Annotated in this window: 55 protein-coding genes (2 of these 55 running past the window's edge); 18 read left to right on the forward strand and 37 right to left on the reverse strand. The window is 54.1% G+C overall.

What is annotated here, in order from left to right; genetic code table 11:
* On the forward strand, positions 1-312 hold the 3' portion of the coding sequence (gene fabB, locus KUC_RS05050) for a beta-ketoacyl-ACP synthase I (RefSeq protein WP_040479556.1). Its footprint begins 906 nt before the window's first position; only the last 312 of its 1,218 coding nucleotides appear in the window; its start codon lies off the left edge, out of view; it ends in the stop codon at positions 310-312.
* 97 nt (positions 313-409) lie between these two features.
* On the opposite strand, the gene KUC_RS05055 is transcribed toward fabB, so the two are convergent.
* The 4 genes from KUC_RS05055 to KUC_RS05070 form a co-directional block, all read right to left on the reverse strand.
* Positions 410-1,144, reverse strand: coding sequence for a lysophospholipid acyltransferase family protein (locus tag KUC_RS05055; RefSeq protein WP_040479559.1), 735 nt, complete (start codon positions 1,142-1,144; stop codon positions 410-412).
* The gene (locus tag KUC_RS05060) at positions 1,141-2,031 is read right to left on the reverse strand and encodes a sugar nucleotide-binding protein (protein WP_040479562.1); all 891 of its coding nucleotides are present in this window, start codon (positions 2,029-2,031) and stop codon (positions 1,141-1,143) included. The genes KUC_RS05055 and KUC_RS05060 overlap by 4 nt, the downstream gene beginning before the upstream one ends.
* Before the next feature lie 52 nt (positions 2,032-2,083).
* Complete coding sequence (locus KUC_RS05065; RefSeq protein WP_007112049.1) at positions 2,084-2,731, reverse strand: single-stranded DNA-binding protein; 648 nt, start codon at positions 2,729-2,731, stop codon at positions 2,084-2,086.
* A gap of 66 nt (positions 2,732-2,797) precedes the next feature.
* On the reverse strand, positions 2,798-4,177 hold the full coding sequence (locus KUC_RS05070; protein ID WP_007112050.1) for an MFS transporter: 1,380 nt from the start codon (positions 4,175-4,177) through the stop codon (positions 2,798-2,800).
* 183 nt (positions 4,178-4,360) lie between these two features.
* Between KUC_RS05070 and uvrA the strand changes: the two genes are divergently transcribed.
* Together uvrA and KUC_RS05080 are read left to right on the forward strand one after the other, a co-directional pair.
* On the forward strand, positions 4,361-7,207 hold the full coding sequence (gene uvrA / locus KUC_RS05075; protein WP_040480285.1) for an excinuclease ABC subunit UvrA: 2,847 nt from the start codon (positions 4,361-4,363) through the stop codon (positions 7,205-7,207).
* Between the two features lie 154 nt (positions 7,208-7,361).
* On the forward strand, positions 7,362-8,099 hold the full coding sequence (locus tag KUC_RS05080) for a Crp/Fnr family transcriptional regulator (protein ID WP_007112052.1): 738 nt from the start codon (positions 7,362-7,364) through the stop codon (positions 8,097-8,099).
* 80 nt (positions 8,100-8,179) lie between these two features.
* On the opposite strand, the gene KUC_RS05085 is transcribed toward KUC_RS05080, so the two are convergent.
* Both KUC_RS05085 and KUC_RS05090 read right to left on the reverse strand, forming a co-directional pair.
* Complete coding sequence (locus KUC_RS05085) at positions 8,180-8,947, reverse strand: hypothetical protein (protein WP_040479565.1); 768 nt, start codon at positions 8,945-8,947, stop codon at positions 8,180-8,182.
* Positions 8,948-9,020: 73 nt separating this feature from the next.
* Positions 9,021-11,132 (reverse strand): adenosylcobalamin-dependent ribonucleoside-diphosphate reductase, encoded by a 2,112-nt coding sequence (locus KUC_RS05090; protein ID WP_040479568.1) that lies wholly within the window; start codon positions 11,130-11,132, stop codon positions 9,021-9,023.
* 212 nt (positions 11,133-11,344) lie between these two features.
* Between KUC_RS05090 and KUC_RS05095 the strand changes: the two genes are divergently transcribed.
* Positions 11,345-11,950 (forward strand): hypothetical protein, encoded by a 606-nt coding sequence (locus KUC_RS05095; protein WP_007112055.1) that lies wholly within the window; start codon positions 11,345-11,347, stop codon positions 11,948-11,950.
* Positions 11,951-11,961: 11 nt separating this feature from the next.
* Here KUC_RS05095 and KUC_RS05100 read toward each other — a convergent pair whose 3' ends face one another.
* From KUC_RS05100 to KUC_RS05230, 27 genes are all read right to left on the reverse strand, one after another.
* Positions 11,962-13,968: a sensor domain-containing diguanylate cyclase gene (locus KUC_RS05100; protein WP_007112056.1), complete on the reverse strand. Its 2,007-nt coding sequence runs from the start codon at positions 13,966-13,968 to the stop codon at positions 11,962-11,964.
* A gap of 23 nt (positions 13,969-13,991) precedes the next feature.
* On the reverse strand, positions 13,992-14,666 hold the full coding sequence (locus KUC_RS05105) for an OmpA/MotB family protein (protein WP_007112057.1): 675 nt from the start codon (positions 14,664-14,666) through the stop codon (positions 13,992-13,994).
* Positions 14,667-14,671: 5 nt separating this feature from the next.
* Positions 14,672-15,493, reverse strand: a complete 822-nt coding sequence (locus KUC_RS05110; protein ID WP_007112058.1) for a motility protein A — start codon at positions 15,491-15,493, stop codon at positions 14,672-14,674.
* 40 nt (positions 15,494-15,533) lie between these two features.
* Positions 15,534-16,235, reverse strand: a complete 702-nt coding sequence (locus KUC_RS05115; RefSeq protein ID WP_007112059.1) for an RNA polymerase sigma factor FliA — start codon at positions 16,233-16,235, stop codon at positions 15,534-15,536.
* A 26-nt stretch (positions 16,236-16,261) separates the two neighbouring features.
* On the reverse strand, positions 16,262-16,693 hold the full coding sequence (locus KUC_RS05120; RefSeq protein WP_007112060.1) for a flagellar protein FlhE: 432 nt from the start codon (positions 16,691-16,693) through the stop codon (positions 16,262-16,264).
* Positions 16,694-16,718: 25 nt separating this feature from the next.
* Positions 16,719-17,285 (reverse strand): hypothetical protein, encoded by a 567-nt coding sequence (locus KUC_RS05125; RefSeq protein WP_007112061.1) that lies wholly within the window; start codon positions 17,283-17,285, stop codon positions 16,719-16,721.
* A complete protein-coding gene (gene flhF / locus KUC_RS05130) occupies positions 17,282-19,465 on the reverse strand; it encodes a flagellar biosynthesis GTPase FlhF (RefSeq protein ID WP_040479574.1) in 2,184 nt (727 codons plus the stop codon). The genes KUC_RS05125 and flhF overlap by 4 nt, the downstream gene beginning before the upstream one ends.
* A gap of 59 nt (positions 19,466-19,524) precedes the next feature.
* Complete coding sequence (flhA, locus tag KUC_RS05135; protein ID WP_007112063.1) at positions 19,525-21,612, reverse strand: flagellar biosynthesis protein FlhA; 2,088 nt, start codon at positions 21,610-21,612, stop codon at positions 19,525-19,527.
* Positions 21,609-22,775 carry a flagellar biosynthesis protein FlhB gene (gene flhB, locus KUC_RS05140; RefSeq protein ID WP_007112064.1) on the reverse strand — a complete coding sequence of 389 codons (1,167 nt, stop codon included), beginning with the start codon at positions 22,773-22,775 and terminating at the stop codon, positions 21,609-21,611. Before flhB ends, flhA begins: the two co-directional genes overlap by 4 nt.
* Before the next feature lie 104 nt (positions 22,776-22,879).
* Positions 22,880-23,575: a protein phosphatase CheZ gene (gene cheZ, locus KUC_RS05145; protein ID WP_007112065.1), complete on the reverse strand. Its 696-nt coding sequence runs from the start codon at positions 23,573-23,575 to the stop codon at positions 22,880-22,882.
* A gap of 41 nt (positions 23,576-23,616) precedes the next feature.
* The gene (gene cheY / locus KUC_RS05150) at positions 23,617-24,006 is read right to left on the reverse strand and encodes a chemotaxis response regulator CheY (protein ID WP_007112066.1); all 390 of its coding nucleotides are present in this window, start codon (positions 24,004-24,006) and stop codon (positions 23,617-23,619) included.
* Positions 24,007-24,120: 114 nt separating this feature from the next.
* The gene (locus tag KUC_RS05155) at positions 24,121-25,845 is read right to left on the reverse strand and encodes a methyl-accepting chemotaxis protein (protein ID WP_007112067.1); all 1,725 of its coding nucleotides are present in this window, start codon (positions 25,843-25,845) and stop codon (positions 24,121-24,123) included.
* A gap of 59 nt (positions 25,846-25,904) precedes the next feature.
* Positions 25,905-26,966, reverse strand: a complete 1,062-nt coding sequence (locus KUC_RS05160) for a protein-glutamate methylesterase/protein-glutamine glutaminase (protein WP_007112068.1) — start codon at positions 26,964-26,966, stop codon at positions 25,905-25,907.
* 91 nt (positions 26,967-27,057) lie between these two features.
* The gene (locus KUC_RS05165; RefSeq protein ID WP_007112069.1) at positions 27,058-27,930 is read right to left on the reverse strand and encodes a CheR family methyltransferase; all 873 of its coding nucleotides are present in this window, start codon (positions 27,928-27,930) and stop codon (positions 27,058-27,060) included.
* Entirely contained in the window at positions 27,927-30,077 is a 2,151-nt protein-coding gene (locus KUC_RS05170; RefSeq protein ID WP_007112070.1) for a methyl-accepting chemotaxis protein, read from the reverse strand. The genes KUC_RS05165 and KUC_RS05170 overlap by 4 nt, the downstream gene beginning before the upstream one ends.
* A gap of 59 nt (positions 30,078-30,136) precedes the next feature.
* Entirely contained in the window at positions 30,137-31,408 is a 1,272-nt protein-coding gene (locus tag KUC_RS05175; RefSeq protein WP_040479578.1) for a methyl-accepting chemotaxis protein, read from the reverse strand.
* Positions 31,409-31,541: 133 nt separating this feature from the next.
* Positions 31,542-32,039, reverse strand: coding sequence for a chemotaxis protein CheW (gene cheW / locus KUC_RS05180; protein ID WP_007112072.1), 498 nt, complete (start codon positions 32,037-32,039; stop codon positions 31,542-31,544).
* Entirely contained in the window at positions 32,036-34,123 is a 2,088-nt protein-coding gene (cheA, locus tag KUC_RS05185) for a chemotaxis protein CheA (RefSeq protein WP_007112073.1), read from the reverse strand. The genes cheW and cheA overlap by 4 nt, the downstream gene beginning before the upstream one ends.
* Positions 34,124-34,175: 52 nt before the next feature.
* Positions 34,176-35,123 carry a flagellar motor protein MotB gene (gene motB, locus KUC_RS05190; RefSeq protein WP_007112074.1) on the reverse strand — a complete coding sequence of 316 codons (948 nt, stop codon included), beginning with the start codon at positions 35,121-35,123 and terminating at the stop codon, positions 34,176-34,178.
* Positions 35,120-35,989, reverse strand: coding sequence for a flagellar motor stator protein MotA (gene motA, locus KUC_RS05195; RefSeq protein ID WP_007112075.1), 870 nt, complete (start codon positions 35,987-35,989; stop codon positions 35,120-35,122). The genes motB and motA overlap by 4 nt, the downstream gene beginning before the upstream one ends.
* 254 nt (positions 35,990-36,243) lie before the next feature.
* Positions 36,244-36,786, reverse strand: a complete 543-nt coding sequence (gene flhC / locus KUC_RS05200) for a flagellar transcriptional regulator FlhC (RefSeq protein WP_007112076.1) — start codon at positions 36,784-36,786, stop codon at positions 36,244-36,246.
* Positions 36,783-37,112 carry a flagellar transcriptional regulator FlhD gene (flhD, locus tag KUC_RS05205; RefSeq protein ID WP_007112077.1) on the reverse strand — a complete coding sequence of 110 codons (330 nt, stop codon included), beginning with the start codon at positions 37,110-37,112 and terminating at the stop codon, positions 36,783-36,785. The genes flhC and flhD overlap by 4 nt, the downstream gene beginning before the upstream one ends.
* A gap of 106 nt (positions 37,113-37,218) precedes the next feature.
* Positions 37,219-37,512 (reverse strand): EscU/YscU/HrcU family type III secretion system export apparatus switch protein, encoded by a 294-nt coding sequence (locus tag KUC_RS05210; protein WP_007112078.1) that lies wholly within the window; start codon positions 37,510-37,512, stop codon positions 37,219-37,221.
* The gene (gene fliK / locus KUC_RS05215) at positions 37,496-38,758 is read right to left on the reverse strand and encodes a flagellar hook-length control protein FliK (protein ID WP_040479581.1); all 1,263 of its coding nucleotides are present in this window, start codon (positions 38,756-38,758) and stop codon (positions 37,496-37,498) included. Before fliK ends, KUC_RS05210 begins: the two co-directional genes overlap by 17 nt.
* Positions 38,755-39,165 carry a flagellar protein FliT gene (gene fliT, locus KUC_RS05220; protein ID WP_007112080.1) on the reverse strand — a complete coding sequence of 137 codons (411 nt, stop codon included), beginning with the start codon at positions 39,163-39,165 and terminating at the stop codon, positions 38,755-38,757. The genes fliK and fliT overlap by 4 nt, the downstream gene beginning before the upstream one ends.
* A gap of 7 nt (positions 39,166-39,172) precedes the next feature.
* A complete protein-coding gene (gene fliS / locus KUC_RS05225; protein WP_007112081.1) occupies positions 39,173-39,589 on the reverse strand; it encodes a flagellar export chaperone FliS in 417 nt (138 codons plus the stop codon).
* Between the two features lie 204 nt (positions 39,590-39,793).
* Complete coding sequence (locus KUC_RS05230) at positions 39,794-41,482, reverse strand: HD domain-containing phosphohydrolase (protein WP_007112083.1); 1,689 nt, start codon at positions 41,480-41,482, stop codon at positions 39,794-39,796.
* A 330-nt stretch (positions 41,483-41,812) separates the two neighbouring features.
* Between KUC_RS05230 and KUC_RS05235 the strand changes: the two genes are divergently transcribed.
* Positions 41,813-42,178: a flagellar protein FlaG gene (locus tag KUC_RS05235; protein ID WP_007112084.1), complete on the forward strand. Its 366-nt coding sequence runs from the start codon at positions 41,813-41,815 to the stop codon at positions 42,176-42,178.
* An 18-nt stretch (positions 42,179-42,196) separates the two neighbouring features.
* Here KUC_RS05235 and fliE read toward each other — a convergent pair whose 3' ends face one another.
* A complete protein-coding gene (gene fliE / locus KUC_RS05240) occupies positions 42,197-42,529 on the reverse strand; it encodes a flagellar hook-basal body complex protein FliE (RefSeq protein WP_040479584.1) in 333 nt (110 codons plus the stop codon).
* A 255-nt stretch (positions 42,530-42,784) separates the two neighbouring features.
* On the opposite strand from fliE, the gene fliF reads away from it, so the two are divergent.
* From fliF to fliR, 13 genes are all read left to right on the forward strand, one after another.
* On the forward strand, positions 42,785-44,560 hold the full coding sequence (gene fliF, locus KUC_RS05245) for a flagellar basal-body MS-ring/collar protein FliF (protein ID WP_007112086.1): 1,776 nt from the start codon (positions 42,785-42,787) through the stop codon (positions 44,558-44,560).
* Positions 44,553-45,560, forward strand: coding sequence for a flagellar motor switch protein FliG (gene fliG / locus KUC_RS05250; protein WP_040479586.1), 1,008 nt, complete (start codon positions 44,553-44,555; stop codon positions 45,558-45,560). The genes fliF and fliG overlap by 8 nt, the downstream gene beginning before the upstream one ends.
* Positions 45,553-46,326 (forward strand): flagellar assembly protein FliH, encoded by a 774-nt coding sequence (locus tag KUC_RS05255; protein WP_007112088.1) that lies wholly within the window; start codon positions 45,553-45,555, stop codon positions 46,324-46,326. Before fliG ends, KUC_RS05255 begins: the two co-directional genes overlap by 8 nt.
* Positions 46,327-46,337: 11 nt before the next feature.
* On the forward strand, positions 46,338-47,732 hold the full coding sequence (gene fliI / locus KUC_RS05260; RefSeq protein WP_007112089.1) for a flagellar protein export ATPase FliI: 1,395 nt from the start codon (positions 46,338-46,340) through the stop codon (positions 47,730-47,732).
* Entirely contained in the window at positions 47,729-48,181 is a 453-nt protein-coding gene (fliJ, locus tag KUC_RS05265; RefSeq protein ID WP_007112090.1) for a flagellar export protein FliJ, read from the forward strand. Before fliI ends, fliJ begins: the two co-directional genes overlap by 4 nt.
* A 19-nt stretch (positions 48,182-48,200) precedes the next feature.
* Positions 48,201-49,508, forward strand: a complete 1,308-nt coding sequence (locus tag KUC_RS19050) for a flagellar hook-length control protein FliK (protein WP_007112091.1) — start codon at positions 48,201-48,203, stop codon at positions 49,506-49,508.
* A 173-nt stretch (positions 49,509-49,681) separates the two neighbouring features.
* Positions 49,682-50,158, forward strand: a complete 477-nt coding sequence (gene fliL / locus KUC_RS05275; protein ID WP_007112092.1) for a flagellar basal body-associated protein FliL — start codon at positions 49,682-49,684, stop codon at positions 50,156-50,158.
* Positions 50,159-50,179: 21 nt separating this feature from the next.
* A complete protein-coding gene (fliM, locus tag KUC_RS05280) occupies positions 50,180-51,235 on the forward strand; it encodes a flagellar motor switch protein FliM (protein WP_007112093.1) in 1,056 nt (351 codons plus the stop codon).
* Positions 51,232-51,828, forward strand: a complete 597-nt coding sequence (gene fliN / locus KUC_RS05285; protein WP_007112094.1) for a flagellar motor switch protein FliN — start codon at positions 51,232-51,234, stop codon at positions 51,826-51,828. The genes fliM and fliN overlap by 4 nt, the downstream gene beginning before the upstream one ends.
* Positions 51,825-52,256, forward strand: a complete 432-nt coding sequence (fliO, locus tag KUC_RS05290) for a flagellar biosynthetic protein FliO (protein WP_007112095.1) — start codon at positions 51,825-51,827, stop codon at positions 52,254-52,256. The genes fliN and fliO overlap by 4 nt, the downstream gene beginning before the upstream one ends.
* A gap of 59 nt (positions 52,257-52,315) precedes the next feature.
* On the forward strand, positions 52,316-53,065 hold the full coding sequence (gene fliP / locus KUC_RS05295; protein WP_167537987.1) for a flagellar type III secretion system pore protein FliP: 750 nt from the start codon (positions 52,316-52,318) through the stop codon (positions 53,063-53,065).
* Between the two features lie 85 nt (positions 53,066-53,150).
* Positions 53,151-53,420 carry a flagellar biosynthesis protein FliQ gene (fliQ, locus tag KUC_RS05300; RefSeq protein WP_007112097.1) on the forward strand — a complete coding sequence of 90 codons (270 nt, stop codon included), beginning with the start codon at positions 53,151-53,153 and terminating at the stop codon, positions 53,418-53,420.
* Positions 53,421-53,423: 3 nt separating this feature from the next.
* Positions 53,424-54,215: a flagellar biosynthetic protein FliR gene (gene fliR, locus KUC_RS05305; RefSeq protein ID WP_007112098.1), complete on the forward strand. Its 792-nt coding sequence runs from the start codon at positions 53,424-53,426 to the stop codon at positions 54,213-54,215.
* Positions 54,216-54,278: 63 nt separating this feature from the next.
* Here the strand turns inward: fliR and flgL are convergent, their stop codons facing one another.
* The 3 genes from flgL to flgJ all read right to left on the reverse strand — a co-directional run.
* Positions 54,279-55,535, reverse strand: coding sequence for a flagellar hook-associated protein FlgL (flgL, locus tag KUC_RS05310; RefSeq protein WP_007112099.1), 1,257 nt, complete (start codon positions 55,533-55,535; stop codon positions 54,279-54,281).
* A 16-nt stretch (positions 55,536-55,551) separates the two neighbouring features.
* Entirely contained in the window at positions 55,552-57,501 is a 1,950-nt protein-coding gene (flgK, locus tag KUC_RS05315) for a flagellar hook-associated protein FlgK (protein WP_007112100.1), read from the reverse strand.
* A 73-nt stretch (positions 57,502-57,574) separates the two neighbouring features.
* A protein-coding gene (gene flgJ, locus KUC_RS05320) for a flagellar assembly peptidoglycan hydrolase FlgJ (RefSeq protein WP_007112101.1) crosses the window boundary here: on the reverse strand, positions 57,575-57,671 show its end. Its footprint extends 932 nt past the window's final position; the window shows 97 of its 1,029 coding nt (coding positions 933-1,029); the start codon falls outside the window, past its right edge — the gene reads right to left on this strand; its stop codon occupies positions 57,575-57,577.

Raw genomic sequence — 57,671 nt, forward strand, 5'->3', positions numbered from 1 at the left:
GGCGATGTTGCCGAGCTCAAAGCCATACGCAAAGTGTTTGGCAATACAACGCCCGCCATGAGTTCGACTAAATCGCTCACCGGCCACTCCCTGGGGGCTACCGGTGTACAGGAAGCGATCTATTCGCTACTGATGATGCAGCATAACTTTGTTGCTGCTTCGGCGAATATCACCGATTTGGATGAGCAGGCCGACGGCTTTGATATTGTCACCGAACGCCGCGATGACGTAACGATAGAGCGCGCCTTGTCGAATAGCTTCGGCTTTGGCGGCACCAATGCGTGTTTAGTCTTCCAGCGTTTCAACGACTAACGCTACTTCGCATTACGACCATAAAAACGGCGCCCAGTGGGCGCCGTTTTTGTGCTTAGGCTTTTATGTACAGGCGTCGCGTATCAACATAAGGCGGTTATCGAGAGGTAGGCCGGGGTACGTCTGAAATCTCCTGTAACTGCGCTTCAATCCACGCTTCGACGTCTGCGAGCACTTCATCGGGCATACGCCCGGATGTTTCAATCGGCTTACCAATGCGCACACGCAGTACGCCAGGCCGCTTAACCCAGTGGCGTCCTGGCCAGCGCTCGCCAGCGTTGTGAGCCACCGGCAACACTGGCACCCCCGCACGACACGCTACCACGCTGCCACTTTTGTTATAGCGTTTGCGGATGCCTGGATCCACTCGCGTCCCTTCCGGAAAAATCAGTACCGAAAGCCCCGTACCCAAACGCTCGACACCCTGTGTAAGCACTTGCTTCATCGCCCGCGCTGGCTTGGAGCGATCCAAACTGATCGGACGGAGCAGACGCAACCCCCAACCAAAAATCGGTAGGCGCAGTAATTCGCGTTTCAGTACGGTACATACCGGCGGCTTCATTACCTGCAAAAACACGGTTTCCCACTCACACTGATGATTAGCTTGAATCACACAGGGGCCACTGGGTAGATTTTCCCGCCCCTGAATGTCGTAACGTACACCGCAGGCAATCCGAAACCACACCATTAAAAAATGGTTATACAAGTTTAGTAAGCGATAGCGACCCGACAGCGGAAGAAACGGTGCAATAGGCAAAAATAGTATGCCAATCATCAGCAAAGCAAAAAAGTAGCCGGTATAAAAAACCAAACTGCGAACCACATTTATCAAGCCGACGCTCCTGTATCGCTGACACGATTATTTTCACGGATCAAGCACCACGCATCCAGCATACGCCCCGCCTCTAAACGCCACGGCTTCTGATGAACGCCAAACACATCCAGCACACGGCGGCAGTTTAAGACGCGCCGCAGCTTGGCATCATGGTGGTGTTTAAGCGGCTGAACCTCGCCGAGGGTAATCTGCTCGCCACGGCCCTCCAGGTGCGTTAACAGCTGGGTTCGCACCATGGAGGTAAAGGTAAAGGCGCTAACCGGTTCGGTGCCAGCAAGATGATAAGCCCCCCAGGCCTCAGCACCGCTGACCTGCTGCTGCAGCATGCCAATCAGCGCCATGGCGACAGCATCCGCGGAAGTCGGGCAAAAAATCACATCCTCCGCAGCGCGCACCGCCTTCCCGAGCACCAGGTTACCAATGATGTCATTGAGCCACGCATGGCTGCCTTCCAGCGCAAACAGCGGGCCAAGACGCACAATCAAATGGCGCTGAAACTCAGCACGGATACGATCACCAGTCTGAACCAGACGGCGCAAGCTGTCATCTCGCGGCGCGGGCACCACATGCTCATCAATAGGGACTTCCAAGCCGTCCTCGTAGAGCTGATCAGAAACACACCATATCAACGCCACGTCTTGCGATTGGCAAGCATCCAGGCAGCTATCTACCGCATCTGCATGGGCCGTCACATCCGCTGGGGCCATATTTAGTGGGTGGGCTAACGGTGGGATAATCACCGCGTCAGGAGCTATCGTCTCAAGGCGCGACGGCGTAATGGTCGTCCCATGCTCTATGACTAACTCTGTATCGGCGCGACGGCTTGCTTCCCGGGCCAGTGCCAAGCTTAAGCAGTGTCCGGCATCCAATATTAGCAGCTTCAAGACAACTCCCCCTTATCACGCCCAGCTCTACGCTGCGTGGCGAATAACGCCCTCAGAACGGGATCTCATCGTCGAAGTCATCGAAGTTACCCGGATCCGGGGCGCCGTAGCTGCTGTTCTGCTGGTTGGGCTGTGGCGCTTGATTGCCCTGCTGCGGCGCTGGCTGCGCGGGGCGAGGCGGCTGCTGCGGGCTCTGCCCACCGGGGTAGTTATTGCCGCCCTGGGGCGCGCCACCCTGCGGGGGATAGCCGCTTTGGTTATTAGAGGCAGGGCTATTTTGAGCCGGTGCGTTCTGGGGAGCGTTCTGAGGAGCGTTCTGAGGATAGTTATTTTGCGGGGCTCCACCGCCTTGGTAGTCACCGCTGCGACCGTCAAGCATTTGCATATCGTTGGCGACGATTTCCGTCGAGTAACGATCTTGACCGTTTTGATCCTGCCACTTGCGGGTTTGCAGGCGCCCTTCAATATAGACTTTGGAGCCTTTTTTCAGGTACTGCTGGGCGATTTCGGCGGTTTTATTGAACATCACCACACGGTGCCATTCGGTGCGCTCTTGGCGCTGACCGCTCTGGCGATCCATCCAGGTATCGGTGGTGGCCAAGTTTAAGTTGGCCACGGCGGTTCCGCTGGGGGTGAAACGCACCTCTGGATCCTGCCCGAGGTTGCCAATCAAAATGACCTTGTTAATGCCGCGAGCCATAAGGCGCTCCTTTAATAGCTTAGAGTTTATTGCCAACCGCCATCACACTTCATAGGCACGGCTGGATTAAGATTTTGGGGGTGCCATCAGTCTGTTCAGCGCCGCCTGATCCAGTTGCTGTCGGTTGACCTTTAAATAGACCAAGCGCTCTTCCGGCACCACCATGACATCTTCCACGCCGACCACATCGGCTAAATGTTCTAACAACAGGTCGAGTGCGTCTACCTGGGTCTCGTGAAGCGCCACTACTTCGCTGGAGAGCGGGGGTGGTGCGGGCATCCGCCACATGGCGACCCACCAGCATAGCGCCAGCCCAGCACAGCCAATAAAGACTGCATTGAGACCGCCATAGTGAGCCAGCAAGCCGCCTAGCGTACCGCCTAAAAAAGCGCCTAAAAATTGGCTGGTAGAGTACACCCCCATGGCGGTTCCTTTGGCGCCCGCCGGGGCAAGCTTACTGAGCATGGAAGGTAGCGTCGCTTCCAGCAAGTTAAAGCCGGTGAAGAACACAAACAGCCATACAAACAGCCAGTAGCTGGGCGAGAGTGGCAACCCCAGCCCCGCCAAACTCAGCACAATAGCGCCGATCGCTGCCAGACACATCAAGCGCATGCGCTGCTGCTTCTCAGCCACAATAATCAGCGGCACCATAGCAACAAACGATAGCGCCATAATGCCAAGATATGCCAGCCCATGATACTCAATCGCCACACCGGCATTTAGCAGGCGAAAAGGTACCGCGACAAATATCGCCATCAGCACTAAATGCAGGGCAAAAATCGACATATCCAGCCGCCATAAATCGGGGCGGGTTATCACGCTCTTAAACTGCTGGCGGTCCATGCCCACATCACGGTGTCGCCGTCGCCGTGGCGCTGAAGGAACCCAGCGCCATAGCACCAGCAGCCCTACCAGCGTTAGCAGTGCAGTAAACCAGAACACTCCGGCCAGCCCCGCCCAGGCAGCAAGCCACGGCCCCAACACCATGGCAATCGCAAACGACACGCCAATAGAGAGCCCTATGGTCGCCATGGCGGCAGTCCGCACCTCCTCACGGGTTTGATCCGCCAGCAGTGCCATAATAGCCGCGGCTACGGCGCCACAGCCCTGCAGCGCTCGCCCAGCAATAACGCCGGCAATGCTATCGGAGAGCGCCGCGATCACGCTGCCCAGGGCAAAAATCACCAGCCCCATGGCAATTACCTGCTTGCGGCCAATGCGATCAGAAAGTAACCCAAACGGAATTTGCAGCGTCGCCTGGGTTAAACCATAAATACCCAGCGCCACGCCCACCAAGAGCGGGGTTGAACCCTCAAGGGTGTCGGCATACAGCGCCAATACCGGCAGCACCATAAACAGACCCAGCATGCGCGATGCATAAAGCCCGGCCAGACCACTGATCGCACGTCGTTCAGAGGCCAGCAATAGTGCGGAAACCTTGCGCATAATGCCCTTTTATATGGTGGTTAAGCATGTGGTGAGTCAGTGTGAATTGTGACAATCCTCTATTCTAGCGGTTTGGGCTGGCGCTGGAAACGTCGCGAGTTGCCGCAGGTTATGAAAGCTGTTTTGCCGGGAGGGGGCCGACAAACGTATAATCGCGCTTTTGCCGCGCGATTCGAGGTGTTGATGGACAGCATTCTGGTCAGGGGTGCCCGCACCCACAACCTCAAGCAGATCGATGTGGAGCTGCCCCGTAATAAGCTGATTGTGATTACCGGCCTATCCGGCTCGGGTAAATCGTCGTTAGCGTTCGATACCCTTTATGCCGAGGGGCAGCGCCGCTACGTGGAGTCGCTCTCCACCTATGCGCGCCAGTTCCTGTCGATGATGGAAAAGCCCGATGTGGATCACATCGAGGGGCTTTCGCCTGCGATCTCCATTGAGCAGAAGTCCACTTCCCACAACCCGCGCTCGACCGTGGGCACCATCACCGAAATTTACGACTACCTGCGCCTGCTGTTTGCCCGTGCCGGTACGCCCCGCTGCCCAGAACATGGCGAAGACTTAGAAGCTCAGACCATTTCGCAGATGGTCGATCAGGTCATGAACCTCGCCGAAGGCACCAAGCTGATGCTGCTGGCACCAGTGGTCAAAGGCCGCAAAGGCGAACATTTACAGTTACTGGCCGAGCTGCGTGCCCAGGGCTTTGTGCGCGCCCTGGTCGATGGCCAAGTGTTGGAGCTGGACGACATCGCACCGCTGGATAAGCGCAAAAAGCACGATATCAGCGTTGTTGTTGATCGCTTCAAAGTGCGCGATGACCTTGCCCAACGTTTGGCGGAGTCCTTTGAAACCGCACTGAACCTCGCTGACGGCACCGCCATGATTCACTTTATGGACGGTGAGCGCGACGATATCGCTTTTTCGTCGCGCTTTGCCTGCCCGGTGTGCGGCTACTCGCTGGCGGAACTTGAACCGCGGATGTTCTCGTTCAACAACCCGGCGGGCGCCTGCCCCACCTGCGACGGGCTGGGCGTACAGCAGTACTTCGACCCCGATAAGCTAATCAGCCACCCGGAACTCTCCCTGGCGGAAGGTGTGATCAAAGGCTGGGACCGGCGCAATATCTACTACTTTACCCAGCTCCAGGCGCTGGCCAAATACTACGGCTTTGAACTGGAAACGCCCTGGCAAGAGCTCGCCCATCGCGATCGGGAGGTTATCCTCAACGGCAGCGGCGACGAGCAGATCCCCTTTGTCTATGTGGGTGATCGCGGCCGAAAAGTGACCCGCGAACACGCTTTCGAAGGCGTGTTGCCCAATATGCAGCGCCGCTATCGAGAAACCGAATCCAATATGGTGCGCGATGACCTGGTCAAATACATCGCCGTTCAGCCTTGTGCGACCTGTAGTGGCTCGCGGCTGCGTAAAGAGTCGCGCCATGTCTACGTGGACGATCACAACATCGCCGAGATTGTGCGCTTCCCGATTGGCGAGGCGTGGCGCTACTTTGCCGACCTAAGCCTGCCAGGACGCAAAGGTGAAATTGCCGATAAAATCGTCCACGAGATCCACGCCCGGCTAGAGTTCTTAGTCAATGTGGGGCTCGATTACCTTAACCTGGAGCGTAGCGCCGACACGCTCTCCGGCGGTGAAGCCCAGCGTATTCGCTTGGCCAGTCAGATTGGCGCGGGCTTGGTCGGGGTCATGTACATCCTTGATGAGCCGTCGATTGGTCTGCACCAACGCGACAATGACCGGCTGCTGAAAACCCTTGAGCGGCTGCGCGATTTGGGCAATACCGTGATTGTGGTAGAGCACGACGAAGACGCCATTCGCGCCGCCGATCACGTACTGGATATCGGCCCAGGCGCAGGCGTTCACGGCGGTGAAATTGTCGCCCAGGGCACCCCGCAAGACGTGATGAACAACCCCAACTCGCTGACCGGCCAATACTTATCGGGTACCCGGGAAATCGCCGTGCCGCCCTACCGCATTCCCGGCAATCCAGAAAAGCAGCTGATTGTGCGTGGGGCTACCGGCAATAACCTGCAGAACGTAACGCTTAGCCTGCCGCTGGGTCTATTTATCGCCATTACCGGCGTTTCCGGCTCGGGTAAATCGACGCTGATCAACGGCACCTTGATGCCAATTGCGGCCCGCGAATTGAACCGTGCCACCACGCTGACCGCCGCGCCCTATGAGAAGATCGAAGGGCTCGACCAACTCGATAAAGTCATCGATATCGATCAGAGCCCGATTGGCCGCACGCCGCGCTCCAACCCGGCTACCTATACGGGTATTTTTACACCGATTCGCGAGCTGTTTGCGGGCACCCAGGAAGCCCGTTCCCGGGGCTATAAGCCGGGCCGTTTCAGCTTTAACGTTAAGGGTGGGCGCTGCGAGGCCTGCCAGGGCGAAGGCATGATCAAGGTGGAGATGCACTTCCTGCCCGATATCTACGTGCCCTGCGACGTGTGTAAGGGCAAGCGCTATAACCGCGAAACCCTGGATATTCATTACAAGGGTAAAACCATCCACGAAGTGCTGGCCATGACGGTGGAAGACGCCCTGGAATTCTTTAGCCCAGTGCCCGCCATTGCACGTCGCCTGCAAACCTTGCTAGACGTAGGCCTTTCCTACATTCGCTTGGGGCAGAGCGCCACCACCCTTTCTGGTGGTGAAGCGCAGCGGGTTAAGCTTGCCCGCGAATTGGCCAAACGCGATACCGGCAAGACGCTGTATATTCTTGATGAGCCCACCACCGGGCTGCATTTTGAAGATATTCGCCAACTGCTAACGGTACTCCACCGCCTGCGGGATCATGGCAATACCATCGTGGTGATTGAGCACAACTTGGATGTGATTAAAACGGCGGATTGGATTGTCGATCTCGGCCCTGAAGGGGGTTCCGGCGGTGGGCAGATCATTGCTGAAGGTACGCCGGAACAGATCGCCAAACAGGACGTATCGCACACTGGTCGTTTCTTAGCGCCTCTACTGGCACGCGGCAAACGCACAACGAAGCGCTAATATTTGGGGCTGTGATGGGGCGCGTACGCGTGCCCCGTCTAAACCAGCTCCCCGCTATACACATTCGACAGCACAGACCACGACCATACTGCTTATAGTGGCAGGCAGACAAAAACTCGAAGTACTATGCAAACCTCTGCTATAGGGACGAGTCATGAATGAAGAAAAAAGCTGTATTATTAAGCACTTCAGTCACTACTGTTCGTTGACTGAAGGGGAGAAAAAACTGCTCCTCTCGCTTGAGGAAAGCCCCTCTGATGTTAAATCGGGCTCATTACTCTGGGAGATGGGCGACCCGGCCAATGAATTTTGCACACTGAAAAGCGGCTGGGCTTACTCCTACAGAAATCAAGAAAACGGCGATCGGCAAATTCTCGAAGTGTTTTTGCCTGGCGATATTATTGGTCTGCGCGAGTTTGCTTTTTCGCAGCGCCTTGAGAGTGTGCGCATGATTGATGACGGTGTGGTTTGTCACTTTCCGCATAAGTGCATGCTAGAGATATTTCGCCAGTCGTTGCCGCTTACCTCGGTGATGTTTGCTATCGGTAGCCGCCAGCAGGCGTTAATGACGGAGCGGCTGGTTAATTTAGCGAGACGCAGCGCCCGTCAAAAAACGGCGCATTTTCTTTACGAGATGTACCTACGGCTGCGTCAAACCAACCCGGATCTTACCAATCAATTCCGCCTACCGCTCTCTCAAGAGCAGTTGGCCGATGTGCTGGGGCTGAGTCCGGTACACGTTAGCCGTACCTTTACCGCGCTTAGCGAAGATAATTTAGTATTTCGTGACCGTCACCACTTAACGATTCCTGACTTATCAGCGCTATGTGCCGAAGGTCAATTTGATGACTGCTACCTCACTGACAACGTTCGGCCACTGTTCGGCGACTAACCATACGGTAGACGAGCCTGCATAAAAAAACCGCGTGCTACTGAGCACGCGGTTTTTATGAGCCAGAGGCTTTGTCTAGCTTAACCGCACTTGGACCAGCCGCAGCCTGCGTAGCAGGTGGGGCAACCATCCATCATGATCAGCTCACCACGACACTCGGGGCAGTTACCTACCGTGGCAGGGCCGCTGCCTTCAGGCTTTTTTGGCGCTGACGGCGCTCCGCCAATAGGCTCTACTGCCCCGGCGGCCTCTTCCTCCGGCTGCCAAGCATGGCCATGGGCCATGCGGTGGGCATAGCGCTCGACCAACTGCTCAACCGACACTTGATTGCCATCCCGATCCAAGAAGCCGCGACGATAGAGAATCTGCTGGATCGACCAAGCAATCGCCGCCACTTCTGAATCGTGAAACATCGGCTTGTTCCAGCGGTTCATACCACAGCGCACCAAGCCTTTATCCCAGGCCACCTTACGCAGATCCGCTACCGCCTGAGTGACATAACCGCCGCGGGCCGCCAGCGAAAGGCTGCGCATAGTCGCGGTGATCCACTGGTGCTCACTGGAGAGTTGCCCCGACGGGAAAAAGAACTCTACCGGGCGCTCAATCACCACGCGCTTACTGCCAATCACGCCTTCCACCGGCATAAACGACACCAGCAGATAAACTTTTTTGCGCCCTTCCGCGCCTACGTAAGAGATCTTTTCAGACACTGCTTCTAAAGTGCCTTCCGGGCGGGAAGGAATGCGCACCGTCAACGGGTCTTCATCCTGCAGCTCAGGAGTGGGCGCTGCCTGCTCCTGCTGCTTGATACGGTAACCAACTATTTTTGAAGTAATTTCTACAGCCATGGTGTTCTCCACTTAGCAAAGGTAGTCGGGCGGTTCTTTAGATGAACGCTGATAGTAAAGGCGCCGCCCGCCACTACCATTTGCCGTAGGTGCCCTCTTTTAAGCCATCAAACAGGTTAGCAGCATTATGCTCTTCACCGTCGTATATCACCGTCTCATCCCCGGTTAGCTCGAGGGTTTCGCCATTTTCCAGCTCAAACACGTAGGTGGTGTTTTTAAGATCATCCTCGCGCACCAGCACGCCTTGGAAGGCTTCAGGGTTAAAGCGGAAAGTGGTGCAGCCTTTTAAGCGACTTCCATACGCTTGCAGATAGAGATCCTGGAACTGCTCAAAGGGGAAATCAGTGGGCACGTTGACCGTTTTTGAGATCGCCGAATCAACCCAATGTTGCGCCGCGGCCTGAACCGCAACGTGCTGTTCGGGCGAAATCGCATCGGCGGTGACAAAGTAGTCAGGCAGGTCCCCGTCCACCGCATCAGATGCGATAAAGTGACGGTAAGCCGCTAATTCAAAAGAGACGACCTCGACTTGCTCTTTGGTCTTCTTACCCGACTGGATAATATTGCGGAAGTAGCGGTGCGAGAAGGATGGCTCAATGCCGTTGGAGGCATTATTACCCATTGAAAGGCTAATGGTGCCTGTCGGTGCAATCGAGCTGTGGTGGGTAAAGCGCGCACCGTGCTCGGCCAGCTGGGCCACCAGCTCCGGCTCAAGCTGGGCCACTTGGGCCATGTACTGGCTGTAGCGAGCGTGCAGGATACGCCCCGGCACTTGATCGCCTACTTCGTAGCCATCTTTGGCCAGCTGTGGCCGCTCGCGGAGCATTTTTGGGGTAATGGTGTGCTCCTGTTCAAGCACTGGCGCCATGCCTTTCTCTAACGAAAGCTCCAGCGCCTGCTTCCACCCCTCAATGGCCAAGTGACGGCTTACCTCATCGGTGAATACCAGCGACTGCTTGGAGCCATAGGGGATTTTGAGCATGGTGAGCGTTGACCCCAAACCCAAAAAGCCCATGCCGTGGCGGCGCTTAGCTTCAATTTCGCGCTGCTGCTGGGGTAGCGGCAGACCGGCAATCTCGACCACGTTGTCGAGCATACGAGTAAAGATCGAGACCACTTTGCGATAGCGCTCCCAGTCAAAGCGCGGCTCGGCAGCGAAGGGATCGATCACGAATTTGGTCAGGTTTACAGACCCCAGCAGGCAGGCACCTTCTGGTGGCAGTGGCTGTTCACCACAAGGGTTGGTAGCGCGAATATCCTCGCAGAACCAGTTATTGTTCATGCGGTTAACTTGGTCGATCAGGATAAAGCCCGGCTCGGCGTAGTCGTAGGTGGAGGACATAATGGTGTCCCACAATTCCCGCGCTTTGATCACTTCAACAATGCGGCAGGCCACGCGGCCTTCGGCATCTACCGTATAGCCCTCTTCAACCACCGGCCAGTCGCGGTAGATCAGGTCTTCCGCTTTAACGTCCTCTTTCTCACCGGGGTGCAACGGAAAAGCCAGCGGCCAGTCGGAATTGTTTTTCACCGCTTCCATAAACTCATCGGTGATCAGCAACGAGAGGTTAAACTGACGCAGCCGTCCCGCCTCGCGCTTAGCCTGAATAAACTCGCGCACGTCCGGGTGGCCCACATCAAAGGTACCCATCTGGGCGCCACGACGTCCACCGGCAGAGGCCACGGTAAAACACATCTTGTCGTAGATATCCATAAACGCCAGCGGGCCGTTAGTGCCCGCGCCAGCGCCGAAGACGAACGCGCCCTTATGGCGCAACGTAGAGAAGTCGTAGCCGATACCGGCCCCGGATTTCAACGTCATGCCCGCATCGACAACCGAGTCGAGAATATCGCGCATAGAGTCGCGAATCGTACGTGAGACGGTGCAATTAATCAGGCTTACCGCAGGCTTGTAGGCCTCAGCGCCCGCGTTGGAGAGAATACGGCCGGCAGGTATGGCACCATTTTCCAGTGCCCAACGGAATTTGGGCAACCACTCTTCCGCTTTATCACCTTCAACCGCTGCCAGGGCGCGCGCAACCCGTTCAAACGTAGCACCGACGTCCTGATCAACGGGTTGGCTATGACGATCCTTGAGACGGTACTTGGCATCCCATATCTCCCGCGAGGGGGCCTGCATCGGGACATCATTAGAGGTCTTCATAGCCTTAGCAGCGGTGCTCATGTCGCAAAACTCCTTCACAACGGGGTGAATATAGCGCTCAAATGGGGCGATTATACGTGGCATCGGAGTGAAGTATAGCCTTGACTTTACACCATATGAGGCACTTTTTTTAAAAACTTCTACCATATATAGAAAAATCAGCGCGTTACTATTTAGCCAACCTCAAACACGCTATAGACTGTCCTTTTGTTAATAAAAACGGGTTGAGTTAAATGGCTTTGATCATGTCCGCAATTCACTCTCTGCGCTCTCACTCCCAATCTCTTTGCACGCTCACGCTAACCGTTATGGCGATAGCGACCATTTGGATGGTCACTACGCCCGTTGCGAACGCGGCCACGTTTAATACCGACGATGTGGCCACCCACGAACATTGGCAGTCAATGACCCTCTCGCTGGGGGGCGAACGCCACTACCGTGCGGTGGAAACCCACAGTTACTCCGACGCTACGCTGAGTCTGAATGCTACCTCGGGAGTTTGCGATTTACCCTGGTTGGAGATGCGCGTCACTCTTGAGCAGCAGCAGGGAGAGAGCCGTACAGTAAACCTGGTGCCCACCCGGCTGCGCATCGATGAGCAGCCCGTTATCGACACTATGGCGGAGTTTATTACCGAGCGCGGCGATGACGGGTTTTATGCCCACTTTTACTTAACTGATTTGGAATCCCTGATGGCCGACATGCGCCAGGGCGAGCAATTATTCCTCGGCTTTAATCAGGAAGAACGTGAGCCTTGGTATATGACCTTTAGCCTGCAAGGCGCCGACGCGGCGATTAACCGGATGCTCGGCCAGTGTGATGGTAGTGGCACCCACTAAGATGTGAATTATTAAATCAGCTCCACAGGCTCTAGCGCCATTTCAACGCGGTTGCGTCCACCATGCTTAGCGCGATACATAGCATCGTCGGCCCGTGAGATAATAGTTTTGCAACTGTCGTCGGCCTGCCAAACGGCGACACCGATACTCACTGTAATCGTCTGCTCAAGCCCCTCTATACGCAACTCTGCTACCAGCGAGCGCAGCCGCTCGGCCAAGCCGAAGGCAGCGTCAACATCGGAATGAGTCGCCAGCACAATAAACTCTTCGCCGCCCCAGCGCCCCAAGTGGTCGCAGCCACGCAGCGAGCTTTCCACTAAGCGTGCTAGGGCCACCAGCACATCGTCACCCACGCTATGGCCGTGGGCATCGTTGATCTGCTTAAAGTTATCCACGTCGAACAATAATAACGCAAAGGCAGCCGCGTAGCGTTTGGCAGCCACTAGCTCTGCATTGATCGCTTCTTCGATTCGGTAGCGGTTCCACACCTTGGTTAGCGGATCAAAATGAGCCAGTTGCTCGAGTCGCTGGTTGGCCTCAGCCAGGGCTTTGCGCTCGTGCTCCAAATGTCTATTTAATGAGCTAATTTCATAGGCGGAAATCGCCAGCGTCAGATCTTCACCCAAGTCTACCGCTGCTAAGCGCTCTACCCGTTGCCACGCTTCGCTCTTACCCACTACCTCTTCCTGCCAGGCGGTCGAGGGAGCCGCTCTCGACGCCGGATGTGGGCTGGTAGTGGGTTGCATCGCCCAATACAGTGTTTCCACCTGCTCGGGCCGAAAAAAAATCAGCCAGGCGCGCTGGGTTGAGTTCATCGGCAGCGGCACAGCTAGAGCCCCGCACTGTTCGGGCATATCTAGCGAACAGGTTAACGTCTCTTTGGCAATTTCGCGCGTGCACCAAGGGCCGCTATGCACATGGGCTCTTTCCAGACGCAGCACAAACTGGCTAATCGCTTCTGGGGGCGGCGTCATGCCCGCTTGATAAGCGCCACCATTCATCCATAGCACCACGCCATGGGCGCGAAACAGCTTCATCCAGATAGCCGCCTGCTCATGCAGCATTTGCTGGGGGCTTTGCGGCTCGCTGCGCGCTCGTGCACTGAGTACCAGGCTATCCTGAACCCGCTGCAAGTAACGGGCTTCTTGACGCGCCCGCAGCAACAGCATGCGCTGGGTGGCCATTTGCACGAGAGTGCGAACGGCATCTCGCAAGGGGGGCTCAACCGAGTGCGGCGTTACCGAGTGGCAAAACACTAGCCCCCATATGCCGGTATCTCCCTGGATTGCCAAACTAAGTGAGCCGCGCACCCCCAAACGGTTTAAATAGCGCTGTCGCTCCGGGGCAGGTGCACGTAAAAAACACCCGTTAAGGCGCGTTTTTGGGCAAGCGGGCATTAGCGTTTCAGGGGGCGCATCGACGTCTTCAATTAACCGCACGGGGTAATTCTGGTAACTTTTGCGCAAGGCAACAGGAAAGTCACTGGCGGGAAAGCGCTGGCCCAACAGCGAGGGCAGCTGTTTTCCCAGCGCTTCGGCGACCATCAAACCATGCCAATCGCTATCAAAATGACACACACTGACGCGCTCATGACCGGTAAGTTGTTGAATCGCGTTAACCAAAGCATCAAGCAGCTCTTCCTGATGCGTCGCTTCTGCTAAGTGCATCAGCCGCTCATTCACAGTACCCAGCAGGCGGCGCTTACCCAGGGGATTGAGTGGCTCAATCTCGACGATAACCTGCTCACCCGCTCGGTAAGCGTGGAGCTGAAAACGCCCGTTACTGTGTTTGGAGCGATTAAACACTAGCGGGCCCGGGAGCCGCTGCTGCCCCTGCAGTTCACGACGTACTCGCTGACTAAGCCGTTTCCCCAACACACAGGCAAGGGTGAACTGCCCATTTTCAGGGCGCTCAATACCGGTCAAGCGGGTTAAGTTAGTGCTAGTGGTTTGAATGCGTCGACAATCGGCATCTAATACCAGCAGGGCACCAAATGACTGCAATCGCGGGTGGTACATGGACACAAACGTGGCCTCGCAATCTATTCACCCTCGACCTGCTGCCTTAGCAACAGCTCTACGCGACGGTTGGCAGCTCGCCCATCCGCGGTTGCGTTCGGTTCCATGGGTTGGGTGTCGGCATAACCGACGGCCCGCATACGTGAAATATTGAACCCTTGGCGCTCTAAATGCCTCACCACAGCGATAGCCCGCGCTGAAGAAAGCTCCCAATTAGAGGGGAAACGGGCCGTTGAAATAGGCACGCTGTCGGTATGGCCCTCTACCGATATCTGGCCGTCAAAGCTGGTCAGCACATCGATAAGACTTTCTACCACATCTTGCCCACTGGAAGTCAGCACAGCTTGGCCGCTAGGAAATAAAAGACTGGTATCAATGCGTAGCGTAACCCCTTCGCGGCCTTGCGAAACGCTGACCCCGGGGATGCTGAGGCCATCAAACTGCGGCTGCAGCCCTGCATGACGGGGCTGTATACCGGTGGCCAGAGACGCCAAGGGCAGTGATGATACAGCGCTGGCTGAACGCATGAAAGCAGTATCAGCCGCTTCACCGCCGCCCGGCGGTGTCAGTGAAAGCAGCAGCACGAAGAGCGTGATTAGCAGCGTCAGTACATCCAAATAGCTGGTTAGCCAACCATCATCGCCATCGCCAGGCGACGGCGTCATTTCCAGCGCGTGGCGCGTATCACGGTCGAGCATCTGGCCTACCCCTTCGCCGCCGAACTAACCGACGAGTCAGGTCTTGGTTTGACGCTGTTATCACGAATTTCATCGTGGTAGTTAGCCACAAACGAGTTGAGGGTTTCTTCAATAAACGACGGCAGACGACGCTTGGTAATCAAAGAAATACCTTCCAGCACCATATTCATGGTAATCAGCCGCTCTTCCGTGCGGCGCTCTAGTTTCACCGCAATCGGCTTAAACACTAAGTTGGCAAGTAAAATACCGTAAAAAGTGGTGAGCAATGCGACCGCCATGCGCGGGCCAATCACCTGCAGGTCGCCAGCATCCATGACTTCCAGCATGTTGACCAGCCCTACCAGGGTGCCAATCATGCCAAACGCAGGTGCATAGGTGGCCATGGTGCGAAATATTTGTGCTTCAGCATGCTCACGCGCTTTAAGGCGGGCAATGCGCCAGCGTAGCATGTCAAAAATTTCATCCTCTTTGGTGTTGGCAATCACCAGTTGAATCCCGGTACGTAAAAAAGGATTGCGGGTATGCTCCAACTCGCGCTCGACGGCGCGCACATCGCCCTTAAACCACAGCCGCGACATATCGACTAATTCGCGGATATCGTCACGCATATAGGTATTTTCACGCCGAAACACCAAGCCCACCAACCGCACGACCCGCACCACTTCTTTCAGCGGATAGCTAATAAAGGTAGCGGCAAGTGTACCGGTCACCACGATGGCCAAACCCGGCAAATTGATAAAACTCTCTGGGGACTCTGCAGTGAGAAAAAGCACACTTACCAGCAGCAGTATGCTGGCAAATATGCCTATCAGCGTCGAAGGATTCATTCACGGCTCCTTGCCGGTCACAAGTAAGTAAAATGAGGTGTTATGCCGAATCGTGTAAGCGCGCGCGTAAACGGCTTACGGCTTGGCTGTGTAGTTGAGAAACGCGTGACTCCGTTACGCCCAACACAGCTCCTACTTCCTTGAGGTTGAGTTCTTCTTGGTAGTACAGCGCCATTAGCAGCTTTTCACGCTCCGGCAGCGCTTCAATCGCGTCAATCAGCGTTTGTCGCTGCTGACCATCAAGCAACTGATCGAACGGTGAAGCGCCCAGTTCATTACTGACAGGCTCACCGCCGTCGGCTACCAGCTCCTCAAACGGCAACAGTTGGCCGCTGTTAGTGTCATTGAGGAGCTGCTGGTACTCACTCAGCGGCATATCAAGGTGGTGAGCAATTTCGTTCTCTTCCGGTGCTCGCCCTAGCTGCTGCTCTAATTGGCGAACGGCGCTGTCAACCGCACGCGCTGAACGGCGCACGCTGCGGGGCAGCCAGTCGCGGGTACGTAACTCATCCATCATCGCGCCGCGAATACGTTGACTGGCAAAGGTCGCGAACGTCGCGCCCTGGGTGGCATCGAAGCGTCCCAATGCTTCCAGCAGTCCTACCATCCCGGCCTGAATAAGGTCATCAAGCTCAATGCTGGCTGGCAAACGGACCTGAAGCGTCAAGGCCTGACGTCGCACCAGCGGCATGTATTGCGTCAACAGCTCACTCTGTTTAATCCTGCCTTGTGCTGTGTACATCCTATCGCCTCGCGGCTATCCAGCCTTCACTGATAGTTCACAATCATTTGCAACTCCTGCACACGTACAGGCCGCTGGCCTGGTCGTAAGGCGAAGCGAAAATGCAACGGCGCATCAGCGTCCCGCCCCGCGAGTTCGGTGGTAGAACCTCGCATACCGGTTAACGCAACGCACTGTTCAGGATGGCACAACCAAGCGTTTAATTGCACACCTGGGGGGTATTGAAACTGCCACTGAATACGTTCGAGCTGCCCCGACTGCAAGTTATTAGCGGCAGCGGGGGGAGTGGCGTTTTGACTAGCGCTTGCCCGATCACTCATCGCCACCATCAGCCCAGGTATCTGGCTACTCCAACTACCGGATGCCGCCTGGGCACTCCCCGTTAACCCTGCTAGCAGGCACCCTGCCAGCAGTAATGCAATCAGCAGCAGCCTCCCTCTTAATGGCCAGCTTAGCATGCTTGGTCTCCTTGGCAGAGTGTACTCATCGTGCAAGTACCAGTAACTCCATATTTAAGTAGTAACCAGCGGCCTGGCGCAAGTTATCGAGCAACCCTTGGCGCGGCAAGTGCGGTTCATGCAGCGCCAGCAACCGACGAGGCCCGCCACGCTCATGCAGCTGACGCAGCGTACTAAACATATCAGCGAAGGTATCGGCATCGCTACTGATCCACAGCGCCCAACGGCTGTATTGATCGCGCAACTGAGCAAGGTCGGAAGATTCCGCCATGACGATGCGAATATCCCAGTCATCAGGGTCACCGGCCCAGCTTCGACCTAGCATTGACCACTGCCCCAGACGCGCTTTGACTTTGTTCACCTGGGGAGCGCCGCTACCGGGCAGACCGACCACAATAAGCGGCATTTTGGGCTTGGGAAGTGCCATCGTCGCTGGCTCTTCCACCGCTGCTACCGTTGGTGTTAATAAGGAGGAGGACTGTTCGGGCACATGCTCTGCCGCTGCAACTTCAACTGCACCCTCAGCCTGCTGCTGTTGGCGCTGCAGGTTTGCCCACTTGCGCAGCCCCGAGGCTTGATCTTGTTCGCTCACGCCACACCCTCTCGACTAACACTGCCCATTTGGCGAATCGCATCCCGCGCCATAAAGGCGTATACCAGCGCATCAAGCATGCCGGTATCACGGCGACGGCGGCTGGTGCCTAATAGGTTGAGTAGATCGCCACGCAACGTCTGCGCTTCCTCATCATCGGCGACATCGAGATGCCCGGCGACTGATGCCACACCGCTGGCCATCAATAGGCGAACTTCGGCATTGAGATCTCCGCTATCGGCCTCTTTTAACTGCTGCCACGCACGACGCGTCAAGGCGGACAAGCCTTCGCTTTGCAGCTGGGTTAACAGCAGCGAGAGCACCTCTGCTCCCAACCGAGCTGGGGTAAGCCAGTAGCGGCGCACCACCACTTTGGCACTTTCCGGATCGCGCACTTCCCCGTACCAGGCGAGCAGAGCACAGCCACTGGCGTCCTCAACTTCAGCGTAGGCAGTCCAAAGCTGCACCGATTGGCCACGAAAACGCACGCCCACATGATGCGTTAGCACACTGTCATTAAACAGCTGGCGGATAGTCTGGCGCTCGTGGTGGAAGCGTACCCGATGACTGGGGGCTACTTGACTGACCCAGGTCAAATGTTCGGCTTCCAGCCACGCAAGCGCATCCGATTCGGGAAAGCGCGGTAGTAAGTGCACCGCCACGCCGCTTGATACAGACAGTGCGGCTAAACGCGGCTGCCACCCCGCGGCGTGGCGGTGCTGCAGCCAGGGTAGCGCCAACCACGCGCCATCGGTGTCCAGCCCAATGTCCGGCATTGCCCAGTCGCAACCGCGTTCGTTACGCCGCGCTGACCACGCCATACCGAGGGTGGTTTCCGCCTTTGGGTAGCTGGCGAGCAGCGTGTCCAAACGCTCTTCCTGCACACTACTCGGCAGCGAAGCTAGGTTCCAGATTTCTTCTAATTCCGCAAATCCGGTGACGCGCTGGCGCAGCCGTGCCAGTAGCGACGACAAACGACGCCCTTGGCCCAGTACATCCCGCGACCAGCGCGGCATCCCCATAGGGGCATCAGCACTTTGTGCCCGTTCACGCTGTGGCGTCGCCGTGCTCAGCGCTTGATCCACTAGCGCAGCAGGGGCGGCAATGGCCATATCTTCGGGTACCTGCTGACCATTTGAACCAAACAGCACGCGCATTCCGTGACGCATAATAATGTCTAACACCGGCGCCAGACGTCCCGCCTCATCCTGTTTGGTAATAATGCAGTCATCTAACTCTGCGCCCGCCGCTCGCGCGGCCTGGCGGTAGCGCATTACGACTTCCTCAAGGGTTTCCGGCTGGCTGGCGGCATTCAGCAGCAGTACCAAACGCACCCGCGAGCGTCCGCCCTGGAGGTGAGCAATCTGTTCAATCACCCGCTGGTCACGCTGACTCATACCCACGGTATCGATAATCACCCACTGCTTGCCCTGCAGGCGGCCCAGCAAATCGTCGATGGGTTGCTCGGCATCCAGCGCGTACATCGGGGTATCCAGAAGACGCGCATAGATGCGCAGTTGCTCGTGGGCACCAATCCGGAAGCTGTCGGTGGTGACCAGCGCCACTGGGCGCGTGCCGTGGCGCATCACAAAACGCGCGGCTAGCTTGGCGGTGGTGGTGGTTTTGCCCACCCCCGTCGGCCCCACCAGGGCAACAATACCGGTTTGATCAAAAAAGCTTGCCTCATCGCTCAGTACGCAGAGGCGATCCATTAATTGCTGACGCAGCCACTGCAGTGGCGCTTCGCTATCGCCAGCTAACCCGGCTAGTGGTTCGGGCAATCCGGCCAGCAGCTCATCGGCGAGCTCACTGCTAAAACCGACGTTCCATAGCAGTTGGCGCAGCCGCGCCGCCGTTCCGGTGGGAGCTGTTGGCGTTTGGGCGGCGTTGTTGGCTGGCTGGCTGTTTGCCAGCAGCGCTCGCATATCCTGCATTTCGCGCAGTAAGCGCTCGCTCATCGCCTGCATGGGGTCTTGCGGTGGAGTTGCTTCCGGCGTTTCGGGGGGGGCGGGTTCCGGTGAAGGTTCAAAGTGATCAATGGCTTCGTCCGCCATGGCCAAAATTTCAACGCCCCCTTCGGTACGCCGATTAGCAACAATCAAGGCGTCTTCACCGAGCGTTTCGCGCACTTGGCGCATCACATCACGACTGTTGGCTCCCACGAAACGTCTAACGCTCATGATTTACCTTTTGCCTATTCTGGAAATGGTCGACGCTAGCCTATCACGGCGCGTCATCATTAACGTCCGCCGACGACGGTGGTCACTCTTAATGTGCGGTCATCGGGAATTTCAGCCTGGGACAATACGGACATATGGCGTAGACGGCGGCGTAAGAAACGCGACAGCACCGCTCGCAGCGAGTGCTGCACCACCAACACCGGCGGCTCGCCAGAGCTTTCATGACCCTCCAGCGCCTGCTGCGCCTGGGTCATCAGTGTCTCTGCCAAACCTGGTTCCATGGCGCCGTTGCCGTTCATGGCCTGTACCAGCACCTGCTCCAGTTGGGCATCTAGCCCCATGACATTCAGCGTCTCCTGACCTGCAAACCACTGTTGGACAATCGCCCGCCCCAGCGAAACACGCACTAGCGCCGTCAACTCGTTAGGATCTTTTTGCTGGGTGGCGTACTCCGCCAAGGTATCCAGAATAGTGCGCATATCGCGGATAGAGACATCTTCGTCGAGCAGGTTTTGCAAAATACGCTGCAGCACCGTCAGCGAAATAGCCTTGGGGATCACCTCTTCGACCAGTGCTTTCTGATCATCGCCCATTTTATCCAGCAACTTCTGCACTTCCTGACGACCCAACATCTCGGGTGAGTGGCGGTGTAACAGGTGGTTCAAGTGGGTCGCGATGACGGTGCTGGCGTCCACCACGGTGTAGCCATACACCTGGGCATGTTCACGCTGATTACTATCAATCCAGACCGCGGGCAAACCAAAGGCGGGATCCTGGGTATGAGAACCCTGCAGCTCGCCGGAGACCTGGCCTGGATTAATTGCCAGCCACTTGCCCGGCTGCGCCTCGGCACGGCCAATCTCGGCGCCTTTCATGGAGAGGACATAGGCGTTGGGCGGCAGCTCCAAATTATCGCGGATATGCACCACCGGCGGCAAGAAGCCCACTTCTTGGGCAAACTTTTTACGCACACTTTTAATCCGCCCAAGCAGCTCGCCTTTTTGACGCGAGTCGACCAGCGGTATTAAGCGGTGCCCCACCTCCAGGCCCAGAGTATCGACCAGTTGCACGTCTTCCCAACTCGCTTCAGGTGTCTCCTGTAGAGGTACCGGTGCCGCGGCAATTTCCTCCTGAACCAACGCCTTTTCTTTTTGGCGCGATAACAGCCACGCCAGGCCAGCCAGTAGCGCAGTAAAGAATAGGAATACGAAATTGGGCATGCCGGGTACCATACCCAGCATGCCCATCACCACGGCAGCCAAAATCAGTACCTGAGGATTAACGAACAATTGGCTAAGCATTTGCTGGCCGATATCTTCGTTCGTATCCATGCTGACCCTGGATACCGTGACACCGGCTGCGGTGGAGATTACCAAAGCCGGGATTTGCGCCACCAGACCATCACCAATCGCCAGCAGCATATAGGTTTGGCCTGCCGCGCCAAAGCTCATATCGTGCTGTAGCATACCAATCATCAGCCCGCCGATGATGTTGACCACCATGATCACCAAACCGGCAATGGCATCACCGCGGACAAACTTACTAGCGCCGTCCATCGAACCAAAGAAATCAGCTTCTTGTGAGACCTCCGCGCGACGCTTTTTGGCGTCTTCTTCGCCAATTAAGCCAGCGTTCAGATCGGCATCAATCGCCATCTGCTTACCGGGCATCGCATCCAGGGTAAAGCGCGCACCCACTTCGGCAATACGGCCAGCACCTTTGGTGATCACCATAAAGTTGATGATAACGAGAATCAGGAAGACCACTAGGCCCACAGCGAAATTGCCGCCGACCAGGAACGCCCCGAACGCTTCAATGACCTTACCCGCGGACGCACCGCCTTGGTGGCCTTCCATGAGCACCACCCGGGTAGAGGCCACATTGAGCGACAGGCGGAGCAGCGTGGTAAATAGCAGCACAGCAGGGAACGCCGCAAAGTCCAGCGGCTTCTGCGTAAACATGCTGACCATTAACACCATAATGGCCAGCGCGATATTGAAGGTAAAGAGTAAATCCAGGGCGAAGGGGGGCAAGGGCACAATCATCATGCCCAAGATCATGAGGATGAGCAGCGGCCCGACCAGCAGCTTCATGCGCACATCACTCATCCAGTCGCGCCGACCTACTAGCTGACTCAAGCCTTTCATGGTTGCGCCTCATTACCACCGGCGCCATGCCCGGGGCTTTCCATCTCCGGTGGTACCGGCAGGTTATCGGGGGTTGGGGGCACCTCGCCTCCTTGTTTTGCTACTTGCTTGAGGCGATAGGCCCAGGCCATTACTTCCGCTACCGCGGTATACAGCTCGGCAGGCACCTCCGCATCTAGATCCACGTGATGATACAGGGCCCGCGCCAATGGTGCTGCCTGTAAGCGAGGTACGCCTGCCTCTTCACCAATTTCGCGAATGCGCGCAGCCACTGCGTCGGCGCCTTTTGCCACCAGCCGTGGCGCGCCCATGCTGCCTTCCTGATAAGACAGTGCTATCGCGTAGTGCGTGGGGTTGGTAATGATGACGTCGGCCTCGGGCACTTTGCTCATCATCCTGCCCCGCGCCATGGCCTGCTGCTGCTGGCGAATGCGCGCTTTCACATGCGGGTCGCCTTCAGACTCTTTGTGCTCACGCTTAACCTCTTCCTGAGTCATGCGCAGCTTCTTTGCATTGTCCCAGAGCTGGAAAGGGACATCGATCAAAATAACCACGATCAACACCAGCACCATGAGCCCAGCCGCCTGAGCCGCCATGGTTAGAGCGTTGGTCAGCGCTTGCTGGATAGGCTGATCCATTAGCGCCATAAATTTGCCGATGTTGAAATACAAAAACGTTGCAGCGACACCCCCTACCAGAACCGACTTGGCAATCGCTTTGGCCAATTCGATCAGTGCCTGGGTAGAGAAAATACGCTTTACACCCTTAATAGGGTTTAGCTTTGAAAACTTGGGCTGCATCGATTTACCCGATATCAGCCAGCCTCCCATCAAACCAGGGGCTACCAATGCAATCACGGCTAACAGTAAAAACAGCGGCATCATGGCAAATAGCGTGCGCTGCCCAAGATCCAGCGCATTGACCAACATCGGCGTACTTTCCATTGCTTGGCGGCGCTCAAACAGGAACGCCTGCTCCATCACCGCACCCAGCTGGTCGTAGAGCATCTTGCCCATGCTATAGAGGCCAATCACACCGCCCAGCAGCAGCAAAAACGTATTTAACTCGCGAGAACGGGCAACCTGACCTTCTTCACGGGCTTTCTCTTTTCGCCTGGGCGTGGCCTCTTCAGTCTTTTCCTGGTCGCTATCGTTATCTGCCATACGGGTATCCGGCCAGGTGAAGCGAAGCTTATCACGTATTCAGCCGTCCATAGGGACGGCTGAATAGCGTGCTTGCGTGCCCAGAGGGCGTGTAATAACGCGCTTTAAAAGCCTAATTCATCCAACAAGTCGTCTACTTGGTCTTGTCCAGAGACGGTATCAGGGACATTATCCTTCACTTGCGGCCCATTCAAAAGCTCTTCGTTACGCCGTGCATTGTCGCTTTTCCACTGATCCTCGGCCTTGCGCTGCAGTGTTTCTCGTGCATGTGCGCCCGGCGCGTTATCAATAAGCACCTGAACCAGCTGATGCTCAATCTCATGGATCACGTCCATCATCTTCTTAATCACCTGGCCGGTCAGGTCTTGAAAGTCCTGGGCCATCATGATTTCCATCAGCTCTTTATTCGTCGCGGAAACCACATCGGGCACGTCACTAAGATAAGTGCGCGTCTCGACGACGAGTGCCTTGGCCTCATCGAGCTCTTTCGGCGCTTCAAACCACTCGGCCCAGCGCTTATCCAACGCTTCCGCTCGGTCTGACAACTGATCCTGCAGCGGCTGTGCACGGTCAACGGCATTGAGCGCTCGATCTGCTGCCTGCTCCGTCATGGTGGCGACATAGTGCAAGCGGTCGCGTGCATCAGGGATGGCTTCGGCCGCCTTCTCAATTTCTTTATCTAGCCCCAACTCGCGCATGTTTTCGCGCAACATGCGCGTCAACTTACCGATGCGATGAATTAGGTCTTCAGCGGCTTGTTCGGACGATTGGGCAGAATCGGACTGCTCATTCTGACTCATTATGTTGTCTCCTCGTTAACCAAGCACATAGGCCCAGTCGCTCACATACCCAGCTTGTCGAAGATCTTGTTGAGCTTCTCTTCCAGGGTAGCGGCAGTGAACGGCTTGACGACATAGCCGTTAGCACCCGCCTGAGCGGCCGCTATAATGTTCTCTTTCTTCGCTTCTGCGGTGACCATCAGCACGGGAAGACTTTTCAAGGCGTCATCCTGACGGATCTCCTTAAGCATCTCCAGGCCATCCAGGTTCGGCATGTTCCAATCGGAAACGACGAATTCAAACTTGCCAGCGCGCAGTTTATTGAGCGCATCTTGGCCATCTTCGGCTTCATCCACATTGGTGAAGCCCAACTCCTTAAGCAGACTACGCACGATCCGACGCATGGTAGGAAAGTCGTCTACAACCAGGAAACTCATATTCTTATCTGCCATGGGTCATCCTCTAATCAATCAGTATATGGCACTGGGGTGACTGAAAAAGTACAGTCAGGGGGTTAAAGTCGTTACTTAAAACTGGTTTTCAAAACTCATTCTTAAAACTCATTCTTAAAACTCTTCCCACTCTTCGTGGTCGCTGCGCTTGGCGGCTGGTCGACTCGCTTGCTGCTGGTCGACCCTGGGTGCAGACATAGTATTTGCAGACATAGCATTTGCAGAAATAGTATTCGTTGCTGGCGATGCAGTAGGCAGCGTCTGAGGTGACGAACCTTGCATACCTAACAGTTTAAACACGGCTACCGCTTGCTCCAGCCGGTTGGCCTGTTCCTCGAGCGATGCTGCCGCCGCAGTGGCTTGCTGTACCAGCGCGGCGTTTTGCTGGGTGACTTGATCCATCTGGCCCACGGCTTGGCTGACCTGCTCAATGCCGTCGCTCTGCTCTTGGGAAGCGGCAGAAATTTCATCCATGATATCGGTGACGCGGCGCACCGCGGTGACCACATCCGACATCGTGGTGCCCGCCTGTTCAACCAGGGTGGAACCTTGTTGAATCTGCGTTACCGAGGCATCAATCAGGGTTTTAATCTCTTTGGCCGCATCCGCACTGCGGCTGGCCAAGTTACGCACTTCCCCCGCCACCACCGCAAAGCCTCGGCCTTGCTCGCCGGCACGGGCGGCTTCTACCGAGGCATTAAGCGCCAAGATATTGGTTTGAAAGGCAATCGAATCAATCACGCTGGTAATGTCGGCGACTTTTTTCGAGCTGGTAGAGATGCCGTGCATGGTCTGAACTACTTGAGAGACTACCTCACCACCGCGCTCAGCCGTGGTGGATGCATCTGCTGCCAATGTGCTGGCTTGGCGAGCATTGTCGGCATTCTGTTTTACCGTCGCGGTCATCTCTTCCATGCTGGCCGCGGTTTCCTGAATCGACGCAGCCTGCTGCTCCGTGCGCGATGAGAGGTCAGCATTACCGCTCGCAATCTCGCGGGTGCCGTGATGAATCTCGTTGCTGCCTTCACGTACGCGGCTAACGATATTGGTGAGGTTCTGCTGCATGGTGCCCATGGCGCCAAACAAACGACCTATTTCGTTTTTACCCGCTTCCGGCAATGGATCGGTTAGGTCGGCCTCGGCAATCGCGTCCAGGCGTTGAATGGCGCCTCTTAGCGGCGCAATCACCGTGCTGCGTAACCCGAAGTAGATCACCAAGGTCATCAACAGGGCAAAGACCACTACTGCCACATTGATCATGGTAAACAGATTGCCCTGAGCCTCCGCGTCGGCTCGTATGACATCTACCCGCTGGAAGCCATAGTCAACAAATGCGGTCATACTATTGGTCAAATTAATTAACGGCCCTTCCAGCTCATCGCGAAGATTGTTGTAGCTGGTTAAATCCATATACTCGAAGGTTTCATGCTGCTGTTTAACCAGCCCCATGACAGCATTAAAGTTCTGAATCAGGGCATTTGCCAATGCCTCACCTTGCGGAGAGAATGAGTTTGACGCAAAACGCTCGAAACGATCCTCGGCACGCGCAATGCGATCACCAGCGATGGCGACCTGCTCATTGGATTGACGAGTCTGCCCCACCATTAAATAGTTCGAGGCAGTTTCCATCGCCAGCATGGCTTGGTTTAGCAGCGAGTCGGCGCGGTTCATCTCATTTAACTGCGCATCGCTAATCTGGCTTAGCGTTGCCAAGTTATTTTGCGCGTTGCGGTCAGCCACAACCCCCAAACCCGCAATCACCAAAATCAGCACGACAAAGCAGCTAAGTGCCGCGACCACAGCGGCGTGAATACTCAAGTTGCGCAGTAAACGATTCATTATGATGTCCCTTGCGAGCTTATTACGTTTTTATGATTGCAAACTTTTGATGAATCGCACTACACACGCTGGGCGCGGCCGGAGGCAGCGATCAGTGCCATCATCCGTGAGGGAATATCATCCAAAGCCACCACTTCCACCGCGCCACCCATCGCAATGGCTTCTCGAGGCATACCGAAAACCACACAGGTCTGCTCATTTTGAGCAATGGTGGGCGCGCCCGCTTCACGCATCTCAAGCAGCCCTGCCGCGCCGTCCTTACCCATACCGGTAAGAATCACGCCGATGGAATTCTTGCCTGCGTGCTGAGCCGCTGAGTGGAACAGCACGTCTACCGATGGACGGTGGCGGTTTACCGGCGGGCCATCATCTAATCGCGCCACATAGTTAGCGCCGCTGCGTGCCAACTTGAGGTGCTGATCCCCAGGAGCAATATAAGCGTGCCCAGGCAGGATCCGCTCGCCATCAGTGGCTTCTTTAACAGTAATCCGGCACAGCCGGTCTAGCCGCTCGGCAAACGAACGGGTAAAACCACCGGGCATATGCTGGGTAATCAAAATCGCTGGGGCATTCGCCGGTAACGGTTCAAGCACCGCCCGAATCGCTTCAGTGCCGCCGGTGGACGCGCCGATGATAATCAATTTTTCACTCGAGACCAGCGGGGCCTTCAAGGCCGCTGGTGGTGGAGTGTTTTTATGCCGTGCCTGACGAGGGCGGGAGCGCGCCGCAGCACGCAGTTTTTCGGCAATCTCGTCGGCGTACTCCATCATCCCGTTGCGGATGCCCAGACTCGGCTTGGCGACAAAATCCAGCGCACCCAGCTCAAGCGCGCGCAGGGTGATCTCCGAACCGCTTTGGGTTAGCGACGACACCATTAGCACCGGCATAGGACGCAAACGCATTAACCGCTCGAGAAAATCCAAGCCGTCCATACGCGGCATTTCCACGTCAAGCGTTAACACATCAGGATTGTGCTGCTTGATCAAATCCCTGGCGGCAATGGGGTCAGGCGCTACCGCAACGACTTCCATATCGGGCTGGGAATTAATAATTTCTGTTAACAAATCGCGAATTAGCGCCGAATCATCGACACATAATACTTTGATCTTGGCTGCGCTCAAAGCACGCCTCCTCTTGCTGTAGACGCCTGATGTGTGATTGCAACCGCCGGAGCCACAGCGCCTAAAGCGATCATAAAGACACGATAATTGTTCATTTTTTAGCCAAGTTATAAACGGTCTGGCCACGCAGTTTGAACGCATCACTGATATACGAGAAGTTTTCTGAGTGGCCTGCAAACAGCAAGCCATCGGGCTTCATCAGTGGCGCAAACCGCTTAAGAATTTTTGATTGAGTATCTTTATCAAAATAAATCATGATGTTTCGGCAGAACACCGCATCAAAAGGGCCTTTAATTGGCCATTGCGGCGCCAGCAAATTAAGTGGCAGAAACTCCACCAATGCAGATACTTCTGGGCGTACTCGTGCAAAGCCCGCATGGTTACCGGTACCTTTCTGAAAAAACCGTTTGACCCGCGCGTCATCGAGCTTACGCACCTGCTCCAAGGGATAAACCCCAGCGCGAGCTCTGGCTAACGCATCGGTATCAATATCCGTCGCGATCACTTTGGCTTGCGACGCTTTAGCGCCCAGCGTTTCCAACAACGTCATTGCCAGCGAGTAGGGCTCCTCCCCAGTGGAGGCGGCCGAACACCAAATAGTGACCGGGTCTTGCTTGTTCTTTATATGCTCAGCCAGCAGCGGAAAATGGTGCGCTTCACGAAAAAAAGCCGTGAGATTGGTGGTCAGTGCGTTGGTAAATGCCTCCCACTCTTTGGCTTCTGGCTGGCGCTCCAGGCGTACCAAATAATCGGTAAAGCGCGTCATGCCATGGTGGCGTAGCCGCTTTGCTAAACGGCTATAGACCATTTCACGCTTATGTTCAGCCAGCACGATACCGGCGCGCTGATAAATCAGCTCGCGAATACGCGTAAAATCCGCATCCGTCAGTACCAGATCGCGTTCAATCTGGCTGCTTGATGTCCACTGGCCAGCGTCTGCAACCCGTTCACGTTGTTCGGTCAAAACTCTTCCCACTCCTCTGCTGAGGCTGCTTGCCGTTTAACGGGCGAATTATTCGACGGCGCGGCACTAGGCAGTTGAGCAGCGTGCTTGTGCGCTGTCACTGCTGGCGGACGTAGCGCCCCCTGACTGTTTAATCGAAACGCTTCCACCGATAACGCTAATAGCCCTGCCTGCCTCTCTAAGGAAACCGCCGCACGTGCGGTTTCTTGAACCCGCACAGCATTGCGCTGGGTGCCTTGATCCATCTCTGCTACTGCCTGGTTAACCTGGGCAATACCATGGCTCTGCTCTTCGGAGGCAGCCGATATCTCGTGCATGATTTGGGTCACACTACGCGCGGCTTCTGCCACTTCGCTAATTGCTGCTTCGGCTTTGGTCACCAAACTAGCCCCCGCGTTAACCTCACGGTTAGAACCATCAATCAGGCCACGAATTTCTTGAGCAGCGCCTGCGCTGCGGCCCGCTAAATTACGCACCTCTTCAGCTACAACGGCAAAACCACGCCCATGCTCACCTGCGCGTGCCGCTTCAACCGATGCATTCAGCGCCAGAATATTGGTCTGAAACGCGATTGAATCGATCACATTGATAATATCGGCCATCTGCTGGGAGCTTTGAGTAATCCGCTGCATATTATCGACCAACTGTGCCATCAACTCGCCGGTATTCGTCACCTGGATAGCATTGTTATCGGCTAGACGACGGGCTTCTTGAGCGTTTTCGCTGTTTTGGCGCACGGTCGCAGTCATTTCTTCCATGCTGGAAGCGGTTTGCTGCAAAGAGGCCGCTTGCTGCTCAGTACGCGACGAAAGCTCTTCGTTACCACTAGCGATGTCCTGGGCAGCTGGCGTAACTACGTCAATGCCGCTTTTAACGTCGCCAATGATGCTGCTGAGGCTTTTACGCATGGTGTTCAGCGAGTCCATCAATTGGCCCACTTCATCACGCCGCTGGGCGGGCACTTTAGCGGCCAAATTACCGCCAGCAATTTGTAGCGTAAAACCTGCGGCACTTTTTAGCGGCCTAGTAATCGCCCGCGAGGTAACCACGCCAATCAAAATAAGCAGTAGCAAACCAATCCCAAGCACGATGGCCTGCGCACCCAGCATCGTGGCTTGCCCCTGCTGGGCTTCATCGGCCATGCCTTCAGCTGCCTGCTGTTTCTGGGCAATTAGTTGGTTGACCATACCTGACAGAACACGGCCTTCGTTGGTCATCACGCTGATCACCGCATCCAAGCCGGTAAAGGCTTGATAGGTTTCTTCGGCTTGAAGAACGCTGGCCGCTTGGCCCATACCGTTTTGCAGGAACGTCTGTAACTGTTGATCAAATTCAGCGGCAAGCTCGGTCGCGTTGACTCCCCGGGAGTAGTACTCCTGCCACACTGCGGCGACCTCGGCGGCGCTTTCCTGAATACTTTCACCCATCTCAAATCGCTGATTGATCAGCTCCATACGCTCCGGCTCAATCATCGCTTGGCGGGTTTGGGCAATGGTTTGATCGATTTGCTGCAGGCGAATAACGTCACGCAGGCCATCGTTGTTCAGTTGGCCCAAACGCTCGCCAGAGACATTCAAGCCATATAAACCCAGGCCACCGCTAATGAGCAGCAGCAGTCCTGCCACGACAATCATGCCGACCAACTTGGCTCGAATGGTATCGAGTCGTACCCGGGCCAAACGTTTGATCACCCCTTTCTGACGTAACCGGCCTTTATCCAAGTAAAGTCGCTTACCTCGGCCTTCACGTATTTCTGCGTACGCCTGCTCTGCCTGGGCAATGGCTTCGCGGCTTGCCTGAACGCGCACAGAGGTGTAACCCACGACCTGCCCATCTTCGACAATCGGCGTCACACTGGCGTTTACCCAGTAGTGGTCGCCATTTTTGCAGCGGTTTTTGACCAGCCCGCGCCACGTCTCACCCGTCTTGACGGTTTGCCAGAGGTTTTCAAAGGCTGCTGGCGGCATATCGGGGTGGCGTATCAGGTTATGGGGCGCACCTATCAGCTCTGCGTGCTCAAAGCCGCTAATAGCGATAAACGCAGGGTTGGCATAGGTGATGCGCCCCTTGGTATCGGTACGCGAGACTAAGAAGTCGTCCTCTTTTAGCTCAATTCCACGCTGAGAGACTGGCTGGTTATTACGCATGATCTGCCTTTTTTAGTGTTTTATTTTTAAAAGAGAGCTTGCCTGCCCTACCAAGCAAATTAAAACGACGCCCACTCCTCTGTGTCTTCCGCTGGATGTTTGTGCCGTACCGAGAGATTTGGCGTTGTCGAAGGCATAACCGCCAGCGGGGATGATGTACGTTGGGTTGATGCTTCAGTGACACGAAAGCGTTCCACAGCCTCACGTAAGCGCGCTGCTTCGCTTTCAAGTTCATTGGCACTTCGCGCGGCCTGCTGAACAAGCTGGGCATTTTGCTGCACGACCTGATCCATTTGCGCCACGGCCTGGTTCACTTGGCCTATGCCACTACTCTGCTGTTCGGAAGCGGCAGCGATTTCATCCATAATATCGCTGACGCGTTGAACAGCGCTCACCAGGTCTTGCATCGTTCGACCGGCTTGATTGACGCGCTGGGTACCGGTATCTACTTTGTTGAGGGATGCGTCGATCAGCGTGCGGATCTCTTTTGCGGCAGCGGCACTTCGACTGGCTAAACTGCGCACTTCCTGTGCCACCACGGCGAACCCTCTACCATGTTCACCGGCGCGGGCCGCTTCCACCGAGGCATTTAGCGCCAGGATATTGGTCTGGAATGCGATGTTATCGATAACAGTAATAATATCAGCAACTTGATGAGAACTTGCGCTGATATCCTGCATGGTGCTGACGATCTCACCCACCTCCTCCCCGCTGCGGCGTGCCGTCTGGGTCGCACTTCCGGCCAGTTGGCTAGCCTGGCGAGCATTTTCAGCGTTATGGCTTACCGTGGAGGCTAGTTGTTCCATGCTAGAAGCCGTCTCTTCTAAAGAAGTCGCCTGCTGCTCTGTGCGTGAAGAGAGGTCGTTATTACCACTGGCAATTTGCTGTGAGCGCTCATAAATCGATGTGCCGCTGGTACGCACAGTGCCTACCGTCTGCGAGAGAGAGCCCTGCATGTGCGCCATGGCGCTATAAAGCCGCCCGATTTCATTGTTACCCGGCGAAGTGATTGCCTGGCTTAAATCCCCTTGCGCCATGCGCTCAAAATGGCCCACCAAACGATCTAGGGGGCGCAGCACATTGGCCGTTACCCCCCAGACAACCACGACAACCGTGGTAATAGTCATCACCACAATGCCGAGTAGCGCCCAGCGAACCGTTGCGGCAAAAGCACTGAAAGCGGCTTGTTGCGTCTGCACGTCGCCAGATGCCTGCACGATTGCTGCGCCATGGTGCAGGGCATAAAGGCCGATACCACTGGCAATTAAGACAAGTACCGAAAGCGTCGCTAGTACTAAGCCCCAACTTAAACGCACCGTCATATTATTCATTAATTGCCGCATTCGCTGTGTCACGCCCTTTTCTCCACGCACAACCGGCACTCGCTAGCACCTTCCATAGCGCACGAATGCATCATTAGGTGAAACGGATCTGGCACGCTCCCTGTGCCACGCTTGGATCGCCTTATTGGCTGCTGGTACTTTCTACTAGCGCCATTTCGTCGCTGGTGAGCAACTTATCGATATCCACGAGTACCAGCATGCGGTCATCTAAACTGCCCAGTCCGCTGAGGAAATCAGATGAGAGGGTGACGCCAAATTCCGGTGCTGGTTTAATTTGATCGGGGGTCAATGTCATCACATCGGAAACGCCATCTACGACGATACCGACCACCCGGTCTGCAACATTGACCACGATCACCACTGTCTGGCCACCGTATTCGACCGTTTCAAAGTGAAACTTAATGCGTAGATCAACGATCGGTACAATCACGCCACGTAGATTGGTAACGCCTTTGATAAAGTCGGGCGCATTGGCAATTCGCGTTACGTTTTCGTAACCACGGATCTCCTGCACTTTCAAAATATCAATGGCGTACTCTTCATCACCTAATGAGAACACTAGGAATTCGCGGTTTTCGGCTTCTGCGGCTAGCACCGCACCACTGTTGGCTTGACTCATGACGGCTCAGCCTCCTTAAAAGATGAAAGATTTTGATTGTTTACTACTTTTTTGCCTGCCTCTTTTTTGTATCGGCTCAGGCGATGTAAACCAGTAATATCTAGAATCAACGCAACGCTACCGTCACCTAAAATGGTTGCGGCCGAGATCCCGGGGACTTTGCGGTAATTGTCTTCCAGATTCTTGACCACGACCTGCTGCTGTCCGATCAGCTCATCGACCAACATGGCGTAGCGGCGACCTTCGCCCTGCACAATGACAGCGATGCTTTTGGTGGGATCGGTGATTGCATTCTCGACGTTCAGCACTTCGTGAATGGCGATCACTGGCAGATACTCGTCGCGCACTTTGATCACCACGTCGTCACCGGCCATGGCATACATATCGTCTTTTGAGGGCTGTAGCGACTCAAGCACGGTGGAAAGCGGAAGAATAAACGTCTCGCCGCCGACCTTAATCGACATACCGTCCAAAATAGCCAGCGTAAGCGGCAATACGATACGGGTGTTGGTGCCTTCGCCTAGCTTCGACTGTATTTCAACCCGACCGCCCATGCTCTGAATGTTACGCTTCACCACATCCATGCCCACGCCACGACCGGATACGTCGGTCACTTCTTTAGCGGTTGAGAAACCGGGGGCAAAAATGAGCTGGAAGACCTCTTCGTCGGGCATGGTGTCAGACACGTTAAGACCATTTTCACGTGCTTTGGCAAGTAGACGATCACGATCCATACCGGCACCATCATCGCGCACTTCAATCAAAATATTGCCGCCCTGATGGCGCGCCGATAAGGTAAGTTTACCAATACGCGGTTTGCCAATGGCTTCGCGTACATCAGGCATCTCTACGCCATGATCAAGGCTATTACGCACCAAGTGTGTTAGCGGATCGGTGATCCGCTCCACCAAGCTTTTATCTAGCTCGGTCGACTTGCCTTCGGTAATCAGCTCGATCTCTTTACCTAGCTTACCGGCGGTGTCGCGCACCACGCGAGGGAAGCGGCTGAATACAAACTCCATGGGGATCATTCGAATCGACATGACCGCTTCCTGGAGATCACGCGCGTTGCGCTGCAGCAGGCTCATGCCATTTTGCAATGAGGCATTGCCAACCGACTGATCCTCTTCTAAATCGCTAACCGTTTGATCAAGCATCGACTGGGTGATGATCAGCTCACCCACCAAGTTGATAATTTGATCGACTTTATCCACAGATACGCGGATTGACGACTCGGCGGCGGCTTTTTTGGGTTTCTCTTTGGCAGTTGCCTTTGCTGGGCTGGCTTTAGAGGCCGTATTTTCTGCAGGAGCTTGCGGCGCCGGGGCAGCAGGCGCCGGAGATTCTTCCTCGGGGGGGCTTGGTTCAGCAGCAACGCCCTCAACGGCCGTAATCTCAATCTGGTCTGGCTCGATAATAAAGCACATGACCGCTTCAATATCGTCAGCACTGTCGCTGCTTTTAAGGATTACCTCGTAACGCTTTGCGTCGCCGGACTGAGACTGCACTTCACCAAGCTGCTCTAGCTCTTCAACCAGCAAGATGCGGTCTTTATCTTCAACGTTAAGAAGCGCCACTAACAGATGGCCGTTCGCGGCTTTCTCTTCGCTACTTTTGCCTTCTGCGCCGTTCTCACTTGAGGCAGACGAAGCCTTGGGCTCTGAAGCTGGGGTAGCCGGCCCATCTAGCTGTTGGCCAATTTCATCCAGGGCAATTTGTTGCAGCGTTTGGCAAATGCGCTCAAATGCCTCTTGATTTGGCTCCTCTTCGCTGCGATAGGCATCGAGTTGCTCATGCATGATGTCTTTAGCCTCTAAAAAGGTATCCACGAGGTCAGCTCGCAGCGTCAGCTCGCCTTTACGTGCGTAATCGAGGAGGTTTTCCAAAATATGCGTGGTTTTCTGTAGCACGGTAAAACCAAAGGTTCCCGCTCCCCCCTTGATCGAGTGGGCGGCACGGAAAATAGCATTGAGCTGCTCACTGTCTGGATCATCAATATCCAGTTCCAATAAATGCTGCTCCATATCCGACAGCAGCTCTTCAGCCTCTTCAAAAAAGGTGTCAAAAAAATCCGCTATATCCATTCACCGCTCCACCCTTAACGTCGCTTTTATAAAATGCTATGACAGGCTCAGGTCACTCTGGCGCTTGCACCTGAGGCTCATCTTGTTGTGTTGATTCAATTTGCACTTCGGCTGATGCTTCTAGCGCTTCGATTGAAGCTTCCGGCGATGCAGCACCCGAATCCATTACGGCAGGATCGCGAATTGCATCAGCAATCTCTGGAAAGAGCACCACCAACTCTATGCGTCGGTTGATTGGATCAGTTGGCTCAGTTTCGGGCAACAGCACGCGATCCGCAAAGCCCGATACGCGCAGCAACTGACCTGGGTCAAACCCACCCGCAATAAGCTCGCGACGCGACGCGTTAGCGCGATCATTGGAAAGTTCCCAGTTACTGTAGCCGCGATAGCCACCCGCATAGGGAACGCTATCAGTATGCCCACTGATACTTAGCTCATTGGGAAGCTCGTTTAGCAGCGGTGCAATAGTGCGTAAGAGGCTACGCATATAAGGAGCGACTTGGTCGCTACCTAACTCAAACATGGGCCGTTGGTCGGTATCCAGCAGCTGTATTCGAAGCCCTTCACGGGTTAAGTCAAAACGCATCTGACTACGCAACTGGCGCAGCTCGGGATCCTGCTCAATGGCTCGCTCAATACGCTCTTGCAAATTCCTGAAGAAGTTTCGCTCCTGCATGCTTGGGCGAGTGCGCTGAAGGCTATCAATGCGCGCCCGCTCCCCATCGCTATGGGTTGGATCCGGTCCGCCGCCTGGAATCGCACTGGTACTACCAGAGCGATCCCCACCGGTGATGGCGTTAACGAGCGGAGTGCTAAAGTACTCCGCCACACCGCGCCGCTCATCTTCGCTGGCGATACTTAAAATCCACAACACTAAAAAGAAGGCCATCAGAGCGGTCATAAAATCCGCTAGGGCAATTTTCCAGGCACCACCGTGATGGGCATGGACAACTTTTTTGCGCCGAATGACGATCGGACGCTTGTCACCACCCTTACTCATGCGTTACCGGCCTTTTTTGCATCCCTCACGTACTCTTCAAGCTCGGTAAAGCTCGGGCGTTCGGCAGCAAAGAGTGCCTTGCGGCCGAACTCAACGGCCAACTGGGGTGCGTAACCGTGCAAACTTGCCAGCAGCGTAATGCGAATACACTGAAGCATTTTTTCGGCTTCTTTAGCCTGCCGGTCAATGTAACTTGCAAGAGGGCTGACAAAACCATAGCCCAACAAAATGCCCAGGAAGGTTCCCACCAGTGCGTGAGCGATCATCTCGCCCATCTGGCTCGGTGAGGCGTCGGCATAGGTCAGTGTTTTAACAACCCCCATCACCGCCGCCACAATACCGAAGGCGGGCATCGCATCGCCCACTTTGGCGATGGCGTCAATGGGCACGTGGGCCTCCTGCTCAAAGACCTCAATTTCATGCAACATCAGCTCATCGATTTCCATAGGCTCCATACCACCGCTAACCATTAAGCGCAGATAATCGGTCAGGAAATTCATGATATGCGGGTCGGCCAGCACCGTCGGGTGTTCCTGAAACAGAGGGCTCTCTTGCGGGTTATCAATATCCCGCTCAATGCCCAACATCCCCTCACGGCGAATTTTGGACAGTAACTTGAACTGCAGTGCCATTAGCTCCATATAAAGTGCTTTGTTATATTTTTTTGCGCGCTTTAGCCGGGGCAGAATTTTAAATGTCGCTTTAATCGCCTTACCATTGTTCGCTGCGATAAATGCACCAACACCCGCGCCGCCAATAATCAGCAGCTCAAGGGGCTGGTACAGGGGACCTAAGCTGCCGCCTGCCAGCACATAGCCACCAAACACAGACAGCAATACGATTACATAGCCTAGAGGTATCAGCACAAGCAGAGTCCTTGCGGTATTCAGTATTAATGTAAGGGAACCAAAACTTAGCCACCTGTTCTGATGTTTAAGAGATGTTCCATCCCGAGCATGACTTATGCCCTATCATACTAGGGCTAAGCTGTTATCTAATTAAAAAGTATCGCTGACTTTTGCGGCTATCTACGCCGATGCTCTCATATTTTATGACTAATAACTCATCACTACTCCTTATACCCTAATTCCTGCTATTAGTGGCGAGGGTGATGAACTTGTTACATATTTTCACTATTTAATTGCTGTGCCTTGCGCGTTTTCCCCGCCCGTGAAGGTGGCTGACATATGCCACAAACGTAGTGCTGAGCGGGGCTATGCGCATGCGCCACAAACTGCCCTTTGCAGCGTGTACACTGATTGAGTTGAAGCAAATCACTCTCGAAAAATCGTATCAGCGTCCATGCGCGAGTCAGCCCAAGAACCGGCTCAGCCTTTTCCAGCGACATCTGCTCGTCATAGAGTCGATATGCTTTAACGAAGGCATCAATTCGATCGCAACCTGCCGCCGTCTTCAGGCTTAAATAAATATTGTAAAACAATGACGAGTGAACATTGGGAAGCCAGGTAATAAACCAATCGGTGGAAAAAGGTAGCATTCCCTTTGGCGGTGACATGCCACGCACTTCCTTATACAGCTTAATCAAACGTGTACGGCTTAATTCCGTTTCTGTTTCCAACACTTGCAGCCGCGCACCCAGCTCAATCAATTCGATCGCCAGCTGTACTTGGTGCATTTCATCGATCAAGCTTTTCTGGTTCACTTCGTCTCCCCTGACATTGGCTCAAATGTTTCTCCAGCCAAAAGCAGTGAGGCGTGCAAGCCAGCCAATCCCTGATCACGAGGGTTGTCAGTGAGTTGACGAAGCCGCTCAGCACTCATCTGACTAAACCGGCACAGCAGCTGGCTGGTCCGCGCCAGCTTGGTAAGTTGGCGAGCGCTAAGTGACACAATCAGTTCGGCGACATCGCTGTCTATTTTTAAACGAAACATAGCAGCCTCACGATCTTCATCAAGCAAGCGCTGCGCTAGAAGCAAATAAGCTAAATTTATTTCCTGAATTTCATCGAGAAAGTTGGTTTGACTCATGATGTCCCATTGAACGACTCAGGCGCGATGTTGTAACCATTATACTGGCGCCGTTAATGACTTTTCACTACCTGTTCTCATGGTTGCACACAACGTCTGTAATTGGCTACTCAGGGATTACACGATGACTCAGTCCCTCTTCTGACAACTCGAATACCCACACTAGGAGTTCTGCAACGATTTGATAGAGGCTTGAAGGGATTTCTGCGTCCAGATCTAGCTGCATCAAAAGCGCTACCAGTTCTGGCGCGTCGTGCACATAAATGCCCTGGCGATGAGCTTCGGCCATAATGCGCTCGGCCAAATCGCCATAGCCCTTCGCCACTACTCTGGGCGCACGGTCGTTATCTTGATAAGCCAGCGCAACAGCTTGGCGACGACGCTCACCCGGCGCTACCATCTTCAACCTCCGCTTCGATAAAGCGTGCGCGAAGCTGCACCTTCTGTAAGTCCAAGGCGCTCAGACGTTTCTCTAACGCGGGTAATCCAGCGTCAATGCGCCGATAAGCCTGCGTACTTTCGGTGGTGAAATCGATACTTAACACATTTCGATAGAGCCACAAAGACGCATTGAACGAACCCAAACTGGGAACATCAAGCTGCATATCAGAGCGCCAACCGCCATCCGGCTCACCTTCCTGCTGGTTACCCTCTTTTCCCTCCTCGCGAGCGGGGAGGTTGATAACCAAAGCCATAAAAATTCCTGCCCAGACATCTCCCTCCCAACGGATAGTCGGCATCACTAACATCTCAAGCTGTTGACGCACCAGACTCTGCAAACTTTCATGGACGATTTCGCGAGCAGGACGGTTGGCCACCAGTTCGGCTGCCTCCCTTGCCTGGCTAATCTCACGCCCTTCGCCTGCAATAGCAGCAGGCGCATTCTGGGTGGGAGTAGCAGCTTGGGCGGGAGCAACGGGCGAACCCGCAGTAGGAGCAGTCGATGCAACACTGGAACGGGCCATTCCATTTTCATGGTTAACGGGCACCAGCGGTACGTTGGGCAGGATAAACATGCCACCTTGGCCTGGCACTTGCTGCGCCCCAGGTGTGACCAATGGGGCCAACCCCGTCGTCAGCGCATGCGCAGCCCCCAAACCAGTGGGTAAAAGGGGCACTAACGGACGTGGCCCAGCCTGCATTTGTGGTTCTTTTAATAACTGCTGTCTGACACCCTCGCCCTGGAACCAACGTTTCAAATGCGACTCATAAAACAGCCCACTGTCACGAATACTTGCTTCTAAGCGCGTCGCTACTGCACTAGCTGCTGGTGCTTCTTGGCTGGTGATTAGAGGTGCTTCTGGTCTCATCACCGAGGGGGGAGCTGGGAAACGTAACAGAACGTCGGCGATAGTCCTTGCAGCAGGGCTAAAATGCGTCTGCGTTGAACCTGGGGGAGATGGCGATGCATCACCACGGGGTAATGTTCGCCCCCCATCGGTAGGAAGCGGCAACCGCTTTAAATCGCTTAACGGTGACGCCGATGCTCGCCCATCCAAATTAGCATCGCCCATCACTGCACGCGGCCCTTGGCCTGGAGGGATAGGCTTTACGGGTTGATCCAGCGCCCGCTGCAATGACAACTCCCCTTGCCGCCCTAGCACCTGGTGCAAGAGCGTATCAATAAGAGGGGTAATACCGCTCACGACGACCTCGTGGAATCAGCTTCATCCGCTTCATACGCAACCTCAGAGCCTTGTTGGGGCGCATAAGCGCGGTGCAAGTCTCGCTGACGTTGAGACACCTCAATTAGCTTACCCAGCTCATCGCGACGCGATACTAAGCGACGCCGAATATCCACATCATGTTCAAGAATGCGTTCAAGCAGCGCCGCTTTGCGCTGCAGAGCATCGTTATCGAGAGATACGGTTATGTCTAACTCACGCAGCTGTTCCACCAGCACCACATAGCTTGTACGCTGATCGATCAGCTCTGCCCACTGCTCAGCATTAGCAAGTTCGTGCATGTGTTCAACGCGGCTTAACAGCATTTCATAGCTATTGAGCAACGACTGTTGAGCATTTTTATCATGAGCAGATGTAGATGCTGACATTATTGCCTCACGCGCTCTGCCGTTGACCAATATCACGCCAGGCTGAGGCGATATCTTCGAGAAGGCGCTCGGCCTGATTTAAGCTCTCTTCATCGTTACGCAGATTGGCCGCCAATAACAGGCGAGCAATATAGTCATAAAGCGAGGCCAAGCGCTCGGCAATCTCTCCACCTTTCTCTTGATCAAGAGCAGCGGCAAGGCCGTTATTAACGATATCCAGCGCTTTCGCTATCGACTTGCCTTTCTCGGCCGTATTGCCCGCCTGAATATGAATACGCGCAGCACGAATAGCGGCCTGGGCACCGTCAAACAACATCACAATAAGCTGATGAGGGTCTGCCGACATCACTCCGCTTTCTACGCCGACACGCGCATAAGCGTTAGCTCCCCGCCCATAGGCGGCGCCACCGCGAGAGTAAGTCATAAGCGGAACTCCTGTGCGTGGTTTTATGCTCACCCTATACAGTGAGAAACCACGAATATTAAAAGATAAAAACAAACAACGAACTGCACTACTAGTATCTATCGGCGCGAGTCTAGGAGACTTTAACGGCTTACAATGCTTTTTTAGCGTTGCAGATGACAGCTATTGACTGCTTATCACTCACTAACGCTCTGTGTCCGCCCCTCAGGTAGACACGGCGATCTCACCGACGGTTCGCCCAAGCCGCTCAGTTATATCATTCCGCACGACCACTCCCACGTTGTCACGCATAGGCGGCTCTACCTGCGGCGCAAGCAACACTTCCGTGGGATTGCCTTTAGCATCGATGCGTAATATCCAGCCCTGCTGTTGACTGGAAAAGCGCGCCAACGAGCCTACTGGCAGCCCCTTAAAATGTTCGATGTAGCGCTTAATCCAGCGCATATCAAAGTGGTGTGGGTGCTGCAGTAAATGGCGATAAATTTGCTGCGCTGTTTTAGCCGGCCGATCTGCACGATCCCGCCGCATTGCCTCTACTACATCGACCACAGCGCTCGCTTTAGCCAATTCACTAAGGTCGGCCCCACTCAGCCCCCCTGGATATCCACTACCATCCATACGCTCATTAATCCCCCCAATCACCGCTTGAGCGACACCCGCCGACAGCCACTGGCAGCTATGCAAACGACCAAGCAGCAATTGAACATGCTCACTGATCGCCTTTCGATGACTCGCCTCAAAGTGCGGTGCCTTGAATAACACTTGAGGAACCAGCGCCTTGCCAAGATCATGAACAAGGCCGCTGGCCACTATCGCCTTGCGTAGTTCACGGGGCATGCTGGCACCCACAAAATCGAGCAAATGAATGGCGACTGCAATACCGTGGCGCACGATTAAAGGCTCTGGAAATAAGCATCGAGAGGCAAATAGCAATGCCTCACGATCCTCTTCGTGAAGATCTAATACTCGATCAGCATAGCGGGAGAGTTGACGACCATCGATATCGCTACCTTGTTGTAACGACAGCAGCTGTGTATCCAGATAGGCGGCGACTTTTACCAGCCGACGCGCCATGGGGGTAGCATAGCGCTGGACATCACGCCGCCCAATCAACTCTCCGGCGCCCGAACGCCTGCTTGGCAGGGCGAACAGCGGTGAGGGTTGACGCTCGCTTTGTTCTTCTTTTTTATAACGGGCCGCTTCGCGCTCTATTTCACACACGAAATACCAAATTTGCCGCTCTTGCTCCGCGCTACACTCAACGAAGTTGAAACCGACGCGCAACAGATGGCGCTCAGCGTCTGTCTTTTGATGGCGAGGCTCTCCAAGCACCTCAAAATACGTGCCATCGGGGAAGGTAAACGCTAGCTTCAGTGGACTAGCAACCTCCGCCAACAGGCCGCTAGCCGCCAAAGGCAACTCAAGCTGGCAGCCGTCTTGGGATAAATCCCGCAACTCACCTCCTATTTCAGCATCGCCACCACACAAGCCTGCCGACACCACCATCCCCATGCGCAACTCAGCGCGAAAGGACTCACGGCGCTGCAATACTTCCAACGATGCTGGATAATCACTGCAACACAGAAAGCGCCCTCCAGCCTGACGCGTCTCCGTCAGGTGCAGCAGAGGCGTTTGCACCACTTTGCCTTGCGCCTGCCCGCGCAAGTAAAAAGCGGCGCCGCCCTGAAGATGGTGAAGCAAATAATCAATTGATGAGAGATCCATCACCAATGTTTGCCCCAGGTGCTGCTCCATCAAGACAATGGGCTCTGGACGCGCACCCGTCGCGGCAAGACAGAGCGATACACCGCCCTTTTCGATCAAGGTATTCAGCAAAGACTCGATCACTGTTGTGCTTGCTATTGTTTCAAACTCATCCTGCTGCGCCACCATTCTCGCCTCACTTGCTCTTATGCGTTAATTAGTTCACCGCAAAGTGGAGAAGCATATCAGATGCCAACAGCGTGGCGTATGCACAAAAAACCATCATTCTCAGAATTATTAGGAAGGCTGTAGCAAGCAGGCACACGGAGTTATATAGTCGACGCTCACAATAACAAGTAAAGATAACGCCACGTCGGTAAGTGTAAAGTTTTTCAGCGTCCTGCCGATAAACATGTAGAAACGTTTTTTAATTAGTAAAAATCCGAGCTATGGCTGCCGTTTCACGCTACAACACTAGTACTTGGCTGCCAAAGCTGACTTTAAAAAGGAACGTGCCCCATGAGCTCTTTACCCACCGAAGCAATAACACCGCTGTCATCGGCGCTAACCCACTTGAACCCACGTCAGCGGCTAGAAAACACACTGGCACAGCTAGCGACAACGAATACTCAGCTTAAGAATGCAGATACCAGCGAGCGGGAAATCTCTGCCGTCGAACTCATCGAACCCATTCAACGCATTAACGAGATAATGCGCCCCCATGGCCTAGAGTTTGAATTAAGCGAAGAAACCTCACGCGTTATTACGCGGGTCATAGACAGGGAGTCTGGAGAAGTAATACGCCAGATACCAGCAGAAGAAGTACTCGACATCGCTGAACGACTAGAAGAAATGCAAGGACGAATAATCTCTATTGAAGCCTAAAGCTTGACGTCTAAAGCCCTACACTTGCATGTTCATAACATCACGATATGCAGAAACTAAGCGGTTGCGAACTTGAAGCCCCATTTGAAACGCAACACTGGACTTCTGCATGTCGACCATCACATCATTGAGCTGCAAATTAGGGTCACCCGCCTGAAAAGCCATCGCCTGACTGTTAGCCACTTGCTGAAGTCGGTTAATGCGCTGAATAGAGGCCTGTAGCTCACCGCCAAAACCGCCTTGCCCGACAGCTGCTGACGCCTGAGCACCACTAAGGGGCTGCGTGGATGCCGCCTGGGTCGCCATGCCTTGCATCTGCTGTAGCGCAGCCTGTATTGCGGGAGTACTCATACGCTCACCTCAATTCGCAAAAAAGATCTAATGCGAAAAGCCTAACACCAAAGCAACTCGCCTCATACGGACAAATGCGCATAAAAAGCAAAGCTTATCTTTCCTTTAGGCTCGACTAGCCACCGGATAATAGCCGTCATCACAATTCCGCCTCATCTTTTAGGCGGATAACCGCGATTGACGGATATAGCCTATGCCTTCTTTGGTGATGCGCCTGGGCCGACGCCAGTATTGCCTGCCCCTTTGGAGGGATGCATGAGCGAAACTGGTGCAACGGCAGGCCGTCAAAACAGTACGAATCAAGCCGCTCCCCGTAGTGGAAGCACAGGTAGTGGAAATACCGAACGCGACACCCCCAGCAGCTCGGCTTTCGAGCGCACGGTGAAGCAGTTGCGTGGCAATCCACTAGTCGCACTGCTCGTCGCTGGTGCTGCCTCAATTGCTATTGTGGCGGCTCTCTTTATGTGGGCCAGCAGTCCTGACTACCGCGTGCTTTACAGCAACCTGAGCGAAGCTGATGGTGGCAGTATCATCAATGAGCTCGATGCCCGCGGTATTCCTTATCAGTTCAGTGCAGGCGGCCAAGCGTTGATGGTTCCTAGTAACCAGGTCCACACGCTTCGCCTACAGCTTGCTGAGCAGGGTCTTCCCCGCGGCGGCAATCTTGGCCTTGAGTTAATGGATAGCCAGGCATTTGGCATTAGCCAGTTTGCTGAGCAGATTAATTACCAGCGGGGCCTGGAAGGAGAACTTGCGCGCTCAATTGAATCGCTGGGGCCGGTAGAAGGCGTGAGGGTTCACCTCTCCATGGCCAAACCATCGGTATTTATTCGTGATCGTGAGCCAGCTAAAGCATCCGTTGTGCTAACCCTTTTACCTGGCCGCGTTTTGGGTGAAGGCCAGGTCAGCGCGATCGTCCACATGGTCTCGGGTAGCGTGCCAGAGCTTGCTGCTGAAGATGTCACCGTGGTTAATCAGGATGGCCGATTGCTGTCTGCAGAGACAAGCAATGGAAACGACCTGGATGGTTCGCAGCTTGAGTATATTGCCGAGGTTGAGCGCTCTTACCAGCAGCGCATCGAGCATATTCTAACGCCTATTTTGGGTCGCGATAACGTGCGCGCCCAGGTTGCAGCGCAGATCGATTTCTCGCGGCGCGAGCAAACCTCTGAACGCTACGGGCCCAACCAACCGCCCAACGAAGCAGCCGTGCGTAGCCGCCAGATGAGCCTTGCATTTGACGGTGAAGACCCATTGGCCACAGGCATTCCAGGCGCACTCACCAATACGCCACCCGGCACCATGCCCTCCCCTATCAACCAGCCGGAAGGTGAGGAAGAAGGTGACAACCAGCAAGAAGATGTGCCACCGGAAGCGTTGCGTAACTTGCGCCAAGACGACGTTATCAACTATGAAGTCGATCGCAGCATTGAGCATGTCCAGCACCGCCTCGGCCAGATAGAGCGGCTATCCGCTGCGGTGGTCGTGAACTTCCGCTCGGAAATGAACGACGAAGGCGAATGGGTCGACGTAGCCCTAACGGACAATGAGGTGGCTCAAATTGAACGCTTGGTTCGTCAAGCAATGGGGTTCTCGCAATTGCGCGGGGATGAAGTTGAAGTCGTCAATTCCCCCTTTGCGCGCAGTGTCGAGGAAACCGTGGATGTCGAGTGGTGGAAAGACCCCGATATTCTGTCAATGGCTGCCACTGTGGGTCGTTACCTACTGGTTGCGCTGGCGATCCTATTGCTCTACCTGCTGATTTTGCGCCCCTTGATTAAGCGCTATACCCAAATGCCGGTCATGGCAACGGCTGCACCTGGCGGGACGCTGGCGGCTAGCGTCGGTGGCGATGATGACGATGAGGGTGAAGAAGCACCTGACGAGAGCGATGAGACCTACGCCAAGCCGAAGCGTCGGCGTAAAACCTCACTCTATGAGCATAACCTCAATGACCTGCGTGAAATGGCTCAGGAAGACCCCCGCATGGTCGCGATGATCATTCGTAGCTGGATGAATGCTAATGAGTAGTTCAATTGCTGAAATGAGCGGTGCTCGCAAGAGCGCTGTCTTATTGCTTGCACTCGATGAAGACAGTGCCGCTGAAGTGTTTAAGTACCTCGGCGCCGCTGAAGTACAAGAAATTAGTATGGAGATGGCCCGGCTGAACCAGGTCTCCCATGACGACATGAAGGCGGTGCTCGAAGCGTTCCATAAGGAGTCCGAAGAGTTTGTAGCGCTTAACCTTAACTCCAGCGATCACATCCGCTCGGTATTGACCAAAGCGCTGGGCAGCGAACGCGCGACGAGCCTAATTGAAGATATTCTCGAAACAACGGGCAATAATTCGGGCATCGACGCACTTAACCTCATGGAAGCCTCCATGGTGGCCGAACTCATTCGCGACGAGCACCCACAAATCATTGCGACGATTCTGGTTCACCTGGATCGCCACCAAGCGTCCGATATCCTCGAACTATTTGAAGAAAAACTGCGTAATGATGTGGTACTTCGCATCGCCACCTTTAGCGGCGTTCAGCCCGCCGCACTACAAGAGCTGACTGAAGTACTCACCAGCATGCTGGATGGCCAGAATCTCAAGCGCAGCAAAATGGGCGGCGTAAGAACCGCGGCCGAGATACTCAACTTAATGAACTCCTCCCAAGAGGAGACCGCTATCGAGACCGTGCGTGCGCACAGCGAAGATTTGGCTCAGAAAATTATCGACGAAATGTTCTTGTTCGAGAATCTGCTTGACCTCGACAACCGCGCTATCCAGATGGTGTTGCAAGAAGTCGAAACCAACTCGCTGGTGGTGGCCCTTAAAGGGGCTCAAGACGCTCTGGTGGACAAGTTCCTGCGCAATATGTCGCAGCGCGCTGCCGATTTAGTTCGTGAAGATATGGAAGCCCGCGGCCCTATCCGCGTCTCTCAAGTTGAAACCGAGCAGAAAGCTATCCTGCAAGTCGTACGGCGTTTAGCTGATTCAGGAGAAATAGTCTTGGCGGGCGGAGACGACGAGTATGTCTAATACTCACTCGCCTAAATTTGATCGCCATGGCGATTGGCGTCGCTGGCAAATGGATGAGTTGGCAGCCACGCAGAGCAACCACACATCAGATGGCGAGGTACCCACCGCCCACCAGCGCAAAGTACAAGCAGCGCAAAAAGCCGCCGAGCTGGCACGCCAGCGCGAAGAGAATGAACGCCAGGCACTGCACGAGCGTATTCGTCAGCAGGCCGAAAAAGAGGGTTATGCCGCAGGCTTTGAACAAGGCCGTAACGAGGGGCTCGAAAAAGGCCTAGAAGAAGCTGCCGAGCAGGCAAAGGTCGAGTTAGAAGCACAAGTTCGCAAGACCGTTGCGCCGCTGGAAACGCTGGGCAAACAGTTTTCAGATGCGCTTGAACGCCTTGATGACACCATCGCCTACGACCTGGTCGAGTTAGCACTAGCCACCGGCAAACAGCTTGCCAGTGATGCCCTGCAGGATACGCCTGAACAAATTTTAGCCATTGTCCGCGAGCTACTGCACACCGAGCCACCCTTGGTAGGTCAGCAGCGCCTTTGGCTCAACCCCGATGATCACGCTCTAGTAGAAGAGCACTTGGGCAATGAGCTCAGGGCCGCCAACTGGAAGCTGCAACCGGATGACCAACTTGCCCGGGGCGGCTGTCGGGTAACCAGTGCCCAGGGTGAAATTGATGCTACCTTCGAAAGCCGTTGGCACGCCATTCAGGCTCAATCGCGCAAGCGCGGTCTCAATTCCCCACCCTCCTCTAACGTTCCTTCATCCTAGGCGGATACGCTATGGCAGATACCACCTGTCCCCATCAACATCGTTGGAATAAGGCGTTGCGACGCACGCAGCAGCGTGTCAGCCATCTGCCTCGCTACCGCAATAGCGGCCGAGTTATTCGCGCAACGGGTATGGTGATTGAGGTGGTTGGTCTTCGTGTAGCCGTGGGTAGCGCCTGCCGGATTGAATTGCCAGGCAGCGACGGCCGCTTATCTGACAGCGATAGACATGCTGAAGCAGAGGTCGTCGGCTTTTCTGGCGACAAACTATTTCTGATGCCCTTGGAAGAGGTGATTGGGCTGATGCCTGGCGCTCGTGTCGCACCTCTGGATGAGAGCGGCAACAACAGCGCACGCCGCTTTCCAATGGGCGAAAGCCTGTTGGGCCGTGTTCTAGATGGCAACGGCAATCCGCTTGATGATCGTGAGAGCGTCGAAGAGATACCCCGGGCAACACTCAGTTCACCACCTCTCAATCCGCTTTCTCGCGCGCCGATCGATGCGCAAATCGACGTCGGAATTCGCGCTATTAATGCACTACTCTGCGTAGGGCGAGGTCAGCGAATGGGGCTTTTTGCAGGCTCCGGGGTAGGTAAATCAGTGCTGCTAGGCATGATGGCGCGTTACACCAAGGCCGATGTGATTGTGGTTGGCCTGATTGGTGAGCGGGGCCGTGAAGTACAGGACTTTATCGATAATATTTTAGGCCCTGAGGGGCGCCGGCGCGCTGTTGTGGTCGCTGCTCCCGCCGACACCTCACCGTTACAGCGCCTACAGGGTGCTGCTTATGCGACACGCTTGGCAGAAGGCTTTCGTGACGAAGGTCGTGATGTCCTGCTGATTATGGACTCACTGACGCGTTATGCCATGGCACAGCGGGAAATTGCCCTGGCCATTGGTGAGCCACCCGCTACTAAAGGTTATCCGCCGTCGGTGTTTGCCAAACTGCCTGGGTTAGTGGAGCGTGCAGGTAACGCTGAGCGTGGCGGTGGTTCCATTACGGCATTTTATACCGTTCTAACAGAGGGCGATGACCAACAGGACCCTATTGCCGATTCTGCTCGCGCCATTCTAGACGGGCACATTGTGCTGTCGAGAACATTAGCGGAAGCCGGTCATTATCCGGCAATCGATATTGAAGCCTCGATTAGCCGTGCGATGACATCAATTGCCTCATCCGAGCAGCTCCAGGAAGCGCGGGTCTTCAAGCAACTGTTCTCGCGCTACCAGCGTAACCGGGATCTTATCAGTGTAGGGGCCTATAGCCCTGGTCATGATCCACAGCTTGATGAGGCAGTGAAACGCTTTCCATCGTTAGAAAACTTCCTGCAACAGAATATTGATGAGTGTGCAACGCTCGCGGATGCAGGCCAAGCGCTGCACGCCCTAGTAGGAGGACGCGCATGAGCAATTCACAGCTTGAAATGTTGACTGACTTAGCCAGAGGCGCCCGCGATCAAGCCGGCAAGACACTGGCTCAAGAGCGACAAACAGAGCAGCAAACGACCGCTCAGTTACAGTCACTGTTGAGCTATCGGGCGGAATACGCCGAGCGTTTGCAAAAAGCGATGAGTGACGGCATTGACCCCGCCACCATGTACAATTATCAACAGTTCCTGGCCTCTTTGGACGCTGCCTTAAGCCGCGCTCGCCAAGCGTTAGCCTCTCAACAGGCAAGCGTCGAACAGAGCAAAAAGAACTGGCAACAAGAGCAGCGAAAGCTCTCTTCCTACGATACACTGGCGTCTCGTCGTCTGTTAGAAGAGCACCGCCGCAGTGAGCGTCAGGAACAAAAAACAAACGATGATCTGGTGACTAGCCGCGTGGCTCGTCAGCATAACGACACTCCGCATTAGCGGTGCCAGGGAACTGAACATGAATATTCACCAGTTGCTTTCAGTCAGCCAAGGTTCGCCTCAGACGCAGTCTCAAGGCGCTTTTAGCCGACAAGACTCAGCCAACGGTTTATTTCATCAGACGCTGCTACATGCGTCTGATACCCACCGTTTATCAGCACCTATGCCTAGTGAAACTAGCGCCCATCAGGCCCCACTTCAGCAAACGCAGCTCGATACTCTCGCCACGCTTTTATCAGACGCATTAGAAGCCGACGTTGAGAATTTGAGCGCACTTCTTGAAACCCTGGGCCTTGATGTCAGTGAGAGCGACTTATCCGCACTTTTGGCTCAGCTTCAACAGCCGAACTCAGCCATCAGCGTGGACACACTAAGGCTTAATAGTGGAGAGGCATCAACGTCCCTTGACGAAATTGCTGGCCGCCTTGCACTTATGGCCTCCTTTTCTGAAAGCAGCCCTGAGGCGGAGTTAGAGTCTTCAATAGCTCCGGCGGTGCTGGAGGCGGTTGCCAAACAGCTAAATATTAATCAAACGGAAGCTGCGCAGCTCGTCTCCGCACTAAATGTGCTGGTGGGCCAGCAACAGAGCACTAACCCACTACCTGCTGAGGCGGCTCAATTAGCCAATGCCCGCTCGCCTGTCGTCGAGCTCCAGGCAGCCCCAAGACCACAGTCTGATACTTTATTTGCTCAAATAAACACTGGTAGTGCAGTCTCTCAAATCAGTAGCGAGGCGCTCATGGGTGCTCTAATGACCGTAGAGGGCGCGCCTAAAGGAGCTCCAGCAAGTGAGCACTTACTCTCCGGATTCTCTTTAAGCTCCAGTGGTCCGCCACCCTCATCACCATCAGCACAAGGGTTTACTCCCGCGGTCAATCCAACAGCTGCCACTTTAACAACGCCTGTAACAAACCCAGCTTGGCCACAACAGCTAAGCCAGCAGTTGGTGCAAATTTCACAGCGCGGGGGCGAACAGCATGTCCAAATGCAGTTAAACCCGGCAGAGCTAGGGCCACTTTCCATCTCACTAAAATTTGGTGAGCAGGGAGCTCAAGCACACTTTTTGTCAGCCCATGCACAGGTGCGGCAAGTGCTCGAACAAGCGATTCCCCAGCTAAGGGAAGCGCTGGCTGAGCAAGGCATATCGCTAGGTGAGACATCGGTTGGCGAACAGCGTGACCCCAACGCTCAGGGCTTTGCCCAATCAAGCGGTCAACAAGGCACTGAAGCGGGCGGTGACGGCGGCGATATTGGTTTGGATGAAGCAACACAAAGTGCTGGAAGCAGCCCATTGATACTGGATGGACGCGTAGACCTTTATGCTTAAGCGGAGGTGCCTGAATTTGTATATTTACTCTGGTACTGCGCAAATAAATACGCACATTAAATAGCTAAACCAAAAGATAGGCTTGCCAAATGAGCCTGTTCATTTCATCACCAGCATGCGCGTTAGGCATAATACGTTGCTAGTGATACGCATGGAGTTCACAGGAATCGCAAATGGCAGAACAAAGCGGTGGGTCAAAAAAACTACTCTGGATAATGATTATCCTGGTCTTGCTGTCGTCAGCAGGCGCAGCAGTGGCTATATATATGGTAGTCGATCAGCGTAATGACGGTTCGGAAGACGCAGAGATGCAGCAGGCAATGGAACTCGAGTCGCCTATTTTCATGCGTATTGAACCCTTTACCGTCAACCTTGCCGATGACAGCTATGGCTCACGCTTACTCTATACAGGCGTGACTCTGCGTGTGGGTAATGAGGGAAGTAAAGCGATTCTAGAAGAACACATGCCCCAAGTGCGTAGCCGCTTGCTGATGCTACTGTCCGGCAAGCAGGCTGATGAGCTTACCTCCTCTGAAGGTAAGCAGCAGCTTGCACAAGCGATTGTTGATCGACTCAACGTCCCGCTGACGGAAAATCAGCCGCCGCTTGATTTGCGTGAAGTTTTATTCACCGAATTTATCGTGCAATAACCTCGGGAACTGGAGCCGTTCATGTCACAGGACGATCTACTGTCCCAGGAAGAAATCGATGCCCTACTGAAGGGCGTTAGTGGGGATGATGAGCCATCGGCTTCATCTTCCCAAGCGAAAGATGAAGCGAAGATTCGCCCTTACGACCCGTCGACCCAGCATCGCGTCATTCGTGAGCGTTTGCATGCGCTAGATTTTATCAACGAGCGCTTTGCGCGCTATTTCCGTACTGGCCTGTTCAACCTATTACGGCGAAGCGCAGACATTACCGTAGAGTCCGTTCGCTACCAAAGCTTTAGCGAGTTCTCACGTAATGTTCCCGTGCCGACAAACCTGAACATAGTGTCGATGAAGCCGCTGCGTGGTTCAGCTCTGGTGGTTTTTCCACCCAATCTTGTCTTTATGGTGGTCGATAATCTTTTCGGTGGTGACGGTCGCTTTGTCACTAAATCGGACGGTCGAGAATTCACTAATACTGAACAGCGCATTATCCAGCGGTTGCTTAATCTCGCTATTGACGCTTATCAAGAAGGCTGGAAAGTCGTTTATCCGCTCGAAGTGAGTTTTTTACGCTCAGAAGTACAGTCAAAGTTTGCCAACATCACCAACTCTCCCAATGAAATTGTGGTGAATACCAAGTTCAATATTGAAGTCGGCAACCTTTCAAGCAATTTTCAGATATGTATGCCTTATGCCCTGATCGAGCCGTTGCGTGATTTACTGGCCAACCCGATCAATGATAGTAACCACGACCAAGACGGCAGTTGGTCACGACGCATGGCGAGTGAGCTACGTCAGTCAGAAGTAGAGTTGGTTGCTGAATTTGCTCAAATCCCTAGCCGTATCGCCCATGTAATGGGGTTGAAAAAGGGCGACGTGCTACCGTTAGACATACCGAACTCTATCACAGCAAGCGTTGACGGGGTTCCCGTGATGGAGTGTGAATACGGTAGTCAGCGTCAACAGCATGCACTGCGTGTTTTACATATGATTGACCATGCCGCTATGAATAACGCATCGTCCAAGGACTTTACTAAAGGGTCTACGCGACAGAAAGCCAAGGAATCCAAAGCATGACTGATCCCAATAAGCCTGATCATAACGTCTCTGACGATGATTCAGCGGATGCCATGTCTGAGCAGGAAGAAACGTCTTCAAGTGCCGATGCCGCTAGCGAAGATGAAGATCCCTGGGCAGCTGCTATGGCTGAGCAAGAAGAGGCTTCTTCAGGTGCTGATGACACCGCTAGCGAAGAGGAAGATCCCTGGGCATCTGCTATGGCTGAGCAAGAGGCCGTCGAAGAAAGTGAACAACAGGCCTCGGAGCCAGAACGCAAGGCACCTGCCGCTAAAGCTGCCAGTGAGGATGTTTTCCGCCCGTTAAGCCCTGACAGCGGCTCTTCGCAGGCTCGTGAGCTAGAGATGATCATGGATATCCCGGTGAAACTCACCGTGGAACTCGGCCGTACGAAGCTTACTATTAAGCAGTTGCTGGAGTTGGCGCAAGGCTCTGTCATTGAGCTTGAAGGCCTCGCCGGTGAGCCAATGGATATCTTGATTAACGGCTACTTGATTGCTCAAGGCGAAGTTGTCGTGATCGAAGATAAGTACGGTATTCGTATTACTGAAATCATCACGCCTTCTGAACGTATTCATAAATTGAACCGATGAGTGTTATGCAGAGCGGCTCGCTCGATGCACTAGGTAACGGTGGCGAGGCATTGATAGGCATGGCTGTCTTAGGCAAGACAGCCGCTGCCTTAGCACTCGTCATAGCGATCATTTTAATCTGCACGGCACTTTTAAAGCGCTGGAGTAACCACACCACTCGCCATGGCGCCAACCTTCGTATTGTGGGTAGTACTGCTGTGGGCAATCGTGAGCGTATTGTGATTGTAGAAGTGGAAGATACTTGGCTGGTCGTTGGTGTTGGGAGTGGTCGCATTACCAAACTGCACGAGCGACCGGCCCCAGAAGAGCGCCCACCAACTCCATCGGCTACGCCTTCCTCACGCTTTTCGCGTCGCCTATCAAAAGCGCTAGCCGCAGGCCGCCGCCTCGATTCATCTGCGCCCACCGATCCACATCAGACGCCATGAGGCAATGGATGCACCTTTCTTGGCCCTGTGCTTTTAAGCGCATCGTTTTGAAGAGCAAAATGGCTAAGCCGATCTCGCTATGTCTGGTTATTGTTGTCGCGTGCTTTATAGCAGGCCCAGTGCATGCACAGCAGATCCCTGGCATTATTTCGCAGCCGTTAGAAGACGGCGGACAGCAGTGGTCGCTTTCGCTGCAAACACTGCTTTTTCTAAGTTCGCTAGCGTTTTTACCTTCCATGCTGCTAATGATGACGAGTTTCACTCGCATCATTATTGTGCTCAGCCTATTGCGCACGGCAATGGGCACCCAGGCAACGCCGCCCAACCAAGTACTCTTGGGGGTAGCGCTATTTTTAACTTTTTTTATCATGTCGCCAGTATTAGCACAGGTGTATGACAACGCCTGGGTACCTCTGACTAATGAAACGATTAATTTTGAAGAATTTTTGTTACTTGCCCAGCAACCATTTCGCGAATTCATGCTTGCCCAAACCCGCGAGCCCGACCTGGCCCTGTTCGTTCGCTTGGCGGATATAGGGCCGATGCAAGGCCCGGAAGAGTTACCCATGCGAGTATTATTGCCCTCTTACGTCACTAGCGAGCTTAAAACAGCGTTTCAAATTGGCTTCACTATTTTTATCCCGTTTTTAATCATTGACCTCGTAGTAGCCAGTACCTTGATGGCGCTGGGTATGATGATGGTGCCACCGATTACTATCTCGTTACCTTTTAAGCTAATGCTTTTCATTTTAGTAGATGGCTGGCAGCTTATTATTGGCTCGATGGCCGAAAGCTTTTACATGATATAGCGCTTCATAGAGATAGTTTTATTACTAAAGTAGGTCGCGTCGTTCTATACGGCACGTCGTATATACGACACAGAGGATCACAGCTATGACCCCTGAAATGGTGATGAGCATTGCTTATCAAGGTATGCGTGTAACGCTACTCCTTGCTGGCCCCATGCTACTTGCGGCGCTATTCACCGGCCTTATCATCAGCTTGTTTCAAGCCGCGACGCAAATTAACGAAATGACGCTCACGTTTATTCCTAAAATTTTGGCCGTTTTTACAGTTCTGGTATTAGCTGGCCCCTGGCTGATTGGATTGATTACCGACTTTACTCACCGTCTTTTTACCAATATCCCTAGCATGGTGATGTAGCGTATGGTGGAAGTCACTTTCGCACAACTGCAGGGGTGGTTGGTGGCTTTTTTATGGCCGTTTGCGCGCATCACTGCTTTCATGGCGGCCTCACCTCTGTGGGGTCACTCCAGCGTTCCTAACCAAGCTAAAGTGGGCCTTGCTGCTCTAATTGCCATTGTCATTGCGCCGATTTTACCGGCCATGCCCGATATCGCCATCATGTCTTGGGCTGGGGTCGGGGTTATGATCGAACAGATCCTAATCGGCTTAGCAATGGGACTCGTCATGCACATCATGTTTGCGGTCGTTCAAGCCGCGGGGGATTTTATCGGCCTGCAAATGGGCCTGGCGTTTGCGAGCTTTTTTGATACATCAAGCGGCACCAATATTATGGTGCTATCACGTATTCTCTATATGATCACCCTGCTCATGTTTTTGGCGATGAATGGACACCTGATGGTGCTGGAAACCCTGATTATGAGCTTCCAAACGTTGCCCATTGGTATTGGGACGTTTAACCCAGGTGCCTTTGAGTTACTCGCCCGGTATGCGGGAACAATTTTTGCCTCGGGTATGTTATTGGCGTTACCGCTGGTGGGGTCACTGCTGACCATAAACCTGGCACTGGGCATACTGAACCGTTCGGCTCCGCAGCTCACGGTATTTAATATCGGCTTCCCTACCTCTCTCATCGTGGGCCTGATATTAATGATGGTTTTGATGACCGACATTAATCGCTTTTTGCAGCGCTTATTTACTCAGGGGCTAGGATTTATGCAGGGACTAATCGAGACAATGGCTCCTTTAAACTAAAATCCCCATACTTAATAAAAAGCATGGGGGATTTTTCTAAAACGCGTAAGAACTAGAAGTTCGTTACATATAGTTAAATAACGATAAGCCTTTAATATCCACGAACGCTTTTTGCGCCGCCTGCATACCGACTTGTCGCAAAATATACTCAGAAATAGCTTCTGTGTAATCCAGATCGACTAAATCTGAAAGCGTTTGATCATAATTTAGCATTCGGTTACTGCTTACCGAATCGATAACATCAAGTTCATTCAAGCGAGCCCCGGCAGAGGCCCGCACGGTCAGGACGTTATCAAGGCTATTGTCCAGGTCGCGCATAGCCGTATTCAGGGTATTGCGCTGATCGGCTTTCTTAGTGGCATCGTCAGCAGGGTTTTCTAATACACGAATAGCCTCTTCCATGGTACGGAAGAGATCCGGCTGGCGCTGTTCGCCGTCGGCTTGCGCGACTAGAACTGAATCGCCTACCTCTGGCGTTCCCGAGAGATTAATCGAAACTCCGCCATAGCTCACCTGCTGAGCGGTATCATCCTGATTTCCCGTGTAAGGAACGTTAGTGAGAGCAGCATTAACTGGATTCCAATCGGTTCCATCAAACGTTTCAACGTTGAATGCACTATCACTGGTAAAAGTAATACGAAAGTCATCACCATAATCAGCGTCGTTAACATTGTTGATCTGCGGCCCACGAAATGTCACGCTTCCCTGGTTAAGAGTTCCATCTTCTTTCTTTGCTTCAGCCACATAGCCTGCACCGCTAGGTACGCTTTTAAAGATAGTCTCGCCATTATCGGCTACCGGCATTAAACGCGTTGCGTCGACACGCTGCTCGCGGACATTGCTGTCACCCTGATATACCACTCCACCGTCGCCCTGCTTAACGAAAGGAGGGTTGCTATCGTTATAACCGCCGAACAAATAGCGACCGTTGCCATCGGTGGAATTAGCTTGGCCCAGCATCGTTTCATAAACGCCTTTGAGCTCGCTAGCGATGGACTCACGGTTTTCGTCAGTCAGCGTGTCGCTGGACGCCTGAATCAGTAATCCTTTGGCACTTGTTATCGCATCACTAACGCTATTAATAATGCTTTCTGTCTGCGACAGCGAGTTACGTGCAGAGACACGAGAATCTGAAAACTGTTCAGTCACCGCCTTTGCCTGATCCACACCAACCGCCCGCGAAGCGGCCTGGGGATCGTCTGACGGGTTAACCACGCGTCGGCCACTGGCGATCTGCTGACTGACTTTCATCAAATCGCTTTGCTGGCGGTTCATAGACGCCGTGCTTTGTTCGAACATGGTAACGGTACTAATACGCATAACTTAAGCTCCCGAATTAACCGCGCAGGTTCAAGATGGTATCCATCAGCGTTCCTGCGGTGTCAATCACACGCGCATTGGCCTGATAGTACTGTTGGTAACGGATTAAGTTAGCGGCTTCCTCGTCTAAATTAACCCCAGACTCGGACTGTTGCACAGCGGTCAGCTGATCCGTAAGCCCCTGCCTGGCATCCAAGTTCACTTGTGTAATATTAGTACGATTACCCACATCGCTGACCATTGAGGCATAGGCGCCGGTAAAGGTGGCGCTACCACCTACTTTCGACTCGGCCTGCAGGTTTTGCAGCGCCAAAGCGTTGCGGTTATCGCCAGTAGCAAAAATAGTCTGGTTAACTGTCAATGACGACGTTTCGCCTGCAGCCGGGAGAGCACCAACCGTAAAGCTGATACCATCAACCTCAACAGTATCTCCAACAGACAGCGTGTCGCTAGACGCATCAAAGGCAGCACCGCCAACCGTTATAGTTGCCGCCGGCTTCACTGTCAGCGTGCCCTCCGTACCCGTACCATCCGACTCCACCTCAAATTGATACTTTCTGTTATCGGCGAAAGCATCAGCAGATATAGCTAAATTGCTAACGTTTAAATCACCCTCACGCTCAAACGAGTTACCCGTATTATTTCCTACATTAATAAAGCCTGCGTCACCCGCCGCTATCTTGTCCACATCAGCAATGTTCAAATCCATACCATTACCGGCACGACGAACAGGCTGAATTTCAAAACGATCACCATTACTCGGAGTGCCGCTGAAGTTGAGCGTTACCCCACCGAAAGTGAGCTCTCCGGCGCCAGCATCCCACTCAACGGCTTCATTTCCTAACGCCATGCCATTGTCGTTGCGTGTGACCGTAGGCGTGCCACCTTCAAAACGCACGGTGTAATCTGTCGCGCGAAGCTGGTCAATAGTTTCAGTATCAAACGCCGCAGACTCAATGACGGCCGTCCCAGCATTATTCTCATTGCTATAAGTCTGAGGCGAGCGTACGGTAAAAAAGTCTCCGCCCTGCTCACCATCAAGGTCTACGCCTTTCTTATGCTGCTCGTTAAAGGCCACCGAGAGCGAGACAGCTAATTGGCCAATTTGATTCTGGGTTTTATCCAGGGTCTCCGAACGGAAGGTCATTAATCCACCTAATGCCCCGCCCGTAATCGTCGATTCGCCTAACTGAACTAAATTTCCTCCCCCATCGCGATAACCTACCACTGTACGCTGGGGATCAGAATCTGATTGCATCGCTTCGAGTTGAAACGAGTCAGTGCCCGTCACCAGCGGCTGACCATTGGGCAGGCTAATGTTGTAGGTTTTGCCATCCTGAATATTCAGGCGCAAATCCATACGCTCATTAAGCTCGGAAACCATATGATCACGCTGATTTAGCAGGCTATTCGGCGCCTCGCCACTACGCGCACGCGCCAGGGAAATCTGTTTATTTAACCCTGCGATCTGCTCGGTGGTGTTATTAATCTGGGTAATTTCATCTTTAATTTGGCCATTAATATTGCCCTGCATCTCTTGCAGGTAGCCATCAAAAGAACGGAACTGTGAACTTAGCGTATTGGCTTGACCCAGTACACCCTGGCGAGACGCCGGATCAGAGGGCGAGGCCGCTAGATCTTCCAGCGATGAGAAGAATCCCTGCATCAGAGGAGCTAGACCTGCCTTGCGATCGGCTAACAGATTATCGATTTGCGATACCTGCTTATAGTAAGTGTTTAAAGCACTTGACTGTGTTTTGGCACTATTTAACTGGTCAGCCACATACGTATTGAACTGGCGCTCTATATCATTGACACGAACCCCACCCCCGACACGGCCTTCACCCAACTGGGCCAACTCTCGGTTATAGCCAGGCGTATAGACATTACTGATATTATTACTGCTTGTGTTCAGGGCATTCTGCGCGGCATTGAGGCCGCTTAAGCCGATCGAAAACATGCTCATGGTTCAATTCCTTAGGCCAATACCTATATCTTCTTTAAGTATCGGCACTGCGCAGAAAAACTTGAGGAAAGGGCTAGCGCGAATCGGCTAAGAAATTGCCGTCAGCGTTAAGTGGCCCCATGGTATTCATCACCGCGACTAATTTTTCAGCGTAGAGCGGGTCAGTGGCA

Origin of the sequence: Vreelandella boliviensis LC1, assembly GCF_000236035.1 — a bacterium.
Taxonomy (GTDB): Bacteria; Pseudomonadota; Gammaproteobacteria; order Pseudomonadales; family Halomonadaceae; genus Vreelandella; species Vreelandella boliviensis.

Coding starts and splice junctions, on each gene's coding strand:
- fliO (WP_007112095.1), top strand. CDS start 51,825: ATGAGTGTTATGCAGAGCGGCTCGCTCGATGCACTAGGTAACGGTGGC.
- flhB (WP_007112064.1), bottom strand. CDS start 22,775: ATGGCAGATAACGATAGCGACCAGGAAAAGACTGAAGAGGCCACGCCC.
- fliI (WP_007112089.1), top strand. CDS start 46,338: ATGGCAGATACCACCTGTCCCCATCAACATCGTTGGAATAAGGCGTTG.
- flhA (WP_007112063.1), bottom strand. CDS start 21,612: ATGAAAGGCTTGAGTCAGCTAGTAGGTCGGCGCGACTGGATGAGTGAT.
- flgK (WP_007112100.1), bottom strand. CDS start 57,501: ATGAGCATGTTTTCGATCGGCTTAAGCGGCCTCAATGCCGCGCAGAAT.
- KUC_RS05100 (WP_007112056.1), bottom strand. CDS start 13,968: ATGTACCACCCGCGATTGCAGTCATTTGGTGCCCTGCTGGTATTAGAT.
- KUC_RS05070 (WP_007112050.1), bottom strand. CDS start 4,177: ATGCGCAAGGTTTCCGCACTATTGCTGGCCTCTGAACGACGTGCGATC.
- KUC_RS05090 (WP_040479568.1), bottom strand. CDS start 11,132: ATGAGCACCGCTGCTAAGGCTATGAAGACCTCTAATGATGTCCCGATG.
- KUC_RS19050 (WP_007112091.1), top strand. CDS start 48,201: ATGAATATTCACCAGTTGCTTTCAGTCAGCCAAGGTTCGCCTCAGACG.
- cheY (WP_007112066.1), bottom strand. CDS start 24,006: ATGGCAGATAAGAATATGAGTTTCCTGGTTGTAGACGACTTTCCTACC.
- flhD (WP_007112077.1), bottom strand. CDS start 37,112: ATGAGTCAAACCAACTTTCTCGATGAAATTCAGGAAATAAATTTAGCT.
- fliE (WP_040479584.1), bottom strand. CDS start 42,529: ATGAGTACTCCCGCAATACAGGCTGCGCTACAGCAGATGCAAGGCATG.
- KUC_RS05170 (WP_007112070.1), bottom strand. CDS start 30,077: ATGCGTAATAACCAGCCAGTCTCTCAGCGTGGAATTGAGCTAAAAGAG.
- fliF (WP_007112086.1), top strand. CDS start 42,785: ATGAGCGAAACTGGTGCAACGGCAGGCCGTCAAAACAGTACGAATCAA.
- KUC_RS05210 (WP_007112078.1), bottom strand. CDS start 37,512: ATGGTAGCGCCGGGTGAGCGTCGTCGCCAAGCTGTTGCGCTGGCTTAT.
- fliL (WP_007112092.1), top strand. CDS start 49,682: ATGGCAGAACAAAGCGGTGGGTCAAAAAAACTACTCTGGATAATGATT.
- fliR (WP_007112098.1), top strand. CDS start 53,424: ATGGTGGAAGTCACTTTCGCACAACTGCAGGGGTGGTTGGTGGCTTTT.
- KUC_RS05120 (WP_007112060.1), bottom strand. CDS start 16,693: ATGCTAAGCTGGCCATTAAGAGGGAGGCTGCTGCTGATTGCATTACTG.
- cheA (WP_007112073.1), bottom strand. CDS start 34,123: ATGGATATAGCGGATTTTTTTGACACCTTTTTTGAAGAGGCTGAAGAG.
- flhF (WP_040479574.1), bottom strand. CDS start 19,465: ATGAGCGTTAGACGTTTCGTGGGAGCCAACAGTCGTGATGTGATGCGC.
- KUC_RS05095 (WP_007112055.1), top strand. CDS start 11,345: ATGGCTTTGATCATGTCCGCAATTCACTCTCTGCGCTCTCACTCCCAA.
- KUC_RS05065 (WP_007112049.1), bottom strand. CDS start 2,731: ATGGCTCGCGGCATTAACAAGGTCATTTTGATTGGCAACCTCGGGCAG.
- uvrA (WP_040480285.1), top strand. CDS start 4,361: ATGGACAGCATTCTGGTCAGGGGTGCCCGCACCCACAACCTCAAGCAG.
- fliS (WP_007112081.1), bottom strand. CDS start 39,589: ATGACTTACTCTCGCGGTGGCGCCGCCTATGGGCGGGGAGCTAACGCT.
- KUC_RS05255 (WP_007112088.1), top strand. CDS start 45,553: ATGTCTAATACTCACTCGCCTAAATTTGATCGCCATGGCGATTGGCGT.
- motB (WP_007112074.1), bottom strand. CDS start 35,123: ATGAGTAAGGGTGGTGACAAGCGTCCGATCGTCATTCGGCGCAAAAAA.
- flgL (WP_007112099.1), bottom strand. CDS start 55,535: ATGCGTATTAGTACCGTTACCATGTTCGAACAAAGCACGGCGTCTATG.
- cheW (WP_007112072.1), bottom strand. CDS start 32,039: ATGAGTCAAGCCAACAGTGGTGCGGTGCTAGCCGCAGAAGCCGAAAAC.
- KUC_RS05110 (WP_007112058.1), bottom strand. CDS start 15,493: ATGAATCCTTCGACGCTGATAGGCATATTTGCCAGCATACTGCTGCTG.
- fliM (WP_007112093.1), top strand. CDS start 50,180: ATGTCACAGGACGATCTACTGTCCCAGGAAGAAATCGATGCCCTACTG.
- fliT (WP_007112080.1), bottom strand. CDS start 39,165: ATGTCAGCATCTACATCTGCTCATGATAAAAATGCTCAACAGTCGTTG.
- fliG (WP_040479586.1), top strand. CDS start 44,553: ATGAGTAGTTCAATTGCTGAAATGAGCGGTGCTCGCAAGAGCGCTGTC.
- KUC_RS05175 (WP_040479578.1), bottom strand. CDS start 31,408: ATGAATAATATGACGGTGCGTTTAAGTTGGGGCTTAGTACTAGCGACG.
- KUC_RS05155 (WP_007112067.1), bottom strand. CDS start 25,845: ATGAATCGTTTACTGCGCAACTTGAGTATTCACGCCGCTGTGGTCGCG.
- KUC_RS05080 (WP_007112052.1), top strand. CDS start 7,362: ATGAATGAAGAAAAAAGCTGTATTATTAAGCACTTCAGTCACTACTGT.
- fliQ (WP_007112097.1), top strand. CDS start 53,151: ATGACCCCTGAAATGGTGATGAGCATTGCTTATCAAGGTATGCGTGTA.
- KUC_RS05105 (WP_007112057.1), bottom strand. CDS start 14,666: ATGCTCGACCGTGATACGCGCCACGCGCTGGAAATGACGCCGTCGCCT.
- KUC_RS05085 (WP_040479565.1), bottom strand. CDS start 8,947: ATGGCTGTAGAAATTACTTCAAAAATAGTTGGTTACCGTATCAAGCAG.
- cheZ (WP_007112065.1), bottom strand. CDS start 23,575: ATGAGTCAGAATGAGCAGTCCGATTCTGCCCAATCGTCCGAACAAGCC.
- fliP (WP_167537987.1), top strand. CDS start 52,316: ATGGCTAAGCCGATCTCGCTATGTCTGGTTATTGTTGTCGCGTGCTTT.
- fliJ (WP_007112090.1), top strand. CDS start 47,729: ATGAGCAATTCACAGCTTGAAATGTTGACTGACTTAGCCAGAGGCGCC.
- fliN (WP_007112094.1), top strand. CDS start 51,232: ATGACTGATCCCAATAAGCCTGATCATAACGTCTCTGACGATGATTCA.
- KUC_RS05230 (WP_007112083.1), bottom strand. CDS start 41,482: ATGGTGGCGCAGCAGGATGAGTTTGAAACAATAGCAAGCACAACAGTG.
- KUC_RS05235 (WP_007112084.1), top strand. CDS start 41,813: ATGAGCTCTTTACCCACCGAAGCAATAACACCGCTGTCATCGGCGCTA.
- KUC_RS05115 (WP_007112059.1), bottom strand. CDS start 16,235: ATGTACACAGCACAAGGCAGGATTAAACAGAGTGAGCTGTTGACGCAA.